This window comes from Gordonia sp. OPL2 (assembly GCF_003797825.1).
Classification (GTDB): domain Bacteria; phylum Actinomycetota; class Actinomycetes; order Mycobacteriales; family Mycobacteriaceae; genus Gordonia.
Genome location: NZ_RKME01000030.1, coordinates 1 through 56,821, shown reverse-complemented (window position 1 = coordinate 56,821; position 56,821 = coordinate 1). Strand labels below are relative to the sequence as shown.

Genomic DNA, 56,821 nt, shown 5'->3' with positions numbered 1-56,821 from the left:
CGCTGGGCATGATCACGCTGGCCTGGCTGGACGTGCTGAAACTCAACACGGCCCTGCTGATCTCGGGCTACATCTACATCGCGACGCTCGGGCTCATCGGCTGGCTCGCGGTCCGCCGGGCCGACATCACCTGGTGGCAGAAGCTCGCCGCACTCATCACGCTCGTCCTGATCGGACTCGTCGTGCTCTCGATCCAGGTACTCGCGCACCGCCACTGACGATCCGCGGAAGGTGTCCGCGCAGGTGTAAACGAAAGCGTAGGCGGAAAGGTCGCACGCGCGTGAAGGTGTCCGCGGAGGTGTGAACGCAGGTGTCGGCGGAAAGGGCGCGCGCGGAAAGGCGTACGCGACTCAGACCCCGACCACGCCGGCCGTCCGGTCACGCGCCCGCGCGAAGTGCAGGTTCTCATCGGCGACGTCACCGCGCAGCACCCGCCGGTCGGCGTAGTAGCTCATCGACATCACCCACGGCGCCTTCTCCCCCTGCTTCGGCAGGGTCGCCAGCGCGCGCTGCACATATCCCGCACCGAAGTCCAGCAGCGGCCGGATCGGCATCGCCGGGTCGGCGACCGGCCACACGCTGTCGTGGCCATGGGCGTCCATGTAGCCGAGCAGCTTGCAGAAGTACTCGCAGAGCAGACCGATCTTCAGCGTCCACGACGCGTTGGTGTAGCCGATCGCCAGTGCGAAGTTCGGGATGCCCGACAGCATCATGCCTCGGTAGACCACCGTGTCGGGCAGGGAGACCGGCCGGCCGTCGACGGTGAGCTCGATGCCGCCGATGATCTTGATGTTGAGACCGGTGGCGGTGACGATGATGTCGGCCTCGAGTTCTTCTCCGCTCTCCAGCAGGATGCCGTTCTCGGTGAACTCCGCGATGCGGTCGGTGACGATCGACGCCTTGCCCTTGCGGATGGTGCGGAACAGATCGGAATCGGGCACGACGCACAGACGCTGATCCCATGGGTTGTACGGCGGGTTGAAGTGCTTGTCGACGGGATAGCCCTCGGGGAGCTGGGATTCGTTGATCTTGCGGATCATCCGACGTGCCACCGACGGGAACCGTTGGCACAGTTCGAACAGCAGCCGCTGCTGCGCGACGTTCTTCTGCCGGGTCAGTGCGTATCCGCGTTCGTCGCCGAGGACCTTCTTGAGGGTGTTGGCGATCGCGTCCTCACGGGGCAACGGGATGATGTACGTCGGAGTGCGCTGCAGCATCGTCACGTGCTCGGCGTCGTCGGCCATCGCGGGTAGCAGCGTGACGGCGGTGGCGCCGCTGCCGATCACCACCACACGCTTGCCCGCGTAGTCGAGATCCTCGGGCCAGTGCTGCGGATGCACGATCTGCCCCCGGAAACGCTCACGCCCCGCGAACTCAGGGCTGAACCCCTGGTCGTAGTCGTAGTAGCCGGAACCGCAGAAGATCCATCCGGCGCTGACCCGGACCCGCTCCCCGGTGTCGGTGCGGTCGATCTCCACCTGCCAGCGCGCATCGTCCGACGACCACGCCGCCGACACCACCTTGTGGTCGAAGCGGATGTGGTCGGTGAGCTCGTTCTCGTCGATCGTCTCGTGCAGATAGTCGAGGATGCGCGGCGCGTCGGCGATCGCCTGCTTGTCCGTCCACGGTTTGAAGGCATAGCCGAAGGTGTGCAGATCAGAATCCGAGCGGATGCCCGGGTAGCGGAACAGGTCCCAGGTGCCCCCGGACGTCGAGCGCGCCTCCACGATCGCGAACGACTTCGTCGGGTGCTCAGTGCGCAGATAGCGGGCGGCACCGATTCCCGAGATGCCTGCGCCGACGATGAGGACGTCGACACGATCGGTGGTGGTCGGAGAGGTCACCAGAACTCCTCGGGGTCGTCGCGGATGCGGATACCTACCAGGATGCTCAGTCACGCCGCCCGACGCCAGGGACAAACTGCAACTCCACCTGGTGGCCGATGGTGCAGAATGTGCGCATGTCGGACTGGCCGAAGCCCTCGCCGCGGACCCGTGAGCTGCTGCGCCGCGGCGCGGAGATCGCGCTGAGCCCACCCGAGGAGTGGATTGAGGAGATGCACGACGCCGCGCTCGGGGGCGTCCGGATGACCGCAGTCGCCGACGACCCGGTGCTCGCCGATGGCGCCCGACGCACCAACATCGCCAACATGCTGCACTGGGCCGCGGCCAACGTCCGCGAACCGGGCCGGCGGGTCCCGGTGAACCTGACCGGCGAGGTCCTGGACACCGCCCGCGACCTGGTGCGTCGCGGTCTGGGCGAGTCGTCGCTCGACTCCTACCGCACGGCGCAGAGCGTAGCGTGGCGCCGCTGGATGGACATCTGCTTCGGCCTCACCGACGATCCCGCCGAACTCCGCGAGTTGCTCGAGTTGTCGTCCCTGTCGATCTCCACGTTCATCGACGACACGGTGTCGGCGATGTCGGAGCGGATGGAGGCCGAACGCGCCGACCTCACCCGCGGCACACACGCCGAACGTCGGCAGACGGTGGCGCTGCTCCTCGAAGGCGCGCCGATCCCCGCCGGCCGAGCGGCCGCCCAGCTCGGCTACCGGCTGGACGGCCCCCATGTGGCGGCGGTGATCTGGGCCGATGCCGGCGCGACGACCGCTCAGGAACTCGAGGCCGTCGCCGACGTCGTCACCAAGACCACGACGCGGCGGGAACGACTCACGGTCGTCGCGAGCGCGGCAGCCCTCTGGGTGTGGCTGTCGACGTCGGCGGTGCCGCCGATCCGCCGGATACCCGATCATCCGACCGTGCGTGTGGCATTCGGCCAACCCGGCGACGGTCTGGACGGCTTCCGGCGCAGTCACTTCCAGGCCCTGGCCACACAGCGGCTCGTCGCCCAACTCGCCTCACCCCAGCACGTGGCACGCCACGAGGACGTGCGGCTCGTCGCGCTGCTGACCGCCGACCCGACCGCGACCGACGAGTTCGTCGTCGACACGCTCGGCGATCTGGCCTCGGCGGACCCCGACACGGTCGAGACCGTCCGGACGTGGATTGCCGAGCAGTGCAACACTTCTCGAACCGCTGAACGGCTGTACGCGCACCGCAACACCGTGATCCGACGACTCGCCCGCGCCGAGGAACTCCTCCCCCGACCCATCGCGGAGAACCTCGTCGACGTCGCGGCGGCCCTCGAGGTTCTCCGGTGGCGGCCGGCCGGCCGTCGGTGACTCGTACACGATTCGTCCCCCGACTGCCTGTGCTGACGTCAGTCGGCCGCACCCAGACGCGCCTCCGGGGCGAAAACCGCCGGCACCCGGCCGGTACGGATGGTGTCGGCGAGCTTCTCACCGATCACGGGCGCATGCTTGAACAGATTGTGGCCGGCGAACACGACGATCGGACCCGTCCGCCAGATCGCCATGCCGTCGTCACCCCAGGGCAGACCGGTCACCCAGCAGTGCACGACATCCCGGGGCGTGGGGTCGAGCCCGGGCAGCGCGGTGGCCACGTATCGGGCTGCGGCGTCGGCGAGATCCGCGAGCCCGGCGCCGTCGTCGATCGCACCGTCGTCGTGGGCGTCGACGCTCTCGGCCATCCCGAGGCCGTACCCCGACCGATCGGGATAGACGGCGGCATACACACCCGTGGCACCGAACATCCCACTGCCGTCCTGCAGCGTCGGCATGCGTGACGCATTCTCAGGTGTGCCTCCGCCACCGACACCCCTGCCACCGATACCCCCGTCACCGATACCCCTGTCACGCACCGCAAACGACACGCGTACATGGGCACCGAGCTGTACCGGCACCGACATCCCGACGCCCCGGGCCAGCGCCGCACTACCGCGCCCCGCGCAGATGATCACCGCCCCATGGGTTCCCGCGGTCGTCGGTGTCCGAATCGTCACCCCGTCCCCCGTACGGTGCAGCGCGATCACCTGCTCGCCGACGGTGACCTCGGCGAACCGGTCGGCCAACCAGGTGATGGCGGCGCGGGTGTCGATCGATCCGCCGTCGACGTCGAGCATCGCGGACCCGTCGAACCCGGTGTCGTCCAGATCGCGGAGGATGGGCAGGACCTCACACAGCGCCGCCGAGTCCAGCGTCTCGACGGCCACGCCCTGCTGCTGCAGGATCTGCTGTCGCCTCGGCACCGCCGGTCCGAGCGCGACCGCCCCGTCCGCGGATATCAACGGCGTCCCCGCGTCCTCCGACCACATCCGCCACTGCTCCCGGGCCTGCACGGCGAGCCCGACCAGGCGCGGATCGTCGTGGGCGTGGCGGAAGATCCGGGACTGGCCTGCGGATTGCCCGTACCCGGGTCGACCCGACTCGTAGATCGTGACCGTGAACCCTTGTCGAGCAAGATGATGCGCCGTGGACAGGCCGATGATCCCGGCGCCGACCACGGCCACATCGGAGGTGATGTCTGAGGTGATGTCTGTGCCGGCGGACATGTCCCGACGCTACCGCCGCGGTTCACGCGGCACAGCGCAGTCGGCACCCGTGGTCCGGGTTTGCCGGCGGGGCCCCAGGGGTACATCTCCGCCTGAACGTCCGATCGAGTCGACGGAAAGGACCGCCATGCCGGAGGAACTGAACAACCACACCATCGCCTTCCTGGTCGCGCCCGAGGGCACCGAGCAGGTGGAACTCACCGAGCCGTGGAAGACCGTCGAGGCGGTCGGCGGTGCCCCGACACTCGTCTCGACCGATGACGGCACGATCCAGGCATTCGATCATCTGGACAAGGCGGACACCTTCCCGGTCGACGTCACCGTCGCCGACGCCTCCGTCGACGATTTCGATGCCCTGGTCCTGCCGGGCGGCGTCGCCAATCCCGACTTCCTGCGCACCGACGAGAAGGCGGTCGCGTTCATCAAGGCCTTCTTCGACGCCGGAAAGCCGGTGGCGGCCATCTGTCACGCGCCGTGGACGCTCGTCGAGGCCGACGTCGTGAAAGGCCGGGACATCACGTCGTATCCGAGCGTGCGCACCGATCTCCGCAACGCCGGAGCCAACTGGGTGGATGAGGAGGTCGTCGTGGACCGGTCGGGTCCCAACACCCTCATCACCAGCCGCAACCCCGACGATCTCCCGGCCTTCAACGCGACGCTGGTGACCGAGTTCGCGAAGTCACGGGCCTGACGCTCGCGCGTGCAACACGCCCCACAGAGATGCCGGGCGTCCGGTTCAGCCGTCCTGCGCGTCGAGGCGCTCGGCGACGTCGGCGGGGAAGCCGCCGGTTGCGATGGGACCCCATCGGGTCGGCGTGATCCGGATGAGCGACTTGCCCTGGGTGCGCATCGCGGCGCGGTACTCGTCCCAGTCGGGATGCTCGCCGGAGATGCTGCGGAAGTAGTCGACGAGCGCGTCCTCGGCGTCGGGCATGTCGAGCACCTCGGCGTCACCGTCGACCTGTACCCACGCACCGTTCCATTCGTCGGACAGCACGACGACGCTCGCGACGGGCGTGTTGCGCAGGTTCGTCGCCTTGGCGCGGCCCGGGTAGGTCGAGATGACGATGCGCCCCGCCTCGTCGAGTCCGCCGGTCACCGGGGACAGTTGCGGACTCCCGTTGGCGCGGGTGGTGCTCAGGATCATGTGGTGGCGGGGCCGGACGAAGTCCAACAGCTCGATACGGCCGACGACATCGGCTTTCGCAACAGTTCTGGCCATGTCGCCGACAGTACGCCGACGCCGGGAGCGGAGCGAGTGGGTCGACTGTCACCGACGCCGGGAGCGGAGCGAGCGGGTCAGATGTTCCCGACGCTGGGAGCGGAGCGAGCGGGTCGACTGTCACCGACGCCGGGAGCGGAGTGAGCGGGTCAGAGTTTGAATCGTCCGGCGAATCCCCGCAGCGGCAGGTCGGCGCTGGTGAGGATGCCCGGTGGCGCGGCGACGACGGATCGGATCGAGTTCAGTGCCGGCAACCCGGTCACGGTCATGCCGATCGACGCGAACGAGTCCGGATTGGACAGGTCCACCCCGGCTTTCGGGAAGATCATGTGCTTGCTGTACACCGACGGGTCGCCGGTGATGTGAGTGATGTAGCAGCCCTTGATGTCCCACGACGGATCCGTGTACGGCGTCATCTGCCACTCGAGGTGGGACTCGACCCGTGCGACGCCGTCGATCATGCCCTGGTACTTGATGTAGCTGCCACCCAGCGATCCCTGCGGAAGCGTGTACCAGCCGAGGTCGATGTCCTTTGTGCAGGCACCGAGTTCGTAGCTGAAGGCGACCTCGTCGAGTTCGAGGTCGAAGCAGTCAGCCATCAGATAGACGGAGTCGGCGAACACCTCTGTGTACTTGCGCAAGGACTCCGGGATCGACGCGTCGTCGACCGGCCGTCCGTATCCGACGGCCTTCCAGGTGTCGACCGAGTGATGGCAGGAGACGTCGACGGACTCGGTGACGGTGACGTTCTCGATGTCGGCGACGTCCATGGACTGCACGACGCCGATGATCTGGCACGCACCGGGATTCATGCCGGTGCCGTAGAACGTCGATCCACCGGTGCGGCACGCGTCGGCGATCACCTCGGACACCTTGCGGCCGCTGGCGTGTGGATGATTCGTGTCTCGGTGGAACCCGGTGATCCAGTCGGCGGTGGTGACGACGTCGATGCCCGCTTCGAGTACGGCCACGTAGAGGTCCTCGTCCGGGAACACGCCGTGGAAGGTCAGCACGTCGGGTTTCGCGGCGATGATCTCGTCCACCGACCCGGTCGCGATCACCCCGATGGGATCCAGGCCGACGATCTCACCGGCATCGCGTCCGATCTTCTCCGCTGTGTAGCAGTGCAATCCGACCAACTCGAGGTCCGGGTGGCTGCGGATCCGCCCGATCATCTCGGTCCCGAGGTTTCCGGTGGCGACCTGGAAGACCCGGATCGGTGTCGAGGTACTCATCGTGACTCGTCTCCTGGAATCATCGACTCGACGCGGGAATCACCGCGCCGCTCTGGGGTTGACGGGTGGGATCGACACCGGCGGGACCGCCGTCGGGGTAGAACTGTCGGGCCCAGTCCCGCAGCGCGGTGAACCCCTTGTACTCCTTGCGCGACAGTGCCGGCGGGTCCGAGTAGCGCTGATGCGCCCAGATGGTGACGTCGGCTTCAAACTGTTCGATGACGAAGTCCGCCATCGTCTTTCCGTACTGGGTGAGGTCGCCGTGTTCCTCGCCGGGCTTGCGGCCGATCCAGACGGTGAAGCGGACGTCGGAGGTGTTCTCGTCGACGGGCGTGACCGCGGGCATCGTCCGGTTGTCGACCATGCCCCAGCTCTTGGTGATCGAACATCCCAGGCCGGCGTTGATGGATTCGACTCCGCTGGTGGCGTTCTCGAGTGTGGCACCTTCGTCGAAGGCGATGGTGAAGTCGACGTAGGAGACCGGTCCGGAGAAGTCGTGGCGGGTGAACTCCGGCATGAACGGCGTTTTGTGGACGAACTTGAAGTGGGCGAAGTCGACACCGTTCTCCATGATGTACTGCGGGTGGATCTCGAGCCCCGGCCGGAACAGCGTCGCGGCCGGCACCGGCGGGTAGTAGTCGTCCGCGGTCTTGTCGTCCCCGAAGTCGGCGAAGATGTCCGGCACGTCGAAATGGGGCGGACGGTTCTCGACGTCGTACCAGAGCCACACCGCCTCATTGCGTTCGACGACCGGGTAGCTGCGGATGCGCCGACCTCGATTGGGATGGTTCTCATAGGGGATGCAGACGTTGCGTCCCGCGCTGTTCCACTCCCACCCGTGGAATGGACAGACCAGGTTCTCGCCCTCCACGTGGCCGCCGTACCCGAGGTGTGCGCCCAGATGCTCGCAGTACGCGTCGAACACCGAGACCTGCCCCGACACCGATCGCCACGCCACCATCTCGCGTCCGAAGTACGTCATCCGGTGCACGGCGCGTGCGCCGATCTCCGACGACCACGCCACCTGGAACCAGCCGGTCGGCTCCATCGACAACGGCGTCCTGGCCATCTGCGAACTCCTCTCGCACATCCGGGCTGCGCGCTCCCATTCGGGGGGCATCTGACGAAACCATAGTGGGTTCTGTGAAAGATTCACAGTGGGTTCTGTGAAAACGTCGAACGCGGTTAGGATCGGGAGCCATGACCCTCGACGCCGTCGGCGGACGTCGGACGAACCGACGCGGACTCGCGACCCGCGAGGCGATGCTCGACGCCGCGCTGGCGGCGCTGGCCTCGGGCGACCCCGGATCGGTGTCGGCGAACCGCATCGCCAAGGACATCGGCGCCACGTGGGGAACAGTGAAGTACCAGTTCGGCGACGTCGACGGACTCTGGGCGGCAGTGCTGCGCAGAACCGCCGACCGCCGCGGCGAACTCCCGTACCGCGAGAACAACACCGCTCCCCTACGCGAACGGGTCACCGAGATCGTGGAGATGCTGTTCCTCGGGCTCACCTCCGTCGACTCCCGCGCGATCGAGAACCTGCGCGCGACGCTGCCGCGTGATCACGCCGAGCTCGAACGCCTCTACCCACGCACCGCCGCCGAGTTCGCCTCGTGGAATCACTCGTGGGCCCGGGCATGCCAGAAGGCGTTCGCCGATCTCGAGGTCGACCCCGCGCGTGTCCGGGACGTCGCGGCGTTCATCCCCGGCGCGATGCGCGGGTTGGTGTCGGAGGCACAATTGGGCAGCTATCAGGACGACGCACTCGCGCGGCGCGGATTCGCCGGCGCGATCGTCGCGTATCTGGAACAGCCCGTTCATGATTGACGCCCACTGCGGATGTGGGCTTGGTCCCGGTTCGGCGAATCATGGTCACCGACCCGGCGTCGTCACCTACCGTCGGTGATCGGATCGACTCAACAGGATCCGCCACCGACCCATCAGAACAGGGAGCACCACACATGTCAGCAGTCATCGTCGTCGCCACGATCTCACCGAAGCCCGGCGAGGAGGCAGCCGTCCGGGACGCGGTCCTGGCCGCCATCCCCCAGGTCCACGGCGAGCCCGGCTGCGACACCTACGCACTGCACGAGGCGACCGGCGACTCGACCGACCTCGTGATGATCGAGAAATGGGAGTCGATGGAGGCCCTGGGCACCCACGGCGGCGCACCCGCGCTCACCGAGCTCGGCAAGGCGATCGGCCCGTTGCTTGCGGGTCCGCTCGACGTCAAGACGTTCACCGCCGTTCCCGCGGGTGACGCCGACAAGGGCGCCCTCTAGGGCAAGACCGGACGGCGGGACCCGCGAACTGTTGATTCCGCGGGTTCCGCCATGCTAGACAAGTAGAACGAGCGTTAGATCGGCCTCGCTCGCATCGATGTGGCCGTCGATGTCCCTGCGCCGATGATCAGCCTGTTCCGGTCAGCATCACCCTGGGAGGACCCTCATGCCCGAAGCCGTCATCGTCGACGTCGCCCGCCTCGCGTCAGGCAAGGGGAAGCCCGGCGGCGCCCTCTCGGAGACGCAGCCCGTCGAACTGCTGGCCCACGTTCTCAAGACGTTGGTCGAGCGCAACGATCTCGACCCCGCGCTCGTCGACGACGTGATCGGCGGATGTGTCGGTCAGGCCGGTGAGCAGGCCCTCAACATCTCGCGCACCGCGCTGCTGTCCGCCGGATTCCCCGAGTCCGTACCGGCCACCACGGTCGACCGGCAGTGCGGCTCGAGCCAGCAGGCCGCTCACTTCGCCGCACAGGGTGTGATCGCGGGCGCCTATGACGTCGTGATCGCCGCAGGCGTCGAATCCATGAGCCGGGTGCCGATGGGCTTCACCACCGTCGGGCGCAGCCCGTACGGTCCGAGCATCGCCGCACGGTACCCCGACGGTCTTGTCGGACAGGGTATCTCGGCCGAGTTGGTGGCCGCGAAATGGAAGTTCGACCGCGACACCCTCGATGCGTTCGCCGCGCAGTCCCATCAGCGGGCCGCACAGGCGGCGTCGGACGGGTTCTTCGACCGCGAGATCATCCCGATCGACGTCACCGATTCCGACGGCGCCCAGATCACCCACACCGTCGACGAGACCGTCCGCGCGTCCACCACCGCCGAGGGACTGGCCGGGCTCAAGTCGTCGTTCTACTCCGAGGAGAGCGCACAGCGATTCCCGGAGATCAACTGGCACATCACCCCCGGCAACTCGTCGCCGCTGACCGACGGCGCATCGGCCGCGCTGATCATGAGCGACACGATGGCCGCCAAGCTGGGACTCACCCCGCGCGCACGATTCCACTCGTTCGCACTCGCCGGCGACGACCCGATCTTCATGCTCACCGCGCCCATCCCGGCCACGCGCAAGATCCTGGAGCGTTCGGGACTGTCCGTCGACGACCTCGACGCCTACGAGGTCAACGAGGCGTTCGCGTCGGTACCGCTGGCCTGGGCCCATGAGTTCGGCGCCGACCCCGCGAAACTGAACCCGCGCGGCGGCGCGATCGCCCTCGGCCACGCACTCGGGTCGTCGGGCACCCGACTGCTCGCGACGCTGGTGAATCACCTCGAGGCGACCGGCGGCCGTTACGGACTGCAGACCATGTGCGAGGGCGCGGGCATGGCCAACGCCACCATCATCGAACGTGTCTGACACCGTCTCCGCCACAACGGGACCCGCAGTCGCCGACGACACGCTCGACGACTGGCGGGTGATCGTGCCGATCACCCTGCCGGTCACGCTCGCAGCCGCCAAGGAGGCGTTCCACAACCGCGGCTTCCACGGCACCTCGATCCGCGACATCGCGTCACGGGCCGGGGTGTCGCTGCCGACGCTCTACTATCACCACGACAACAAGCAGGGCATCCTCGTCGCACTCCTCGAAGCAGGCATGACGTCGGTACTGCGGCGCGTGCGTGCGGCGATCGCAGACGGCGAGACCCCCACCGAGCAGTTGTCGAACGCGATCGAGGCGATCGTCCTGCACATGACCGCAGATCTCGAATTGGCCAGTGTTGCAAGGGAGCTGCGGTACCTCGACGCCGACAACGAGCATCGCCGGCACTACGTCGGGATGCGCACCGAGGTCGAGGATCTTCTGGAAGGTGTGCTCCGCGACGGCATCGCCTCCGGCGACTTCCGGCTCGGCGATGATGTCAAGGAAGTCTTGCGCTACCTGCTGGGCGCTTGCCAGGAGGTGACCACCTGGTATCACCACGGCGGCCCCCGTACACCCGCGGAGATCGCCACGTCGTACGCGGCGACATCCCTTCGTGCGGTCGGAGCCGGAACACCGCACCGAGACTGATCCACCACCGAACACCGAGACACAGCTGAGGAGCGAACCCATGAAGCGCACAGTCTTCGAACCCGAACACGAGCAGCTCCGCGCCAGCGCGCGCGAGTTCCTCGCCCGCGAATGCGCCCCGAACGTCGAGAAGTGGGACGCCGCAGGCCAGGTGGACCGCGAGTCCTACTTGAAGGCCGGCGAGGCGGGACTGCTCGGCTTCAACATCCCGGAGGAGTACGGCGGCGGCGGGGTCTCCGATGACTTCCGGTTCAATGCCGTCGTCGTCGAGGAGTTCGCACGGTTCGGCGGTGCGGCGCCCGGCCTGAGTCTGCAGAACGACGTCCTGGTCCCCTACTTCCTCAACCTCGCCAACGAGGAACAACGCAAGCGCTGGATGCCCGGAATGGCCACGGGCGAGACGATTCTCGCCGTCGCGATGACCGAGCCCGGTGCCGGCAGCGACCTGGCCGGCATCAAGACCTCTGCCAAGCTGGACGGCGATCACTACATCCTGAACGGCAACAAGACCTTCATCTCGGCCGGTATCAACTCCGACCTCGTCGTGGTGGTCTGCCGCACCAACCCGGATCCCTCGGCGGGACACAAGGCGTTCTCGCTGCTCGTCGTCGAGCGGGACATGGAGGGCTTCGAGCGGGGCCGCAAACTGGACAAGATGGGCCTGAAGGCGGCCGACACCGCGGAGCTGCACTTCACCGATGTGCGTGTCCCGCGGGAGAACCTGCTCGGTGAGGAGAACAAGGGCTTCTATCACCTGATGCACAACCTGCCGTCGGAGCGTCTCTCGATCGCGATCGGCGCGATCGCGGGCGCCCGTGCCGTGCACGAGGAGACGTTGCAGTATGTGAAGGACCGCAAGGCGTTCGGCAAGCCGATCGGCACCTTCCAGCACAACCGGTTCGTCGTCGCCGAGCAGTCCACCGAACTCGACATCGCCGAGCAGTACCTCGACCGCTGCCTGCAGGCCGTCGTCGACGGTGAGCTCACCGCCGTCGACGCGTCGAAGGCGAAGTGGTGGTGCACCGAGCTCGCCAAGAAGGTCATCGACCAGTGCGTCCAACTGCACGGCGGCTACGGCTACATGAACGAGTACCGGGTGGCCCGCGCCTACACCGACTCACGCATCCAGACGATCTTCGGTGGCACCACCGAGATCATGAAGGACATCATCGGCCGGGATCTCGGGCTGTAAACCGCGATCGACCGCGAGACGGTGAAGGGTGTGCCGGATTCCGGCACACCCTTCATCTATCCACGCAGCTTGCGCCGCAACAGCTTTCCTGTTGCCGACCGGGGCAGGGAACCGACCAGTTCGACCTCACGCGGATATTTGTAGGCCGCCATCCGGTCGCGACAGTAGTCGACGAGGTCCGCCTCGGTGACGCTCGCCCCAACCCGCGGCACCACGTACGCCTTGGCCGTCTCACCCCGATAGTCGTCGGGTATGCCGACGACGGCGGCCTCCGCGACGTCGGGATGGCGGCCGAGCACCAGTTCCACCTCGTGCGGCCAGATCTTGTAGCCGGCCGCATTGATCACGTCCTTGCTCCGGTCGACGACGTAGAACCAGCCATCGGCGTCCATGAATCCGATGTCCCCGGTGCGCAATTCGCCACCGGTCAGCGCCGCCGCAGTGGCCTCCGGATCATCCCAGTACCCGCCGATCACCTGGGGCCCGCTGGTGATGAGCTCACCGATCTCTCCGACCGGGAGATCGCGGCCGTGATCGTCGACGACCCGGACCACGGTGTTGGACACCGGGACCCCGACCGACAGGACACCGGTCTCGTCGTCGACCGGCGCGCGCAGCTCGGCCGGCACGATGTGGGAGGGCGACGTGGTCTCGGTCTGGCCGTAGATGTTGTGGACGTACCCGCCGAGCGCCTCCTCGAGGCGGTCGGCGACGACCGGATCGATCGGCGCCCCACCGGAGTACCGCAATCTCAACGGCGCCATCTCGGCGGGGGTGATGTCGGATTCGTCGGCGAGACCGATGTAGGCCGTGATCGCGGCGACGGAGAACGCGGGCCGGTACTCGCGGATGGCGTCGGCGACGACGCCCGGGTGGATGCGATGGGTGAGCACGACCGGGGAGCGGAGCAACATCGCCAGCGTCACCGCCCCGACGAGACCCGTCACATGAAAGATCGGCGCCAGCGCCAGGATCGGCTCGCCGGCACGCAAGCCGGTCCAGTCGCGGTAGATCTGCGTGTTGAACGTCAGGTTCGCATGGCTGATGCGGGCACCCTTCGGGAATCCGGTGGTGCCGGACGTCGCCAGCAGCGCGGCGACGTCTGCTGGACCGACCGGACGACGCCGGGGCGCCGATCCGTCGTGTCCGGCCACCAGTGCGGCGAGATCGATGGTGTCGGCAGGTCGACGTCGACGGACCCCGTCGAACACCCGTGGGTCGTCGCGGGCCTGACCGTCGAGACCCGACGCGGTGACCACCACGGGGATCGAGACACCGGAATCGGTTGCGAGAACGGATCGCACGACGTCTGCGTACAGGTCGTCGAGCACCAGGAGGGCTGCGGGCTCGTACCGGCGGAGCAGCCAGGTGAGGTCGTCGGCCGTACTCATCGGGCTGATGGCGGTCGGGATCCCGCCGACCTTCCACGCGGCGACGAGTCCGACGACGAAAGCCGGATCGTTCTGGACCTGGAGCGCTCACCGGTCGCCCGCGCGGAATCCGCGCGCGATGAGCAGTGTCGCGAGGGCATCCGAGGCCCGGTCGAGTTCGGACCACGTCGTCGTGGTCCCGAAGTAGTGCACTGCCGGGTCGTCGGGCGCGGCGCGCACCGCGGCGTCGAACATGTCCATCGCGGTCCCGTGCTCCACACGCAGATGAGCCGGACGCTCACCGTACTGCGCGAGCCACGGCCGGTCGTCGTATGCGCTCACCCGACCTCCACCCCGCTCCTGACCGATCATCACCGCGCCGCACCCGGATCCTCGCGCCGTCCCGACGCTCGCACGGCCGTCGACGCTGCAGTCTACGGCCGCGGTCACCCACCGCTACCGTGTTCAGTATGGCCGAACCCTCCCCGACCGGTCCCGCGGTCCGTCAAGCCCGCGTGCGGGCCGGATTGACCCTGCGCGGTCTGGCCGCCGGGATCGGCGTGAGCGTCGGGACGATGAGTGCGATCGAGAACGGCAAGGTCGCGCTGACCATCGACCGCCTACAGGAGATCGCCGACCACCTCGGTGTCACCCCGTTGTCGCTGCTGAGCCCGCAATCGCAGCAGGTCCCCGTTCCGGTGGACCCGCCGCCCGCCGACGGCGACTGGCGTCACTTCACCGACCTCGACCTCGATCCCGCTCTGCGGGCGGCGGTCGAGGTGTTCACCGACCTGGGTTACCACGGCGCGACCATGCGACTGGTCGCCACCGCCGCCGACAGCAGCGTCGCCGGGATCTACCACTACCACCGCAGCAAGCAGCACCTTCTCGCCACACTGATGACCCGCACCATGGAGGACATCGAGTGGCGGGTCGTCGCCGCCGAGTCCGACGGCGATACCCCGGCAGAGCGGTTCGCACTCATGGTCGAGGCGCTCGCGCTGTGCCACGCCGTCCGCCGGGATCTCGCATTCATCACCGCCACCGAGATGCGCAGCCTCGAGGAACCCACACGTGGCGACATCATCGAGGCGCGACGACGTCTGCAACGACGCCTCGACGACGCCGCCCTCGGCGCCGCCGCCGACGGCACGTTCGCCGCACCGGATCCGCGCAGTGCGGCCCGCGTCGTGGCGACGATGTGCATGGCATTGCCGTACTGGTTCTCACCCTCCGGGCCGCTCACCCCGGCCGACGTGGCCCGCGAGTACGCCGACCACGCACGGGCCATGATGCGTGTTCAGTCCAGCTGAACCGCAAAGCGTTTGCCGGACAGCCGTTTTCGATTTCGCCAAAGTGCTTGACGTGCGCCCGGATACCTGTGATCCTCGTCTCACTGAACATTCCGAACGTTCGCTCGAAACGTTCAGTCCGCGAATCGACTCACTGGAGAGGCGCCCATGACCACCGCACCCGATCTCACCGAACTCCTGGCCGGATCCCCGTCGAACTGGGGCAAATGGGGCGCCGACGACGAGGTCGGCAGCCTCAACTATCTGACCGCCGAGCAGGTCCTCGCCGGCGTCGGACTGATCAAGAAGGGCGCCCTGTTCACCCTTCAGCGACTGATCGGCGATCCCAACGGCGACCCGGTCTGGCCCGGACGCAGCCCGGCCACCCGCGAGATGATCTTCGACGAGTCCAACTGGGACGAAGGTGGCGACGGACCCGCCTTCCCCGGCGGTCTGCACTACGCCGACGACAAGATCAATGCGTTCCTACAGGGCTCGACTCAGTACGACGCCCTGGGCCATGTCTGGTACGACGGCCAGATCTACAACGGCTACGACGCCCGCACCACCGTCGGCGGACTGGAGAAGGCCAGCGTCGAGCCCATCGCCCAGCGTGGTGTCGCCGGCCGTGCCGTGCTGCTCGACATGGCCCGCCACCTCGGCGTCGCACACCTGAAGGCCCGGCAGACCTTTGACCACACCGACCTCGAGAAGTGCGCCACCGCACAGGGTATCGAGATCAAGCCGCGGGACATCCTGCTGATCCGCACCAACCATCTCGACCTGTTCTTCGAGGACGAGGAGTCGTTCTACGGCGACTTCTGCGAGCCCGGCCTGGTGTACTCGCCCGAACTGGTGAACTGGTTCCAGGACAAGGAGATCCCGAACCTGGTGACCGACACGATCGCGAACGAGGTCACCACCGACCCGCACTCGGGCGTGGCCCTCGTGCTGCACAACGCCCTGATGCGCAACCTGGGCATCGCGTTCACCGAGATCTGCGACCTGGAGAAGCTCGCCGACGACTGCGCCGCCGACGGGGTGTACGAATTCTTCTATGTCGCAGCGCCGTTGAAGATCCATCGCGCCACCGGCGCACCGGTGAACCCGGTGGTGATCAAGTGACCTACGCCGATCGGCCGTGGCTCGCTCGCTATCCGGCGGGCAGCCCGGCCGACATCGAGGTCGAACACCCCACCGCCCTCGCCGTCTTCGATGCGGCGGTCGCAGCGGAGCCGGACTCCGCCTTCCTGCACTACTTTGATGCGACGTTGACGTTCGCCGAGGTGAACGCGGCCGCGGACGCAGTGGCCGCCGGCCTGGTCGCGGAGGGTTTCGGGACCGGCGATCGTCTGGCGGTCTATGTCCAGAACAATCCGGCGTTCGTGATCGGGATCGTCGCGGCGTGGAAGGCGGGCGGCATCGCGGTTGCGATCAACCCGATGAACAAGCAGCGTGAGCTCACCTACATGCTGGTCGACTCCGGCGCGACGGCGCTGCTGACCCTCGACGATCTGTACGTCGACGTCGCCGAGCCGGTGATCCGGACCGGGACGACGGCGGTGCGGACGGTCGTCACGACATCACCGCTGGATTTCCAGACCCGCGACGATCCGCGGCTGTTCGCCGGTGCGCAACGTCGACGCCCTGCCGGCACGCTCGACCTCGTCGAGACGATCGACCGGTTCGACGGCACGCCGCCGCCGGCTCCGTCGCCGACGGCCGACGACATCGCCGTGCTCACCTACACCTCGGGTACGACCGGAGAACCCAAGGGCGCGATGAACACCCACGGGAATCTGGCGTTCAACGCGCAGACGTACCGGGACTGGACCGGGCTGAAACCCGGTGAAGGGGTGCTGGGTGTCGCGCCGCTGTTCCACATCACCGGTCTCGTCGGCCATGTGATGACGTCGATGCTGGTGCGGGCGCCGCTCACCCTGACCCACCGGTTCGCGCCGGATGTGACCCTCGACGCGATTCGCGAACGCCGGCCGGTGTTCACCGTCGCGGCCATCACGGCGTTCAACGCGCTCTCGGCTGCATCGGGCGCCACCCCGGCCGACTTCGAGAGTCTCCGCGTGCTCTATTCGGGCGGTGCGCCGATCGCACCAGCCATGGCGGATCGCCTCGAGAAGGTGTTCGGCGCCTACATCCACAACATCTACGGGCTGACCGAGACGTCGTCGCCGTCGCACGGGGTGCCGCTGGGTGTCCGGGCGCCGGTCGACCGCACCTCGGGCGCGCTGTCGGTCGGGGTTCCGGTGTTCAACACGGTCGTGCGGGTCGTCGGCGAGGACGGCGACGACGTCGAGGTCGGTGAGGTCGGCGAGTTCGTGACCTCCGGACCGCAGGTCGTCAGCGGGTACTGGAACAAGCCGGACAAGACGGCCGAGTCGATCCCCGGCGGCGAACTGCGGACCGGTGATGTCGGCTTCATGGACTCCGACGGCTGGTTCTACGTCGTGGACCGCAAGAAGGACATGATCAACGCGTCCGGGTACAAGGTCTGGCCGCGCGAGGTCGAGGACGTGCTGTACACCCACGACGCCGTACGGGAGGCCGCCGTCGTCGGCGTGCCGGATGAGTACCGGGGCGAGTCGGTCAAGGCCTACGTGTCGCTGCAGGACGGGGCATCCGTCGAGCCGGAGGAACTCATCGCGTTCTGCAAGGAGCAGATGGCCGCCTACAAGTACCCCCGCGAGGTGGAGATCGTCGGCGAGCTCCCGAAGACCGTCACCGGCAAGATCCTCCGACGCGAACTCCGCGACAACCGCTGACGGATACGCATCGACCGGGCCGGTTGTGGTCTGCGGCCGCCTTCCGGCGCAAACCACAACCGGCGACGGGCACGGTGTTCTACCGTCAGCCCAGACGGCGACACGACGTCGCCCGGCGAGGAGTGATCCCATGACCGAGACGCCCCGGGTGCACGGCAACACGGACCCGCGATTCGACAGTGTCCGGGACGCACTGGCAGAGCAGCTCGCATCCGGAGAGGAACTCGGCGCCGCCATCGCGGTGGACATCGACGGCGAGGTCGTCGTCGACATCTGGGGCGGCCACCGCGACGCAGCCCGCACGCTGCCGTGGGAACGCGACACCATCGTCAACGTGTGGTCGACGACGAAGGAGATCACCGCCCTCGCGGTGCTCGTGCTCGTCGAACGTGGCCTGGTCGACCTGCATGCTCCGGTGGCGACGTACTGGCCCGAGTTCGCCCAGAACGGCAAGGCGGACATCGAGGTCCGCCACATCATGGCGCACACCTCCGGCGTCTCCGGGTGGGATCAGCCGTTCACCGTCCCCGACATGTACGACTGGGACTCGTCGGTGGAACACCTGGCCCGCCAGGCGCCGTGGTGGGAGCCGGGGACCGCGTCCGGCTATCACGCGCAGAACCAGGGTCACCTGCTCGGCGAGATCGTCCGGCGGGTCACCGGCACACATCTCAAACGCTTCGTCGCCGATGAGATCGCCAGACCGCTCGGCGCCGACCTCCAGATCGGTGCCGGGCCCGAGGACGACGACCGGATCGCCGAGATCATCCCGCCACCACCGTTGGATCTCGACCTCAGCACGATCTCCCCCGACTCGCCCATGGTGAAGACGTTCACCGGCCCCGCTGCGAGTGCGTCCGCCGCGAACACCGTCGAATGGCGGCGTGCCGACCTCGGCGCCCTCAACGGGCACACCAACGCCCGCGCCCTTGCCCGCACGTTGTCGGTGATCTCTCGCGGCGGCACCGTCGACGGCGTGACGCTGTTGTCGGACAAGACCATCGATCAGATCTTCGACGAGCAGGCGCGAGGCATCGACCTCGTGCTCGGCGTACCCCTGCGCTGGGGAATCGGCTTCGGATTGCCCGAGCCGGCGACCCTGCCCTACCTGCCGGACGAGCGGATCTGCTTCTGGGGTGGCTGGGGCGGTTCGATGACCATCATGTTCCCGCTCCAGAAGATGACCGTCTCCTACGTGATGAACAAGATGGCGCCGGGCATCATCGGATCGGAGCGGTCGGCCGCATACGCCAACGCGATCTTCGCGTCCCTCGGTACCTGAGAGGGGTCACCGGGGCACCCGAACGCGGGCCGATCGCCCGGCGCACCGATCCCGTAGGATCGCCCGTCGAGATCATTCGAGGGGGAGACACGCATGCTCGACGGAGTCCGCACGCTGTACCGGTTGACCCGGGGTGAGCGCGTGGCCGAGGATCAGCCGACGCCGCACACGCTCATCGCCGACGGCCCGCATCGGCACCTCGTTCGGCACGGCACCTACGACGACCTCGTGGCCGCTCGGGCCGCAGGTCGCGCTCCTGTTCTCCTCGTGCCGCCGCTTGCCGTCCCCGCTCGGTGCTATGACCTGTCACCCGACATGTCCGTCGTCGCGTTCCTGCTGTCGACCGGTCGCATCCCCTATGTGATCGACTTCGGCGAGATGGGTTATGCCGACCGGCATCTCGGGTTCGAGGAGTTCTTCGACGACATCGTTCCCGAGGCGATCGAGAACGTCGTGGACGACTACGGCGTTGCCGGCACGCGGGTCGATCTGGTCGCCTGGAGTCTCGGCGGGACGGTCTCGTTCCTCACCGCCGGCGCACACCCCGAACTGCCGGTACGGTCGATCACCGCGGTGGCCACCCCGCTCAACTACTCGCTCATACCGCCCTATCCGCTGGTCAAACAGGTCGTCCGACCGATCGGGGCCAGTCCGGTTCGCTACGGCCTCAAGGCGCTCGGCGGCATCCCGGCACCACTCGTCCGCGTCGCCTACCGTGCGACCGCCTGGCAACGCGAGATCAAAAAGCCCGGCTACATCATGCGCAACGCCGACAACACCGAGGCGCTGGCCCGGATGCAGGTCATCGACTGGTTCCAGGATGCCATGCCCGGATATCCCGGCAAGCTCGCCGAGCAGATGTGGGTCAACCTGGTCTATCGGGACGAGATCGCCCGCGGCGTCCTCGATTTCGGCGACCGGACAGTCGATCTGACGTCCATCGCGGTGCCGATCCAGCTGTTCGGCAGCCACCGCGACGCGATCGTCAGCTGGGCCGGGGCCCGGCATGGCGTCGAGTTGTTCGCCGACTCCCCGCAGGTGCATTTCACCACGGTCGAGAGCAGTCATCTCGGTCTCATCGCCGGCGCCGACGCAGCGGCCAACACCTGGCCGCGGATCGACGAGTTCCTCACGGCGCTGGACGATCCGGAGGAGTAGCCGTGTCCTGCAGCACGCGTCCCACGCCCTGCGCGGCCACCTGGGCGGCGACGACGAGTGACGGCCGATTGCGGCCCAGCGTGGGTACGACCACCCCGAGCGCGGCGACGACGCGGTCGCCGTGGCGGACCGGAACCGCGACGGAACACGCACCCAGAGTCATCTCCTCGACTGTCGTCGCATAGCCCTGCTGCCGGATCTGACGGAGCTGCCGATCGAGAACTCCGGCGGCGACGATCGTATGCCGCGTCATCGGCACCAGGTCGGCCATCGCGGCGCGCCGGACATCGTCGGGGGCGTCGGCGAGCAGCACCTTGCCGACGCCGGTGCAGTGCAACGGGAGTCGGCTGCCCACCCGGCTCACCACCGGCACCGATGCACGTCCCGACAGGCGGTCCAGGTACAGCACCTGCGTGCCGTCGCGGACCGCCAGATGCACGGTCGCCAGCGTGGCCGCATACAGATCCTGCAGGAACGGGGCGGCGATCTCCCGGATACCGGATTGGATCGGGGCGAGCAGACCGAGGTCCCACAGCCGGCGCCCCACAACGAAGGTGTTGTCGGGTCGGCGGCTCAGCGCCCCCCACATCTCGAGTTCGCGGACCAGTCGGTGCGCGGTGGGGACGGGCAGACCGGCGCGATCGGCGATCTGGGTGAGCGTGAGTGCGCGGTGAGATCGATCGAAGGTGCCCAGCACGGCCAGGATCCGCGATGCGACCGACTGTCCGGGACTGCCGGTGTTGCCCGCCATCGCTGCCCTTCCCTCGATTTCACTCAGTGAAATCGAGGGTACGCGCTCACTGTTCCGCGTCGAGTTCCGCGAACACCCCGGACGCGATGCGGAACGCGGTGTTGGCGTCGGGCACACCGCAGTAGATGGCCGATTGCAGCAGCACTTCCTTGATCTCGTCGCGGGTGAGGCCGTTGCGAACTGCGGCACGCACGTGCATGGCGAGTTCCTCATGGTGCCCGCGTGCGATGAGTGCGGTGAGGGTGATCATCGAGCGGCTGCGGCGATCGAGTCCCGGGCGGGTCCAGATGCTGCCCCACGCGTACTCCGTGATGAGGGTCTGGAAATCCTCGGTCAGTTCGGTGATCGCGTGTGTCGCCCGATCGACGTGGGCGTCCCCGAGGACCTCGCGTCGTACGGACATCCCGTCGTCGTACTTCGACATCAGTTCCCTTCCCTTTCGTCTCCCCCGCCACGTGCCGCTCGGGCGAGCTGTGCGTCGATGAAACTGTCCGTGGCCCCGAGGTATCCCGACGCCGGCTCATGTCCGGCGATCGTGGCCATCGAGTCCTGTTCGGAGGTGACGGCGGTCCCTGCCGCCTCGAGATTGTCACGCATACGAGCAGCATCGACGCGCAGTTCGGCGAGGAGTCGGCTCGTCTGCCGTGCCGCGATCACGGTGCGCCGCACCAGGGTGCGCAGCGCGTCCCACTCGACGTGCCATGCGCCCGGCGTACGTTCGTCGACGGCGTCGGCGGCCGACAGATGCAGGGTGGCGCCGAGTGCCGGGGCGCTCAGGGCGGACCGTCTGATGAGCACCGACAGCACCGGATTGGCTTTGTGCGGCATCGTCGACGACGAACCGCCGGAACCCTCGGCGAGTTCACCGATCTCCGGACGAGACAGGATCAGGACATCGTTGGCGATGTGGCCCCATGCGTCCGTACACCCCAGAGTGGCATCACCACAGCGCGCGACGGCAGTGCGGACCGAATGCCATGGCGCTGCCGGAGTCAGCCCGAGCAGTCCGGCGACGACGGTCGCCGCTTCGAGTGCGGCGCCGGGATCTCCGCCGGTCCCGGAGAGCTCGGCCGCGGCGGCCGACGTGCCTGCAGCACCACCGATCTGAGCGGGGAACACCAGGCGCGCGAGGAGTTCGCGCGCATCGACGACGCCGTGCAGCCACTGCGCTGCCTTGAGGCCGAATGTCATCGGCACCGCGTGCTGGGTGAGTGTCCGCGCGACCATCGACGACCCACGGTGATCGCCGGCGAGTGTGCTCAGTGTCTGCACCTGGGCATCGAGTTCATTCGCAATGACGCCGACACCTGCTCTCGCGCACAGCATGAGTGCGCAATCAACCACATCCTGACTGGTCAGCCCGCGATGCAACCACGAGGCGGCGGTTCCCGATCCGAGTCCGTCGCGGAGCCGGCGCACCATCGGGATCACCGGGTTCCCGCCCGACTCCGCCTCGATCGCGATCGCCTCGAGGTCTGCGGCACCGATCAGCGGGCGAAGGGACTCGACGGTGACCTGCGCGTCCGGCGGCGCGATCCCGGCGCTGACCAGTGCGGTCGACCATGCCGCCTCGACGCGAAGCATCGCATCCAGAACAGCTGTGTCGGTGAAGATCTCACCGGCGTGGTGATCGCCCGGCCAGAGCAGGTCGGTCATGTCGCCACCGCGGGACACGCGACCGAACGCGACGTCATCGGCCACCGTGGTCGAGGAACACCGTCTCCCCGTCACCCTGCAGGTGGATGTCGAACCGATATCCGTCATTCTCCGCGGTTGCGATGAGTGTTGCGCGCCGATCGTCGTCCACCGACCCGAGCAGCGGATCCGCGGTGAGCGCGCGCACGCTGTCGGGCAGGTAGGCACGCGTGAAGAGCCGGTCGAGCAACCCGCGCGCGAACACGCACACCGCGAAGAACGGTGCAGACCCCTCGGTCACGGCGCCCGGCGCCACGGTGGCGAAGGTGTAGTGCCCGACGCGATCGGTCTGCACCCGGCCGAAGCCGGTGAACGTGAAGCCATCTCGACGTAAGGAGCCAGGCTCCTGGCTCACGGCGCCGGAACCGTCTGGCTGCCAGATCTCGATCAGTGCATCTGGTACGGGATCGCCGGCACCGTCGAACACCGTGCCGTGCAGCCGGATACGGTCGGGATGTCCGGCCGAGACCAGCTCGGCCCCGCCGTCGAACGGCAACGCGTAATGGAAGAACGGGCCGACGGTCTGGCCCGGTGTCGGTGCGAGGTTCACTGCTCCTCCTCCATCGGGGTCTGTCCGGTTCCGGTGAGCACGATGTCCCAACGGTATCCGGTGCTCCACTCATGTTGGGTCAGATCGTGGTCGTAGCTGGCGACGAGTCGATCGCGGGCGTTTTGATCGACGATCGCCTGATAGATCGGGTCGAATGCGAACAGCGGGTCGCCCGGGAAGTACATCTGCGTAACCAGCCGCTGGGTGAACGCTGTGCCGAACACCGAAAAGTGGATGTGCGCGGGCCGCCACGCGTTGTGGTGGTTCTTCCACGGGTAGGGGCCGGGCTTGATGGTGGTGAACTTGTACCAGCCGTCGTCGTCGGTGAGACAGCGACCCACACCGGTGAAATTGGGATCGATCGGGGCGGGATGTTGATCGCGTTTGTGGATGTAGCGACCGGCCGCGTTCGCCTGCCACACCTCCACGAGCTGGTTGCGCACCGGCCGTCCGTCGCCGTCGAGGACCCGTCCGGTGACGACCAGTCGTTCGCCGACCGGATCACCACCGTGCTGGATGGTGAGATCGGCCTCGAGAGGGTCGACGTCGCGGTGGCCGAACGCCGGTGTCCAGAGTTCGATGCCCTCGGGGTCGGAGTGGTGAAAGTTCTTGGTGGGGTGACGCAACAGGCTCGACCTGTACGGGGCGTAGTCGAGTCGCGGCGCCGTCTCCGGCGCACCGCCCTCCGACAGCGACGTCGCATAGTCGGAACCGATTCGTGCGATCTCGTCGCTGATCTGCTGTTGCGTGCCCTGGCCCGCGTCCGAGGAGATGTGGCCGTGGTCGTCGAACACCTCCGACTCCTCGTCCGCGCCCGTGATCAGTGGTGTGGCCATCCTGTGTACCCTTCTGCGAGATAGGTGGAGCCGGCCTCCGAGGAGACCAGGGACTGCAGCTCCCCGAGTTGCCGCTGTTCATCGAATTCCGATGCACCCGTGGCGTTGTGGAGCATCGTGGTCATCCAGTAGGAGAAGTGCTGCGCCTTCCACACCCGGCTCAGCGCGCGGTCGGTGTAGGTGTCGAGCGCGTCGACGTCTCCCTTGCCGATCGCCCGCTCGACGACCTCGGCGAGCACCCGCACATCCGACAGCGCGAGGTTGAGACCCTTTGCGCCCGTGGGCGGGACGGTATGGGAAGCATCGCCGGCGAGCAGTAGCCGACCGTGGCGCATCGGCGACTGGACGAAGCTGCGGAACGGCAGGACTGTCCGCTCGATGACCGGCCCCTCCTGCAATCGGAAGCCGTCGACTCCGGACAGGCGGGTGTGCAACTGCTCCCAGATCCGGTCGTCGGACCAGTCGTCCGGATTCTCGCCGGGGTCGCACTGGAAGTACATGCGCTGCACGGTGTCGGTGCGTTGGCTGATCAGGGCGAAACCCTGCGGAGAGCGGTTGTAGATGAGTTCGGGGGCGCTCGGCGGCGCCTGCACCATCACCCCGAACCAGGCGAACGGATACTCGCGGAAGTATTGATGCGGATCGGCGACGAGCCGGCGGCAGATGCTGCGCGAACCGTCGGCGCCGACGACGAGGTCCGCGGTGATCTCGTGGCGCGCGCCGTCGACGTCGGTGAAGCGGACCGCCGGCGCGTCGAGGATGTCGATCACCTCGGTGTCGGTGATGCCGTAGTGCAGGTCGCCGCCGTCGCGGGTCCGTGCGCGATGCAGGTCGACGAAGACCTCGGTCTGCGGGTACAGCCAGCACGAGGCACCGGTCAGCTTCTGGAAGTCGATGCGGTGGCTGACCCCGCCGAAGCGCAACGCGATGCCCTCGTGCTCATGCCCCTCGGTGAGGACGCGATCGGAGACCCCGGAGTCGACCAGTAGGCGGACGCTGTCGCGCTCGAGGATGCCGGCGCGATGTGTGGTCTCGATCTGTTCGACGGTGCGGTTGTCGACGACGACGCTCTCGATGCCGGCGACATGCAGCAGATGCGAGAGCATGAGGCCTGCCGGCCCGCCGCCGACGATGGCCACCTGGGTTCGAGTGGTGGACCCAGCGTTCATGGACTGTCTCCGCATTCTGTGAGGTGGTGCGATGGGTCGACCATAGGAGTCGCCGATCACAACTGTCGACGTGAGAGTTTCACTCAGTGAAAGTCCGGCGGTTAGCGACCCGACGCCGCGACAGCCCGCCTACGATGTGCGAGATCCATGGACATCACCACTCAACAGCTCCGGTGCTTCGTGGCCGTCGCCGAGAACCTGCATTTCGGGCGCGCGGCCGCCGCGTTGCACCTGAGTCCTTCGACGCTGAGTGAGAACGTCGCCGCCCTCGAGAAGCGCGTCGGTAGACCCCTGCTCCGACGGTCGCCCCGTGTCGCCCTCACCGCCGCCGGCGAGGAATTGCTGCCGCTGGCCGGCCAGGCGTTGAGCGCGATGGGCGACGTCCACGAGTGGAGCACTGACGCCCGAAAGCAGGACACCATCCGCGTCGGCCTGATGGTGTCGAGTCGCCGATTTCGCACCGTGATGGCAGGCGCGACGGACGTCATGTCGCAGGTGTCGTGGGAGATCAAGCATCTGGGTTTCGACGGCAGTTATCGGGCCCTGGCCGACGACGTCGTGGACTGCGCGTTCGTCACCGAGGCCGGTCCGGTCCCCGCCGACGTCCGCGCGATGCCTCTCTGGAAGGAGCGTTGCGTCGTCGTGGTGCGCGACGACCACCCGCTGGCCAGACGCGCCGGAGTGCGTCGTGCCGACCTCAGCGGTGAGACCGTGATCGGCGGACGTACGTCGGACTCGTCGTCACGATGGTTGACCACTCTTCTCGGCGACCTCGGCGACGTCCGGGTGCAATCGATCGCCGCCGACTTCGACGAGATCCTCGAATTGTGTGGGGTCGGTGCCGGTATCAACATCGCGGGTGAATCCGCGGCGGGGGCGTATGCGCGACCCGGGCTGTCGTTCATTCCGCTACTCGATCTACCCGACCTGGTGACCCACCTCTGTCTGCCCCCGAACACCTCGTCGGCCCACGTGCTGGAGTTCGCCCGGATCGTGACGGACCTGGCCCGGAGCGTCGACGACTGAGCCGTTCGGGTCACCCGAAGGGTCGTTCACCGATTCCTGATGGACTCCGTCGTGATCCGGCTCCACGATGGGCGGGTGTCGTCGACCATCCCCGTGACTCGAGCCCTGCCACGCACCTTGACCTACGCCGAACGAGAGTCCGGTCCGCTGGTCCTCGACCTCTATCGGCCTGCCGGAGACGTCGTCGTGCCGGTCGTCATCTGGCTGCACGGCGGCGGTTGGTTCACCGGAGACAGAACGCTGGCTCCCGACCTGTGGACGTACTTCGCAGACCGCGGCATCGCGATGGCCGCGATCGAGTACCGGCTCAGCGGTACCGCGGTCTTCCCCGCGCAACTCCACGACGTCCGTGCCGCGATCCGTTTTCTCCGCGCACATTCCGACGACCTCGGACTCGACGGATCACATATCGGACTGTGGGGAGCGTCCGCCGGAGGACACCTCGCAGCACTCGCCGGCCTCACCGGCCATCTCGCCGAACTCGCCGACGAGGGTCTGGACGGTGCGTCGCCCGCCCCCGTCGTGCAGGCGGTCGCCGAGTCGTACGGGCCGGTCGACCTGCTCGGCGACATGGTCGCTCCGGGAGCACCGCTCCCCGGTGCCGACCCTCGGAACTCTCCCGAAGCGCGACTGCTCGGCGGTCTGGCCACGGAACGTCCCGTCGTGGCGACGTCCGCCAGCCCGCATCGCCTGGTCACCGATTCCGCGCCGCCGTTCCAGATCTCCCATGGGACCGCAGACGTCTTGGTCCCACCCGACCACAGCGCCTTACTGTTCGACACCCTTGTCGCACACAGCGTTACCGCGAACCTCTATCTGGTCGACGACTACCGGCACGGCTTCCTCAACCCACCGGGTCGGCTCGATGTCGCCATGGCACAGGTGATGGACGACGGCCGCCTGACCACCGAGGGGTCGGCGCCTGCAACGCTGCGCTCGTCGTCGGAGCCGGGGTCACCTCTCCGCACCGTCTTCACCTTCGACGTCGTCGGACGGTTCTTCGAACACCACTTGATGAGATCAACCACCGAAACACCGTTCCCACAGAAGGATTTCGCATGACTGTCGACCTCGAATCGATCCATCGCCGTGCACCCGTCGTCGGCGAGCTTCCCGGTGAACCCGTCCCCTACCTGATGCCGTCGGGCGAGGGCAGACGGTACGAGATCGGTCGTCAGCTCTGGACCGTCGTCGCCCGATCAGCCGACAGCGGAGGCGAGTTCGATGCCGCATTCGTGCTCGGGCCGCGCGGGTCCGGCGCGCCGTTCCACATGGTCGAACGGCAGCGATCGTTCTACGTCTTCGACGGCGCGATCCAGTTCTGGATTCCCGGCGAGAGTCGCGTCCTCGGTCCCGGAGACTCGATCCACGTTCCTGCGGGAACACCGGTGGCATACCGCTTCCTGCACCACATGTCGCGGTTCCTCGTGTACTCCGCGCCTGGCGGCTCGCTCGACGAGTTGTACGACAGCGGATCTGATGTCGCCGCACGCATCTACTCCGCGGAGCATGTCGCCGACGAGGACCGCGGATCGCTGCCGCCCGGGTGGCTGCCCGTCGACGCCCCCTACGTCGACGCATCGGACGTGTGGGACGAGACGCTGCCGGCGATCACACAGGCGTACTTTCAGCGCGCCCACACCGGCGACCACCGCGCGTGGCCGGATGCGATCAACACGTTCTCCGCGCGCGGTGTCACCACCGACCGTCGGTACTTCTCGGTCACCACCCTCGGCAACCGGCAACCCTACATCCCCGCCCACTTCCACCGGCTGCACACCGAGAACTTCTTCTGCCTGTCCGGACGGATCTGGTTGTGGGTCAACGGCACCGAGGTACTCCTCACTCCCGGCGATTTCGTGCACGCGCCCGCCGGAACCATTCACAGCTATGCGTTGGGCGCCCACAACACCCGGATGCTGGGTGTCCTGACCGGCGACGTGTTCGAGCCGTTCTTCGACCGCACCGGCGAACCGACCACCGACAGCGTCTACACCGAGGGCCTGGTGAACCCGGCGACCCTGTTCGAGAAGCTCGGCCAGATCTCCGACCTGGACGTGGAGATGGTCGGTCCGCCGCCCACGTCGGCGTACGGCCATCTGTGACGCGTCGGCTACGGGCCGGGGAGCTTATCCGGCGCACTCCCCGGCCGTAGAGCGATCAGAAACCGCTGCCCGGAATCCAACTCGTGCCGGCCAACGGCACCCGGGCCATCGCCGACGCCTCGATGGTGATCGCGACCAGGTCCTCGGGCTCGAGGTGCTGCAGATGCGCCTTGCCGCAGGCACGCGCGATGGTCTGCGCCTCCATCGTCATCACGCGCAGGAAGTTGGCCAGCCGGCGGCCACCCTCGACCGGATCGAATCGGGCCGAGAGTTCCGGGTCCTGCGTGGTGATGCCGGCGGGGTCCCGACCCTCTTGAAAATCGTCGTAGAAGCCCGCCGCCGAACCCAGCTCCTCGTACTCGGCCGAGTACCGGGGATCGTTGTCGCCCAGGGCGATCAATGCAGCGGTGCCGATCGCAACAGCATCGGCACCGAGGGCCATCGCCTTGGCGACGTCGGCACCGTTACGGATACCACCCGACACGATGAGCTGGACCTCTCGATGAACCCCCAACTCCTGCAACGCCTGCACAGCTTGCGGAATCGCGGCGAGCGTCGGAATCCCCACATGTTCGATGAACACGTCCTGGGTCGCAGCGGTGCCGCCCTGCATGCCGTCGACGACGACGACGTCGGCGCCCGAGTGCACGGCCAGCTTCACGTCGTAGTAGGTGCGGGTCGCGCCGACCTTGACGTAGATCGGCTTCTCCCAGTCGGTGATCTCACGCAGTTCGCTGATCTTGATCGCGAGGTCGTCCGGCCCGGTCCAGTCCGGATGCCGGCAGGCACTGCGCTGATCGATCCCCTCCGGCAGAGTGCGCATCGACGCGATGCGCTCGGAGATCTTCTGGCCCAGCAGCATTCCACCTCCGCCGGGCTTGGCTCCCTGCCCCAACACGATCTCGATCGCGTCGGCGCGACGCAGGTCGTCGGGATTCATCCCGTAACGCGACGGAAGATACTGGTAGACCAGGTTCTTCGACTGACCGCGCTCCTCCGGGGTCATCCCACCGTCACCGGTGGTCGTCGACGTCCCCACCTCCGAAGCACCGCGGCCCAACGCCTCCTTGGCGCCCGCCGACAACGCGCCGAAGCTCATCCCGGCGATGGTGACCGGGGTGTCGAGATGCAAGGGGAACTTGGCATTCCGCGCACCGAGCACGACGTCGGTGTCGCAGCGTTCGCGGTAGCCCTCCAACGGATAGCGCGACATCGAGGCGCCCAGGAAGAGCAGATCGTCGAAGTGCGGCAGCTTACGCTTGGCGCCCCACCCGCGGATGTCGTAGATGCCGGTGTCGGCGGCCCGCTGGATCGCTGCGATGGTGGTGCGGTCGAACGTGGCGGACTCGCGGAGCCCGCGCTGTTCGACGCTGCGGTTGTCGGTCATGGTGTTCTCCTGTATCGACTGGTCCCTGAGGAGTCCGGAGCGCTAGCGGAGGGACGTCACGAAGGGTCGCCCTTCGTGACGCTCGGCTGGCGCCTCGCTCCTGAAGGGTCCAGTGGGTGCGAAAGGTCCTCAGTAGGCCGACGTGTTGTCGACGTGGAAGTGGTAGAGCTCGCGGGCGGATCCGTAACGCGTGTAGTCCTTCGGGTCGTCGTCCTTGAACCCGGCGGCCTTGAGCAGGCCGGCCAGTTCGTCGAGATGCTCGGCACGCATCGGCTTCGCGATGCAGTCGGCACCGAGGGAACCCACGTCGCCGCGGACATAGATGCGCGTCTCGTAGATCGAATCACCCAGCCCGTCACCGGCATTGCCGCGGATGACGAGACGACCGGCCTGAGCCATGAATGCGCTGTTGTGGCCGACATCGCCGCCGACGACGATGTCGACCCCCTTCATGGAGATCCCACACCGTGCCGCCGCGTCCCCTTCGACGACCAGCAGGCCGCCATGGGCGGTCGCTCCGGCCGACTGCGACGCGTTGCCCTTGACGACGACGGTCCCGCTCATCATGTTCTCGGCGACACCTGTTCCGGCGTTGCCGTTGATGGTGATCTCGGCCTGCTGGTTCATCCCGGCGGCGTAGTAGCCGACGTGTCCGTTGACGGTGATCTTGACCGGTGCGTTGACCCCGGCGGCGACGCTGTGGGCGCCCGCCGGGTTGTCGATCACGATCTCGCCGGACACATCGTCACTGTGCAAGGCGCCGTTGACCTCTCGCAGAGAGGTGGTGGCGAGGTCGAATGTGTGGTTGGGGTTCAGCGTGTCCATGCGTAGACCACCTCCGGCTCGGGTTCCCAGATACGTGCTTCGGCGACGCCGGGCAGGTGAGCCAGGGCGCGGTACTCGCTGGCCATGGCGACCCAGTCGTCGGTTTCGGCGATGACCGCCGGCTTGCAGGCGATGGCGTCGCGCACCACGGCGAACGAATCGTGATTCGACACGAGAAGCGTGTAGAAGCCGTCGAAGGTGGCACACACCTCCTTCAGAGCAGTCTCGACGTCCTTACCCTGCGCGAGCTGGTGCGCGACAAAGCGTGCGCCCACCTCGGTGTCGTTCTCGCTGTCGAAGGACACGCCCTCGGCGCGCAGTTCGCGACGGATCGTCGCGTGGTTGGAGAACGATCCGTTGTGCACCAGGCACTGCTCGGGCCCGACGGCGAACGGGTGAGCACCCGACGCGGTCACGGCCGACTCTGTGGCCATGCGCGTGTGCCCGACGCCCTGCCAGCCACTCGCGGTCGACAATCCCCACGCCTGCACGAGGTCACGCGGCGCGCCAACGCCCTTGAGAACCGTCAGGTCGGCACCGAATCCGGCTACCAGCGCGTCCGGGTAGACCGTGGTGGCCGTCGCGAGGAGGGCTTCGGAGTCGACGTCCGCGCTCAGCACGAGCGTGTCGTCGACGAGGCGCGCCGCGACCTCACCACCGAGGGCCTTGCTCACGGCCTCGGCGGCAACGTCGAGTTCGTCTGCACCGACGCCGGTTTCGAGCAGCGACACACAGCCCTGCCCGGCCGGTGACCAGGTCGGATCGCCATAGATGGCGATGCCGGCTGAGTCGGCGCCACGGTCCTGCATCTCGCCCAGCATTTGGCCGAGGAGCTCACCGAGGCGGGGATGGAGTTCGGGGTTGCGCAGATGCAACCCGACGATTCCGCACATGTCGTCGCTGTCCTTGTCTTTCCGAGGGGGTCTGTCTGAGAAGGGTTGCCTAGAAGGCGGTCAGGTAGTTCTCGATCTCCCAGGGGGAGACCGTGGAATGCCACGCGAAGAACTCCTCGCGCTTGAGTCGGGAGAAGTAGTCGGAGACGAGTCCGGCGTCACCGGGCCCGGTCTCGGGTACCGCGGCGTTGAGGACCCCGGAGATGACCGGGTCCGCCTCGAGCGCCTCGACCGCGTGGAGCAAGGTGAGTGGCAACGACTCGATGTGCTCGGGACATCCACCGAGTGCGCCCGGGTCCAGACTCCGCTTGACTCCGTCGAGGCCTGCGCCGAGCGCTGCCGCGATCGCCAGATACGGGTTGGCCGAGCCGTCGCCCCCGCGGAGCTCGACGCGCTGCTCGTCGGGCACCCGGACGAAGTGGGTCCGGTCGTTGCCGCCGTAGGTGGGTCGACGCGGAGCCCACGACGCACCGGAACGGGTCGCGGTGGCGCCGGTTCGCTTGTAGGAGTTCACCGTCGGGGCCATCACCGCCTGCAACGCACAGGAATGCTCGAGGATACCTCCGACGAATCCGTAAGCGGTGGGCGACAACCCGAGACCACGCTCGTCCTCCCCCGCAGCACCCGGGAACACCGGGGCGCCGCCGGAGGTCAGCGACAGGTGGAAGTGCAGACCGGAACCGGTGCGCTCGGCGAACGGCTTGGGCATGAAGGTGGCGACCATGCCGCGCTCGGCCGCCATCGTCGAGAGCAGGTAGCGAAGGGTGATGACCCGGTCGGCGGTGGTGAGAGCCTCGGCATACTTGAAGTTCTGTTCGAACTGCCCGTTGCCGTCCTCATGGTCGTTCGCGTAGTTGCTCCACCCGAGTTGGTTCATCGCGGTGGAGACCGCCGTCAGATGGTCGTACATGCGGGTCAGACCACGGACGTCGTAGCAGGGCTGGTTCGAGTCGTCGGCGTCGTCGGCGGTGATGAGCGAACCGTCGGCAGCGCGCTTGAGCAGGAAGTACTCGACCTCCGCACCGACCCACGGCTCGAAGCCGGCATCGGCGGCCTGCGCGACGAGCGACTTGAGGATGTTGCGGGGAGCGAACGGCCACGGCTTGCCCTCGACGTGCGGATCGCAATGGACGACCGCCAGGCCCTCCTTGATGAACGGGATCGGCGTGAAAGAGGCCACGTCCGGAATGGCGATGAGGTCGGGGTCCTTCGGCTCCTGCCCGATGGCACCCACCGCGTAACCGGCGAAACCGACTCCGTCAGAGGCCAGTTCGTCGACCGCCTCGACGGGCACGAGCTTGGCGCAGGGCTTGCCGCGGAGGTCGACGAACAGGGCCAGGATGAACGTCGTCCCGGTGGCCGCGCACAGGTCGGCGAGTTCGTTGCGGTCGGTCATGGTGGTTCTCCGTCAGTGAGGGTGTCGAGATCAGTATGTCTGCTGTTAGGAAACTTTGTCTACACCGAGTAGACATTCTGATTATTTCCACCCTGTTACGGCGTCGTGAGTCCTGTGTGTCGATCGAGCCCGATCACGTGGCAACCGTCAGGAGATCGCCACAGATGTCCGCACCGGAGATCCCCGGCACTCACTCATCCACCCGCTGCGCCGCCCGCAGACACTCGACGAAGCCCTCGACGGCCGGGTTCGACGATTCCTCCGGACGCGCGATGAGCAGAGCCGTCGTCGGCGCACCCTCGATGGGCCGGATGACGACGTCCGCTGGCCGGAATCGGGACACCGATGCCGGGAGGATCGAGATGCCCACCCCGGCGGACACGAGCCCGGCCACGGTCTCGTGGTGAATCGCCTCCTGGACCACGACGGGTTCGGCGCCGACCGAGGCGAACATCGCCCATATCTGTGCCACGTAGGCGGGCATCAGATCGTTCGGAAAGAGGATCAGTCGCTCGTCGACGAGATCGTCGACCCGGACACCGGCGTGCGATGCCAGGGGATGCTCGACCGGCAGGACGGCGACCATCGGCTCCGAGAACAACGGTTCCACCACGAGCCCGGGTTCGGCGCCGCCCGATCGGATGAGCCCGATGTCGAGCGCACCCGCCGCGAGCGCATCGAGTTGTTCGCGGGTTGTCAGCGGAGACAGGTCGACCCGCACATGTGGATGGATCTCACGGAAGATCCGCAGCCCGGGCGGCAGAACGGTGCCGCTGGCCGAGCTGACGAACCCGACCCGGATGCGCCCGCGACGACCCTCCGCGTGATCGCGCGCCTCGAGCACCGCATCGTCGAGTCGCTCGAGCAGTTCCCCCACGCGATCCGCGAACACTTCCCCGGCGCCGGTCAGAGCGACGCGCCGGGTGGTGCGGTCGAACAAGCGAGCGCCCACCTCTCGCTCGAGATCCTTGATGTGCGCGGTGAGCGGCGGCTGCGAGATATGCAGACGTGCGGCCGCGCGGCCGAAGTGCAGTTCGTCGGCGAGGACGTGGAAATAGCGCAGGTGGCGGAGCTCCATGGCCACTATTCTCATGAGCAGAATAATGACCGTCAAATACATATTGGATTTTTCTCAATCGGCGTCGTCTACTGAAGACCCACCACCGACATCACCGCGGACGGATCACTCCCATGACGATCGACCACACTCCTCGCACCCATCACGTGATGGCTCCACCGATCGAGCCGATCGTCCGTGCGTCGACACTCCCGCCGGCTCCCTGGCGCAATGGTGCGGGCGTCACCCGGCGCATCGCCTCGGGAAAGACCGCCCTCGACGACATCGCCCCGCCCGACTGGACAGTGAGCCTGGCGGACATCGAGACCGATTGCGCGTTCTCGCTTTTCCCGGGGATGCATCGGACCGCAGTCGTCGTCGGCGACGACGCGGTCGACCTCACCGTCAACGGGACGACGCACACACTCGCACTGCTCGACCGCATCGGCTTCGACGGCGAGGACGATGTTCGCGCCACCCCCACGCGCCGCCCGACCCGATTGCTGAATCTCATGTGCCGTCGCGACACCTGCGCCGGCACGCTCACCCTCCGCAATGTGCGTGGCGTTCACACGATCGGCGCCGACGACGGAGTCGTCCTCACGGTGCTCGCCGGTTCACTCACACTCGGAGATCAGGAGATACGACGCTGGGACAGCGTGCTTCTCGACGGTTCGCCCCGCGAGGTCACCGGCGCCGCGACCGTCGCCGTCGCCCACATCCGCCCGTCCACACAGGAGAGCATCTCGTGACCGAATCCATCACCCGCACAACCTCCGTCAGCGGTCTGCTCGCCGAGATCGCCGACATCGGAACCGACAGCGCCCGAGGTGGTTACAGCCGACCCGTCTACTCCCACGCCGAACTCGAGCTGCGTGAGTGGTTCATCGCGGCGGCCGGCGCGCGTTCCCTCCCGACCGAGACCGACCGCAACGGAATCCTCTGGGCGTGGTGGAACCCGGAGGGATTGCCACTCGCCGACGTGGTGGTCACCGGGAGCCATCTCGACTCGGTCCCCGGCGGCGGAGCGTTCGACGGCCCGCTCGGGGTCGCCTCCGCCCTCGCCGCCATCGACTCGCTCCAGGCGAGCGGACTCCGGCCCGAACGGCCTCTTGCTCTCGCCGTCTTCCCCGAAGAGGAGGGCTCTCGCTACGGACTCGCCTGCCTCGGATCGCAATTGATGACCGGCGCCGTCACACCAGAGCGTGCGGCTGCGCTCACCGACGCCGACGGGACCACCTTCGCCGATCTCGCTGTTCACAACGGCCTCGATCCTCGCGGAATCGGCCGCGACGACGAACGACTCGCGCAGATCGGATCTTTCGTCGAACTCCATGTCGAGCAGGGTCGCGGACTGATCGACCAGGGCCGTGCCATCGCGATCGGTTCGTCGATCCTCGGTCACGGACGGTGGCGGCTGTCGTTCAGCGGGCAGGGAAACCACGCGGGCACCACCCTGATGGACGACCGTCGGGATCCGATGCTCGCCGCGGCCGCCACGGTTCTCGATGTCCGGCGCCTCGGCAGGAAAGTCGACGGCGCGCGTGCCACCGTCGGGAAACTCGATCCCGTCCCGGGCGGTAGCAATGTCATCGCCTCCCGGGTCGACGTGTGGCTCGATGTCCGTCACTCCGACGACGCGGTGGTCGCCGCGCTGGTCGCCGACATCGCGGCCGTTGCACGGGAACACGCCGCTGCCGAGAACTGCGGGATGACCCTCACCGAGGCGTCGATGAGTCCCCGCGTCGACTTCCATCCCGGCCTTCGCGGCCGACTGTCCACGATCCTGCCCGACGCACCGATCCTCCCCACCGGCGCCGGCCACGACGCCGGGGTGCTCAAGGAGGAGATCCCCACCGCGATGTTGTTCGTCCGGAACCCCACCGGGATCTCGCACTCGCCCGACGAGTACGTCGAAGATCCCGACGCCGATGCCGGCGGCGACGCACTCGCCACGGTACTCGCCGACCTGCTGACTCAACCGGTCGACATCGACTGAATCTGCCCCACAGCTCTTTCCACATCTCTCCACCGAAAGTGAACCCCGACATGACCTCCACCACCACCCGCTTCCTGATCATCGGCGGCGGCCTCGAAGGACTCGCGATCGCTTGGTCGCTGGCCGATCAGGGCGAGACCGATGTTCTCGTCGTCGAACGCGACACCCTGTGTTCCGGTATGACCGGAAAGTCCAGCGGCGTCGTGCGCTGCCACTACGGCAATCCGTCGCTCGCGGCGATGTCCTGGTACGGCGTCGACATCTTCACCCGCGCAACCGAACTCTTCGGCGACGACATGGCGTTTCAGCAGTGTGGCTACGTCGTCGGTGTCGGCGAGAACAATGTGGCCCCGTTGAACGCCAACGTCGAGATGATGCAGGGCCTCGGCATCGACGTCTCGCTCATCGGCCACGACACGATGGCCGAACTGTGGCCGGGACTGCATCTCGACGACTTCGCTGCCTTCGCCTACGAGCCGCTCGGCGGCCGCGGTGAGGCCTACATGGCGGGCATGGCATTCGCCGCGGCCGCACGCAAGCTCGGCGTGAAGGTCCGCCAGTCGACCACGGTCACGAAGCTCCTGCAGGGCGACGACGATCGGGTCGTCGGTGCCGAGCTCGCCGACGGCAGCACCATCCACGCGGACACCGTGATCGTCGCGGCAGGACCATGGACACCGGCGCTGACCGAACCGGTCGGTGTAGCGGTCGACGTCCGGGCCCAGCGGGCGCAGCTCGTGCTCATCGACCAAGGCGAACCGACCCCGGTGGTTCCCGTCCTGTCCGATCTGGCCGGACTCTCGTACGTCTGCCGCGAGCCCAATGGCGAACTCCTCGTGGGCAACTCCGACCACGCAGCCCCGCAGTACATCGATCCCGACAACTACATCAACCGCGCCGACGAGAGCACCATCGACAAGATCATCATGAAGATGGGTCATCGCCTGCCGGACATGCCCGACCCGCGCATCACGAGCAGCTACGTCGGCGCCTACGACGTCACCCCCGACTACAACCCGATCATCGGGCCGTCACCAGTCGACGGCCTGTTCCTGGCGACCGGTTTCTCCGGTCACGGATTCAAGATCTCCCCCGCCGTCGGCAAACTCGTCGCCGACCTTCTGCTCAGCGGTTCGACGACACTGAAGAACGTCGATCCGCATGACTTCCGGTACTCGCGATTCGCCGAGGGCGACCTCCTGCTGAGCCTGAACCCGTATGAGGGGGCAGGCGAGATGCGATGAGGCTCAGCCGCTGAACAACACCGTGGCGGTAGTAGCACATCATGTGCTACTACCGCCTCCATGACGACCATCGGTGTCCGCGAGCTCTGCCGGCACGCCTCTCGCTACCTCGCGCAGGTCGAAGCGGGCGACGAGATCTCGATCACCAATCGCGGCAAGACGGTGGCACGACTCGTGCCGGTCTCTCCCGAGACCTCAGGACCCGAGGCCTTGATCAGGACCGGTGTCCTCACGCCCACGCGGAGCCCCGGCTATCCACATGATCGCGGTCGAGGACCTGCCCGTCGGAGACCTGACGTCGGAGCTCGACCGCGTGCGCGATGAACGATGATCTACGCGTACACCTCTGCCATCGTCAAACTCGTCGTGTCCGAGGCCGAGACATCTGCACTCATCGCCTGGCTACGGCAGCATGCCGATGAGAACCTCGTGACCAGCGCGTTGACACGAGTCGAACTGATGCGCACCGCAGTTCGCGACGGAAGCAGCGGACTGGTGGATCGCGCGGGCAAAGTGCTCGACGGCATCGACATCATCCCCATCACCGAGGCCGTCATCACGCGCGCCGAGACAATCGGTCCATCGACCCTGCGTTCACTGGACGCCATCCACCTCGCATCGGCCGCCCACATCGACGAGCAACTCACCGGTGCTCACTTACGACCGCCGACTGTTGGAGGAATGCGCCCACGTCGGTTACCCCACATGGTCACCCGCACAGTGATCAACGGATCCACGCAGGCATCGAAGGCTACGAGGTCACGACACCGTCATCGACCGCATGCCGTCCGATGTGGATCTCGTCCTCATCGACCTCGTGGGAACGCCGGTTCCGCCAGACGCCCACGACGTACAGCGCGAGGCCGCCGAGCAACCAGCAGACCAGCACCACGATCGCGTGCAGCGCCCCGTTCCCGTTGAAGAAGGCCACGTCTCGCAGCATGGTGCCGGTGGCACCGGGCGGCAGGAGCTGGCCGATGTAGCCCCACGGCGTGGGCAGCATCTCCGGTGCGCTCGCCAACCCCGACAACGGGTTACCGAGGAAGATCAACAGGATCGCGGCGATGCCCAGACCGGCCCCGCCGAGGAGCTCGCGCAGTCCGAGGACGGCGAAACACGTTGCGGCGATGCCCAACATCGCGGCCAGACTGGTCACCCAGTAGTTCCCGTCGAAAGTGCCGATCACATAGGTCAGGGTTGCCACCAGGACGAGCCCACCCACCACCGAGACACCGAGTGCGGTGAGCACACGCGCGCCCGGGGTATGGATGAGCAACATGATGACCATGGCGCTGATCCAGCCGCCCAGTGCGAGCGGCAGTGCGCCTGCGGCGAGACCCGCCCCCTTGGGATCGTCCGGCGGGAATGATCGGATGTCGACAGTGTTCGAGGATCCACCTGCAGCCTGGGAGACGCGGGTGCCGATTGCCGAGATAGCCGTGGCCACAGTCGGACTCGCCGCCGAGGCGACCATCGCATCGACGTTACGGCCTTCGACGATCAGCGCCCCGTAGATGTCGCGGTGTTCAATGGCGTCGCGTGCAGCGTCCGAACTGTCGTAGCGGGTGACGTCGAACCCATCGAGTTGTTGGCTCAGTCGGTCGGCCTGCGCCGCGGGTGCGACCACCCCGATCGGTACATCGTGCGGACCGGAGTTCGCGGCCGGCAGCGCGAACGCAGTGACCATCGCGGCCAGGAGCGCGGCGACCCCGACGACGAGTCCGATGATGGTGCGCGGATTGGGACGGGTTCCGGTTCCGCCCGCCGGGGCCAGCATTGCCATGTCAGATCCTTAAGAGACGGTACGTTTCCTAAGAGGGTAAGTTATGGTGCTTAGAAACGCAACGTTTCTTACAGGGAGAGTCATGGCAACACGACGCCGGGGCGCCGATCTCGAGGCCGCGATCCATGCCGCCGTGCAGAGCGAGTTGATGACACACGGCTATGCCGGACTGACCTTCGAAGGTGTGGCCGCGGCCGCGGAGACCAGCAAGGCCGTCTTGTATCGGCGGTGGCCGACCAAGGCCTCGATGGTGTTCGCGTCGATGGTCGGCGCGGACTCGTCCCCGCTGCACACCCCCGACACCGGATCGCTGGTCGGCGATCTCACCCAGTTGTTGCGCGACGGCAATGCGCTCTTCTCGCACCGCGGCCGGGGCATGATCCTCGGCATCCTCTCCGATGCCGACGAGACGACCGCCCAGGCCATGCGGGAGGTCATCTTTCGTCGGTCGGCAGAGGTCGTCGGCCCGATCGTCGAACACGCCCGTGAGAGAGGCGAACTCGGGCCGACCCCGATCCCCACGCGAGCGCTGGCATTACCGATGGATCTGCTGCGCAATGAGACGCTCTTGCGCCGGTCGCTCGACGACGCGGGAATCGCCGAGATCGTCGAGGTCTGCGCGGTGCCGTTGTTCCGGGCGTTGAGCTCGGCAGACGACAGCGGGGGTCCACCGTGACCGGTGAACCCCCGCTCTCTGTCGTGAACGGCGCCGACGTGGATCAGGTGGATACCGGCATCGGCTCCGCGGCCCCTGTACTCGCCGGACCGACCTTCGGCGGAACGGTCGCGACCAGGCCCGGTGCGTGTCCCACTCCGGCTGCGGGGATCTCGTACGCGGTCTCGGCGTGCACGGTGGAGTCGAGTCCGGTCATCTCGGTCTCCTCGTCGACGCGCAGGGTCATCACCTTGTCGAGCCCCTTCGCGATCAGCCAGGTCATGACGAAGGAGTAGGTGCAGGTGATGACGATGCCCGCCAACTCCTTCCACAGGATGCCGATGTCGCCACCGAACAGGATGCCCTGCACTCCGGCGGGAGCGGACTCCGAGGCGAACAACACGATGCACAGGGTGCCGACGATGCCGCCGACACCGTGCACGGCGAACGCGTCCAGGGTGTCGTCGACCTTGAACTTGCTCTTGAAGCTGAGCAGTAGGGCGACGACGGCCGCGGCGAGCAGTCCGACGCCCAGCGCGCCGAGCGGAGTCATGGTGTTGGCGGCCGGAGTGATCCCGACGAGACCTGCGACGGCGCCGGTGATCAGGCCGAGGGAGGTGGCATGACCCTCACGCCACTTCTCGATGAGGCAGAAGCCGATCATGCCCGCACTGCCGGCGAGCAGGGTGTTGAGGATGACGACCTGGGTGAGGAAGCTGGCACCGAGAGCGCAGCTGCCGTTGAACCCGAACCACCCGAACCAGAGGATGCCACCGCCGAGCAACGCCATCGGCACGTTGTTCGGGCGCTCCATCCGTTTGCGGCGGGCGCCGAGCACCATCGCGAGGGCCAAAGCCGCCACACCGGAGTTCATGTGAACCGCGGTGCCACCGGCGTAGTCGTGGATGCCGATGTCGTTCAACAGGAATCCACCGCTGATGCCGTCACCGTCGGCGGCGAACACCCAGTGCGCGACCGGAAAGTACACCAGAGTCAGCCAGATCGGCGCGAAGACCAGCCAAGCGGAGAACTTCATCCGGCCGGCCGCACCGCTGGCGACGATGGCGATGGTGATCGCGGCGAACAGGATGAACCAGGCCGCGAAGTACAACACCTGAGTGCTGCCCGAGCCGTCGTCGGCCATGTTCGACCCGAGACCGATGTAGTCCATCGGATTACCGATGATGCCCCAGTCGTTCACCGACGGTCCCGACACGAGACCGTAGCCGTAGAGCACATAGAGCACGCTCGTGATGCCCAGGGTGACCATCACCATGGTCATCATGTTCAGGACGTTGCGTGACCCGACCATACCCCCGTAGTAGAGGGCTAGGCCGGGAAACATCAGCAGCACAAAGACAAATGCCGCGAGCATCCACGCCAGATCGGCGTTGGCGGCGAGTATGGGTTCCATTCAAGAATCCTCGGGTCATGTTGTGGGACAGACAAATCGAAGGGACAAACTGAGGCGGACGTCACTGTCCGCGAAGATGTGCGACGACGTGGTCGCGATAGCCCAGGAAGCCCTTGTAGGCGGCGATCGGCTCGCTGAGCGACTCGATGACGGTGGCGAGTTGGCCGGCCCATTCCGGGATGCGCCTGATCTCCGCGAGCGAGGCCATGAAGGTGCGGATGTTGAAGGTGACGGCTCCGGTCATCGGGAGCCGGATGAAGTGCTCGAGTTCGATGCGCAGGTGCACTCGGTCGAAGTCCCTGTCCTGCAACATCTGCGGGATGTCACCGGACCATTCGGGCAGCTCCTCCAGACTCACGTCGAGTTTCGGTGAATCCGACGCGGACAACGTCCAGTTGACCCGTCGGTACACCTGGTCGGCGGGGAGTCGGCGGAGGAATTGCTCGGCCCGCGCCACGATCCCCTGCCGGGTGAGACCCGGTACGGGAGCGTGGATCTCGTACATGTCCATACCGACGTCGAAGGACACCGACCAGGCCGCGGCGAAGGTGACGGCTCCCGCATCGAAATAGAGGTGCCCGTCACGCTCGATCACCAGCAACAGATCGTCGGGAACCTCCCGGGCGAGGAAGTCGAGCGGACCGTTCGGCAGCGACGAGTCCACACCCAGCACGAAATACTGATCGGTTCCGAGAAGATCATTGCGCCAGTGGAAGCGGGCATCCCCGTACTCGGTCAGGTGCATCGCGTCGGGATGGCTCAACGCGAGGTCACGGAGGTAATAGAGCAACAGATCCCAACACGCGAGTTCCATCCCGGGCCGGACCTTGACCCGGTGCGGGTCCGCATCGAGGATGCGACGACGCTCGGCCATGATCGTCGGATACTCGATCCCACCGAGATCGACGATGTTTCTTCCCCATTCGCCGCCGCGGGTCGCGCGGGGTATCCGCGCCGGCTCGACATTGACGCTGTAGCGGAACTCCTCGAGCTCATCCGGGAACGGCCAGGGCAGATTCGCCAGGTGATCCACGGTGGTCGTCATAGGTCCACCTCGATGTCCTCACCGCGGGAGACGCAGCACAGCATGCTGTCGCCGGCATCCCGCTCGTCGTCGGTCAACACGAAGTCCCGGTGTTCGATGACACCGGATCGGACTCCGATGCGGCACTCACCGCACACTCCCTGCCGGCACAGATTCGCAACGGGGAGCCCGTGGTCGAGCATCCGCTGCAGCAGTGACACTCCGGCGGGCACGTCGATCACCGCGCCAGTCGAGGCGACGCGCACCGAGAACGGCTCTCCCGGTTCCTGTTCGGGAGCGGCGAACCGTTCGAGGTGCACGCGCGCCGCCGGCCATCCGGCCAGCTCCGCGGCGGCGGTATAGGTGTCGAGCATGGCGGCGGGCCCGCACGCATAGGCGTGGGTGCCCAGTGGCTGCGCGCCGAAGCGGTCGGCGAGCAGCCACCTCGTGTCGTCTGCGCCGGACACCTCGAACAGGGTCAGACCGGAATCATCTCCGAGTGAACGCAACTCGTCGAGATGAGCGGCGTGACCGGGACGATAGGAGTAGACGATGTCGGCTGTTGCGCCCCGCCGGGCCAACGACCGTGCGTGCGACAAGATGGGGGTGATCCCGATCCCGCCGGCCACCAACAGGGCGTGCCGCTGATCCCACACCGGCGCGAACATCGATCGCGGCCCTTCGACATCGAGGAGCCCACCCTCGACGACGTTGTCGTGCAGCCAGTCCGAGCCGCCGCCCGCGCCGCGCCGGAGCACGGAGATGCCATAGCTGGACGGAAGCATCCCGTCGTCGACGAGCGAGTACGCGTTGCGATGCGCGCCCGCACCCACGATCAGGTGACTGCCCGGCTGATAGGACGCCAGGGGTGACCCGTCGGCGGAGACCAGCCTGACATGGCTGATCTCGGGCGTCAGGGCGGTGACCTGGACGACCCGCATCGTCCGCGGACCGGTGCGGTAGCCCGGGTGCTGATGACCCGGGTGCTGTCGGGTCGGCTGTTGGCGATCCGGTGGTGTCGCCGACCGTGTGCCGGCCGCAGGTGGCGTGTCGGACAGCAGCGTCACTCGCCGACCTCCGCGTCGGAGGCGGAGGCGAGAAAGCCGCCGCGCGAGGCGGAGTGGTGTGCGTGGATCTCTACTCGGCGCGCGCATCCCGGACAGTCGACGACGGCCCCGGGCGCCCCGTCGACACGGAAGGTATCCCGGCAATGGGCACAGTACAGCGGCAGATCACGGGTGTGCACGACGAAGGCGGACAGCTCTGCGGCGAGGGCTCCGTGGTCCCGGGCCGTCGACAACGCGGTCATGACGTCGTACTGACCGCCGACGACGTGGACGCGCGCGCCGGTGGTGGTGACCGCCAACGCCTCGGCGAGAGCGCCCCTGTCGGCAGGCGAGGTCAGCGTGTCCAGGACGACGAGCCGTGTCGGACCGATCGCCTCCGCAGCGGAGACCCAGCCGCGCGACACCACACCGACCATCGGCTCCCCGCCGATCGCGACGATCAGGAACGAGGCACCCGACTCGTCGACGGCCTCCGGCGCCGCGGGCCAGAGCGGCAGCCCGTCCCCGGGTCGTTCGTCCGGCACGGCGGCATCCGGCGTCGACTCGGCCGAGACCGCCGGTCCGGCATCACGGAGCCACTGCGCGGCGCGCGCTCGGTACTTGATGACACCCTTGTAATCGGCCATGTCGTCGGGGAGTTCGTCGAAGACCTCGGCTGCCCGTACTCGCCACGGATCGATGGTGGCCAGCGTTTCGAGCGGCAGCATGTACGTGCGGATCAGGAACATCACCGCCCCTGAGTCCGGGAGCCGGATGAGATGCTGCACCTCCACCCGCAGGTGCACCAGACGACCGAAGGTCTCGTCGTCGACCTGCTGGATGGTCTCGCGATCCGGTCCCCACTCGGGGTACCGCTCGGTCGAGACATCGAGCCGGCGGCCGATCGTCAGAGTCCAATTGGTGCGCCGGTACGGCTGGTGCGGTTGCAGGCGCTTGATGAACTCGTGTGCGCGGGTGATCACGCCTTCGCGTCGCACGCGGGGAACGGGTCCGTGGATCTCGAGGAAACTCATCCCGACGTCGAACCCGAAACTCCAGTCCGCGGCGAACGTGACCACGCCAGCATCGGCGAACAGCTGCCCGTCGCGTTGGTCGAGCAGTACGACGTCCTCCTGGATCTGTCCGCAGATGTAGTCGAGCGGGTCGGTGGGCAGCGTCGTGTCGTCGCCGTAGACGAAGGTCTGGTCGATCGCCAGCAGCGAGTTCTCCCAACGCCAGTCCGCCCCGGACCGATGCAGCGCGAAGTGGTCCGGATAGGTGGTCGCGAGTTCGGTCATGATGGTGACCATGGCGTCCCAGGTGGCCGGCCGCATGTGCGGGAGGACGGCATGCCGAGTGGTGTCGGCCGCGAGAATCGTTGCACGCTCGGCGATCTCGTGTCGATACTCGCTGTCGACGTCGATCACTCCATCGCCCCACTGCCCGGCGGCAGTCGCAGCAGGCTGGTGGGCCGGCTCGACGTTGGTGCTGTATCTGTATCGGTCGTCGACGAACGGAAACGGGAAGCCGGCGACGAGCTCGGCCTCGACAGTGGCTGGGTCCGACCCGGTCGAGGCCGGGGACGTGATGGTCACAGGGGTACCTCCAGGGTGCATCCGGCGGCCGCACGCGAGACGCACGGCATGAACGCGTCGCCGGCGGACTTCTCGTCGTCGGACAAGTACAGGTCTCGGTGGTCGGCGGTGCCTGCGGACAGTGGGATCCGGCACTCTCCGCAGACGCCCTGGCGGCAGCGGTTGGCCACCGCGATCCCGTTGCCCTCCAGGGCTTCCAGAACCGATGTCCCGGAGGGGATATCGACGGTCAGGCCGGATTCGGTGAGCCGCACGGTGAACGGTTCCCCGGCGTCGAGCGCGTCGGCACCGAATCGTTCGAGGTGAATCCGCGACTCCGGCCATCCCTGGCCGCGTGCGGTCGCGACGACGTGATCGATCATGCCGGACGGACCGCACAGGTACAGGTGCGTGCCGATCGGCTGATCGGCCAATGTGGCGGTGAGGCGTTCGGTGAACGCGGACTGATCGACGAACAACTCGGCCTCCCGGCCCGCGAGCGCGATGATCTCATCGACGTGCGCCCCGCAGCCGGGCCGAAAGGTGTAGAGGACCTGGACATCTCGATTCCAACGGGTCGCCGCCCGCAGATGCGACAGGATGGGCGTCACACCGATACCGCCGGCGACGAGCAGATGTTTCGTCGCCCGGGCCGCCGGCGGGAAGGCGCTGCGTGGCAGCTCGACCTCGACCGCGTCCCCCACCGACAGCATGTCGTGCATCCAGCGTGATCCGCCGTTGCCGTCGGCCAGACGCAATACGGAGATCTGGTAACTGGTGGGAGCGACCCCGTCGTTGGTCAGACTGTAGGCGTTGGTGCAGTCGCCGGCACCCACGATCAGGTGGCTGCCCGGCACGAATCCGGGGAGGACCGCGCCATCGGGTGCCGCTAACGTGAAACTGCGTATTCCTGTTGCAGCGTCGACGATATCGGTGACGATCAGCGTGCGGCGCGAGCTCCGGGCCCGCACATCGTCGACGGGGGCCCCGGGGATGGTGGCTGTCACGACAGGGAACCTCCGGCGGTCGCGGGCGCTTCGGCGTCGACCATGAAGCCGAGGTATCGGCCGCTTCGACGCGAGACGTGGTGATAGACGAGAAGATGACGGTCACAGCCGCCGCAGTCGACGACGTCGTCGACCGCGGCGACCGTGGATGTGATCGCCCCGCAGTGCGAACAGAAGATCTCGATGACCCCTGCACCGGCGGTCGTCACGTGGATCTCGTCATCCTCGAGACCGGCCGACGTCGCCACCCCGCGCAGCGCCAGAGCGGCGCCGGCGGGAGCGACGATGACCAGGCGGAACCCGACGCGCGCCCGCGCCAGCTCATCGCGCAGCGCCTGCGCGGCGGACTCGGTGTCGTCGAAGGTCATGGCCTGCAGGGCAGTGCCGTCGGGCAGCGCCTGCACCCATCGCCTCATGCCGTCGCCCGTCGCGTCCCCGACGCCGAGCAGGAGGTAGGACCGGCCCGAGTTCGACGGCAGTTCGGTGTCGTCGGCTGACGCCCCGGGACGGGCCCACGTCGGGATGCTCGAGAATGCGATCTGCGACATGGCCCCTCAGAGGAGGTCGGCGTCGCGGTGCCCGGCGTAGAACGCCAGGGCATGGCTCGGTGTGCTGAAGTAGATCTTCGATCCCTTGGGGAAGAAGATCGCGTCCTTGGCCTTCGCGATCTGGGTCTGTCCGGTCTCCTTGTTCTCCAGAAGGAACTCACCCTCGAGAACGACCTTCATCTCGTCGTACTCGTACTCGTAGTACAGGGGTGCGTCCGTGTGGTGGAGTTCGAAGTATCCGGAGCACATGACACTGCCCTGCGGGTTCTCGTAGACGTCGCCGATGAATCCCTCGGTCCCGGGATATTCTGACTCGGCCATGCGAGGCAGGTTCTCCCACGCGCCGGCGGTCACCAGGAACGGTGTGGCGGTGTCGGTGCTCTCGACGGTCATGTCGGTCCTCCAGATCGTTGTTCTGACCCACCGGAATCGGTGGCTAACATCAGTAGACTTTGTTCGTTGTCATGAAACCCAGTCGGTGTTACGGCCCGATGACATGGTCGTTTACTGATGTAAAACATGATTCACCTGAGGTGGACGTGACGACGGCTGCCGACTGTCACTCCTGTGTCCGGATTCACGTGGCACTCCGCTGAGCCTTCGGGTGGGCTGGTGAGGACCGCCGTTCGATCATCGATACGACTGGAGTCGACACGTGGCGACCATCAACGCCTCACCCACCACCGAAACGAGCAAGGAACTTCTGGGCCCCTTCTACAACGGACGCGAGATGATCCTCGCCGCCGTACTGGCATCCCTCGCCGGTGCGACCGGTGCGGCCGCATGGTTGTACTCGTCGGGCTGGTACGTCACCTTCATGACCGGCAACACCGAGCGTCTCGTCCTCGAGCACATCAAAGGTGCTCACGCCCTGGGCATCTCAGCATTGGTGACCGTGCTGACCTTCGTCCTCGGTGTCATCGTCGCGACGCTTGCCCGGCTCTACGTCTGGACGAAGGCACGTCACGGCGCCACAGTCCTCACCGCCACGTCGACGGTCGCCGCGTCCGTGTCCGACGCCGCCCTCAGCTCGCCCAAGGACGAGTTCGGCATCGCGCCCGTCCTCTGCCTCGCTTTCGGGCTCGGGGCCCTCAACACGTCGATCAGCCGCAAGGGCGAAGTCGTGATGCCGTTGTCGTATGTGACCGGGACGCTGGTCAAGATCGGTCAGGGCGTTGGACTGCACATCGCCGGCAAGAAGCGCTGGGGATGGGTCGCCCACGCGAGTACCTACGCGGGATTCCTGGTCGGAGCAGCCGTCGGCGGGCTCCTCTTCAACGCGTTCGACGAACGCAACTCGTTGTTGACGCTGGCCGCGATCGCCGTGATCATCGCCGCGGTCACGTGGCGTCTGGACCATCCGAGGTTTCTCGAGAAGGACGGCCACTGACCGCGATCGCCGCAGGATGGCCGTGTCGTCGTCGCCGACGACGCGACAATGGATACTCGTCTACATGGACACCGTCGTGGATGTCGCCGTGGTCGGCACACTCAATGTCGATGTGATCGTTCGGGTCGACCGCCTGCCGGCCCCCGGCGAGACGGTGCTCGGGCAGTCGATGTCAGAACGTCTCGGCGGCAAGGGTTCCAATCAGGCGCGGGCTGCCGCGCCGCTGGCGACGACGGCACTCGTGGGTGCTGTCGGCGACGACGAACCCGGCGTCCGGATGCGAGCGGCCGCGCATGACGAAGGTGTCGACGTGACACACGTGCTGCAGGCCCACGGAAAGCGCAGCGGTCAGGCCATCATCGAGGTCGACGACGACGGTGAGAACCGGATCGTCGTCCTCTCAGGGGCCAATGCGGCGTTGACCACTACGCACGTCGAGGGCTCGCTCGATGCGCTCGACCCGACGATTGTTCTGACACAACTCGAATCGCCGATGGCGGTCACCGAGGCGGTCGCGGCATGGTGCGTGCGGAACGAACGACGACTGCTGCTCAACCCCAGTCCGGCGGCCGCACTCGACGACGCCGTGGTCCGTGCTGCGGATCCGCTGGTCGTCAACGAGAGCGAGGCCGCGTTCTATGCGGGCCTGGACATCGACGATTCGGATGCCGCCGCCCGCCGACTGCTCGCGATCGCCCGGTCGGCGGTGATCACCCTGGGCGCCGACGGAGTGGTCGTCGCCCAGGGCGACTCGATCGAGCGGATCGCGGTGGATCGTGTTCGCGCGGTGGACACCACCGGCGCCGGCGATGTGTTCGCCGGGACGCTGGCCGCGCACCTGGCCGACGGAGTGGACCTGGTCATCGCCGCGAGGCGGTCGGCCGCTGCGGCGACAGCCCTTGTCGCGCAACCGCGTGGCGGGTGATTGCCCTTCGTGACGCTCGCACGCTCGCTCCTCAGGGAACAGGGGGGCGATGCAGAGCTCAGCGCTTGCTCCAGCGCGCGACGCGCTCCTTGTGGTCGGCGGTCTGATGGGCCAGTGGCTGCATCGCCGCCGCGAGATTGAGCACGGAGTCCAGTGAGCTGGTGCGTGATTCGGTGAGTAGCCGCTTTGCCATACGCAGGGCGTGGGGTGGGTTCTTCGCGATACGCGCAGCGAGCGCCCGGGCGTCGTCGAGCAACGTGTCGTCCGACGACACCCGACTCACCATGCCCCACTCGAGGGCGGTGGCGGCGTCGACCCGATCGCCGGTGAATGTCATCTCCGCGGCGCGCTCATATCCAATGGCCCGCTGCAGGAACCACGATCCGCCGTCACCCGGGATCAGTCCGAGCTGGACGAAACTCTCTGCGAAAAAAGCCGATTCGGCGGCGATGCGGATGTCGCACATCATGGCCAGATCGCAGCCGGCACCGATGGCGGCTCCGTTGACCGCTGCGATCACCGGCACCTCACACCGCTGCATCGCGCGCGGTATGCGCTGGATTCCGTCGGCATAACCGTGGCGCTGCTCGACGGGATCGAGTCCGAACAGCCCCTCCCCGTCGGCCATCTCCCGGACGTTGCCGCCGGCCGAGAAGAACCTGCCGGACCCCGTGAGGATGACGACGCGGACATCGTCGTTCGCGTTCGCGTCGTCGACGGCCCGCTCGAATGCCGCGATCACGTCGTGGCCGGTGATGGCGTTGCCCACCTTCGGGAGGTCGAGCGTCCAGACGGCCACTCCGTCGGCGATCGTGATGTCGAGCGGTTCGCTCACGTATACGGCCTTTCTCGAGATGCAGGGGACTCCCCTGCACCCTACGACCCCGGAGCACCATCGAAGCGGCGCATGGGCGACACGGCAGGCGCCGCCCCCTCGTCCGGCCGTACCGTTGACCCATGACGACCACCCGCGACGCCGACGATCGCACCGCGCCAATCGCCGACGACCTGTCTCGCCATCTCGTCCGGTATGGCGGCACCTTCTCGCCCGAACTGATCGCGCGTGCGTCGGGCAGTTACGTCTACACCGCCTCGGGCCGTCCGCTTCTCGATTTCACGTCGGGTCAGATGTCGGCGATCCTCGGCCATTCCCATCCCGACATCGTGGAGACCGTGCGGCGGCAGATCGGGACGCTCGATCATCTGTTCAGCGGCATGCTGTCGGAGCCGGTCGTCGACCTCGCGCGCCGACTCGCCGACTCCCTGCCCGAGCCACTGGACAAGGTGCTGCTGCTGACCACGGGTGCCGAATCGAACGAGGCGGCCATCCGGATGGCCAAGCTCGTCACCGGGCGGCATGAAATCGTGTCGTTCGCACGATCGTGGCACGGAATGACACACGCCGCGGCGGCAGCGACGTACAGCTCGGGTCGAAAAGGATACGGCCCCGTGGCCGCCGGGAATCTCGCCCTGCCGACCCCGAACGCGTACCGTCCGGATTTCGTGACCCCCGACGGCGAGTTCGACTGGCAGCGGCAGCTCGACTATGGGTTCGAGATGATCGATGCGCAATCCGTCGGCGCGCTGGCCGCATGCATCGTCGAACCGATCCTCTCCTCCGGCGGCGTGATCGATCTGCCGCCCGGCTACCTCCGCGCGCTGAAGGCCAAGTGCGAGGAGCGGGACATGCTCGTCATCCTCGATGAGGCCCAGACGGGCCTGTGCCGCACCGGAACCTGGTATGCCTTCGAACGCGACGGCGTGGTGCCGGACATCCTGACCGTCTCGAAGACCCTGGGGGCGGGTCTGCCGCTCGCCGCCACCATCACCACCACCGAGATCGAGCGAGTGGCGCACGAACGCGGATTCCTGTTCTTCACCACCCATGTCTCCGATCCGCTCGTCGCCGCCGTCGGCAACACCGTTCTCGACGTCCTCGGGCGCGACCGTCTCGATGCGCGTGCACGCGAGGCAGGCGACCTCCTGAACGCGGGATTGCTCGATATCGCCGCGCGGCACGACGTCGTCGGCGACGTCCGCGGCCGCGGACTCATGCAGGGCATCGAGCTGGTCACCGATCGCGAGGCCAAGACCGGCGCAGACGAACTCGGCGCCGCGGTCACGCGGCGATGCTATGACCTCGGCCTGCACATGAACGTCGTCCAGCTGCCGGGGATGGGCGGTATCTTCCGCATCGCGCCGCCATTGACCGCCACCGACGACGAGATCCGGTCCGGCCTCGAGATGCTGGATCAGGCCATCGGGGAGTGTGTTACCGCCGCAAAGCGCTGATCTAGGCCTGCGGGGTGGGATCCGCGTCCTTGCGGACCGTCTCCCTCGACGCCCAGTTCTGCGTCCACTTGTACAGCCAGGCGAGCACCGCGACGAACAGGACGACCCCGAGGATCTCCGACCCGGTCTCCCAACCGTCCCCGATGAACGGCAGATTCAGCACGGCATCGTTGCCGCTGGAGGCCACGATCGCGGCGAACACCACGTTCCACAGACTCTCTCCGACGATGAGGCCGGTGGCCAGGAGAACACCCATCCGCTTCTTGCGCTCCACATTTCGGCCCGTTCGCTCGGCCCACTTGTTGTACCAGAGACCGATGAAGGCGCCGATCGGGATGATCAGCGTGACCGACATCGGCAGGTACATCCCCATGCCGACGGCGAGCGGGGGGACACGCAGTTTGCCCGTCGTACGGCCGAGTACCTCGTCGACGATGATGACTGCAGCCCCGATCAGGACACCGACTCCGATGAGTGCCCAGTCGAGATCGCCTCCGAAAACGCCCTCGGCGAGAGACGAGATCAGTCCGGCCTGCGGTGCGGGCAGCGCATCCTCTCCGGCTCCCGGGGCGCCGACGAATCCGAATGCCGTCTGCATCAGCTGCAGAACCGGAGGGATGACCGCCGAACCGAAGACGACGCCGATCACCAAGGCCACCTGCTGTTTCCACGGTGTCGCGCCGACGAGTTGGCCGGTCTTGAGATCCTGCAGATTGTCGTTCGAGATCGTCGCGACACCGAATACGATCGCCGCGGTGAACAGCGTGTAGGCGACGAGGGCGGTCGACTGCGAGTCGTCGGCCGAGCCGAAGGTGACCTTGATGAGGACTGCGGCGATGAGGACGACCACGATCCCGACGCCGGAGATCGGGCTGTTCGACGAACCGATCAGACCGGCCATGTACCCGCACACCGACGCGACGATCAGGCCGATCACGAACACGAAGATGATGCTGACCGTGATGATCCCGGCCGCACTGCCGTGCAACACCGTCCCACTCGCGAAGTCCCACAACATGAATCCGATGGGGATCAGAGAAGCAAGGATGACTCCGGAGACGATGGTCACCGGCAGGTCCTGCTCGGTCAGATCCACCTTGTTGCCCGCCCGGCGTGCGCGGGTGGAGACGATCGCGTCCTTGATGCCCCGGACGATCGGTCCGATGATCTTGATCAGCGTCCACACCGCGGCGATGGCGATCGCACCAGCACCGATGAAGCGGACGTCGTTGGTGAAGGTGTCACTGACGATGTCGTCGATGGAGCCGCTCGCGGGCAGATCGTTCCACGTGCGGATCGGCAGCAGGACACCGTAGGAGATGAACAGACCGATCAGCATCGAGATGCCGACGGTGATACCGACGAGGTGACCCACGCCGATGAGGGAGAACAGCAGACCTGCACCGAACATGGTGCCGCCCTGGCCTATCCGCACGAAACCGGAGATCGTCCCGGCGATGAGCTTGGTCTGGGTCAGGATCGAGAAGATCGCGGAGACGACACTGCCCACCACGATGACGCGCAGCCCGCGCTGGTTCTCTTCCGCCCCCTCGGCCGTGTCACCGACCTTGAGGACCTCCGCCGCTGCAGCGCCTTCGGGATAGGGCAGATCGGATCCCGTCACCAGCGCACGCCGCAACGGGATCGAATACATGACGCCGAGGATGCCGCCGATCAGGCAGACGGCCACCGTCGTCCAGTAGGGGAAGCCGGTCCACCAACCGATCATGATCAGGCCCGGCAACACGAAGATGATCGCCGACAACGTTCCCGCGGCCGAGGCGATCGTCTGCACGATGTTGTTCTCCACCACCGAGTGATCGGCGAAGTAGCGCAACAAGCTCATCGAGATGACGGCGGCTGGGATCGCGGTCGCGAACGTCAGCCCGACCTTCAGCCCGAGATAGACGTTGGCTGCGGTGAACACCAAGGTGATCAGACCGCCGAGGACGATTCCGCGGATGGTGAGTTCCCGCAGCCCTGCGGAGCTGGAACCCTTCATGATCGACCCTGGTGTGGACATGACTACGACCCCTTACCCGACCGGTACGGCGTTGTGGACTCTCACAACTGTAGGAGCGGGGTGGGGGATCCGCAGGGATTCGTCCAAGCCTCGGCCGCGTCACCGGCCTGTCGGGTCGAAATGTCCGTTCTGCACGGCCGTCATCCGGTCATGTCAGTCGTCGGATGCCGCTGGTACAGCGCAACCGTCGGCACCGCACGCGTCCGCGGATTCGGTACCGAGTGGCACGATCTGCTCACCCCAGGCGAGTTGCAATGCCCGGGCGAAGGTCTCGGTCGGTTGCGCCCCGGACACGGCATACTTCCCGGCGAAGACGAAGAACGGCACACCGTTGGCTCCCATCGCGGCAGCTTGCTGTTCGTCGCGACGAACCGCGTCGGCATACGCGTCCGGATCGTCGAGCACACGCCGCACCTCGGACTCGTCGAGACCCGCGCCGACGGCGACCTCGACAAGACGGTCGGTGTCGCCGAACAAAGCGGTGTCGTCGGCGAAGTTCGCGGCGTAAAGGGCGTCGAGCAGAGCGTCCTGACGGCCCACCGCGAGTGCATGATGAAGAAGGCGGTGCATGTCGAAGCTGCTGCCGAAGTCCCGCCCCTCGGTCTGGTAGGGCAAACCGACCTCGGCCGCCTGGGCGGCGATGCCCTGTTCGTTCGCGCGGGCCTGATCGACCGAGATCCCGTACTTCTGCGCGATGTGTTCGGTCACCGGTCCGCTCGCATCGTGGGGCAGAGTCGGGTCGAGCTCGAAGGACCGGTGGACCACCCGCACGTCGTCGCGCTGCGGGAACTGCTCGAGGGCCGCCTCGAAACGTCGCTTGCCCAGATAGCAGAACGGGCAGTTGACGTCGGTCCAGATGTCGACCGTGACACTCATCGCGGGCAGTCCTTCCCGCCGGGGCACAACCGGCAGTCCACGAGCCGACGGACGTCCCGTCGACACACGGGAGGTGCAACGCGGGAGTCTCCGCCGCTGTTCCGCGACCGGTCGACAGTCCCCGACGACGGCCCGGAGGTGAGCGCGCCCGCCGTCGGGCACATGCCTCGGTACGCTGTCCCCGGACGATGGGCCGCCGCCGACTGCGCGGGACGGCGCGACGCGGGCGCAAGTCGTCGAGACGGGAGTGTCGCGACAGGAGTGTCGAGACCGGTGGCCGGCGTGTTGAGGCGAAGGGAAGCTGCGACGATGGGCTCGGATCCGATCACCGACCTCGAGACCGAACTCGTCGACATCTGGCGCCGAGGCCGTATCCAGATCCGCGACCGCGTCCGGATCATCGATCCCCGGCTCGACCCCACCTGCTATCCCCTGCTCGTTCTGCTGGCACGTCACGATGCGATGCCCATGTCCGATCTGCTGGCCGAACTGGGGCTAGAGAAGTCGACGCTGACCCGGCAGATCGACTCGGTCGTCCGCCTGGAACTCGTCGAACGGCATCCGGATCCCGATGATGCGCGCGCTCGGCTCGTGGCTCTCACCGAGAGCGGTCGGCGGCGCCTCGAGGAGGTCAATGCCGCCGCGTTGGCGCAATGGCGCGAACGGTTGTCGCGGTGGGATCCCTCCGATGTGCGCCACCTCGCCGAGCTACTCCGACGCCTGTCGGAGAGCACCCGCTGACTGTGCGGCGCCGGCCGGGAATATGTCGAGATAGTTGCGAGTTGCATCTATTCGACCGTATGGTTGCATTCATCAACTATTAGGTTCGTACCCGCCATCGGCGATGTGCGACGCCCGGCACGCGCTGTGCCCACGTGCCCACCCCACGCCCCTCGCGGCGATGTCCGCGCGGGTCCTGCCATGACCTGAGGAGGTTTCCGCATGAGTACGACCGCTGCCCCACCCGTCTCGGCGCAGGCCCCGGACACACCGATGACGCATCGTCAGCGCCTGGAGGCGCTCGTCGGATTGCTGCTCGGGATGTTCGTCGCGTTCCTGTCGTCGACCATTGTGTCCAACGCGCTGCCGGTGATCATCACCGATCTGCACGGCACCCAGGACCAGTACACGTGGGTGGTCACCGCAACCCTTCTCGCCTCGACCGCGACGACGCCGATCTGGGGCAAGCTGTCGGACCTGATGAGCAAGAAGTTGCTCGTCCAGATGTCGCTGACCTTGTTCACCCTCGGTTCCATCCTGGCCGGGCTGTCGCAGTCGGTCGGCATGCTGATCGGATTCCGCGTGATCCAGGGCCTCGGGCTCGGTGGGTTGCAGGCCCTCGTCGTCATCGTCATCGCATCGATGTTCAGTCCTCGCGAACGTGGCCGCTACCAGGGCCCGATCGCCGCGGTCATGTCGATCGCCACCGTCGCCGGTCCGTTGATCGGTGGTGTCATCGTCGATACCAGTTGGCTCGGCTGGCGCTGGACCTTCTATGTCTGCGTGCCGCTCGCCGTCATCGCCCTCCTAGTCATCCAGCGCACGCTGAACCTTCCGGTGATCCGCAAGAACGTCACGATCGACTACGTCGGCGCACTGCTCATCGCCGGCGGTGTCAGCACCTTGCTGATCTGGGTCACCCTCGCGGGCAAGAGTTTCGACTGGACCTCGGGGATGTCGTTCGGTCTCGTGGTGCTCGGACTGGTGCTGCTGGCTGCCGCGGTGTTCGCGGAGACCAAGGTCAAGGACCCGATCATCCCGCTGTACCTGTTCCGTGACCGCACGACCACACTCGCGACCCTCGCGAGCATCGCCGTCGGCGTCGCACTGTTCGGTGGTGCGGTGTTCCTCGGTCAGTACTTCCAGATCGCCCGCGGGTACTCGCCGACGGCAGCCGGTCTCCTGACGCTGCCGATGGTGATCGGTTCGATGCTGTCGGCCGGCGTGTCCGGCGCGCTCATCACACGCTTCGGCCGGTGGAAGATCTACCTGGTCGTCGGTGCGGCGATGATGACGCTCGGTTTCGGACTGCTCTCGACGATCGACGCGCACACCGACATGGTGCTGCTCGGCGGCTTCTTGTTCATTCTCGGCGTCGGCATGGGCATGACCATGCAGAACCTCGTCCTCGCGGTGCAGAACAACGTGGGTCCCGACGACCTCGGCGCCGCGACGTCGACGGTCGCCTTCTTCCGGTCGCTCGGCGGCGCCGCCGGCGTCTCGGTGCTCGGCGCAGTGCTCAGCAATCACGTCACCGATCTGATCGCAAAGGGCCTGTCCGCGATGGGGATCGGAGCCGGCCAGACCGGAGGGTCGAGTGCGGGACTGGCGAACCTGAACGAGCTGCCCGGTCCGATCGCCGACATCGTCCGCGGCGCCTATGGCGACGGCACGGCCCGGATCTTCCTGGTCGCCGGCGTGATGGCCGCACTGAGCCTCGTCGCCATCCTCTTCATCAAGGAGGTCGCCCTGAACACGCTCAGCGGCGACGAGCAGCGCCGGGCGCAGGGACAGGTGGCCGGCGAGATCGTCGACACCGATCAGATGGTCGACGACGGTCGCGGCTCCGCCGACGGCAACCCCGTGCACGAGCCCTCGCCGACGACACGCCCGGTCGCCTCACGGGACCTCTCCACGATCGAGTAGCTCGGAGCGGCGGGTGAGTGTCCGGGGTCCTCGGACTCGGGTACCCCGCTACGCACGACGCAGGCCCGTCGTCGTCCTAGCGTTCGGATATGAACGTCGACGACCCGTCCCGGCACGCGCAGAAATACGCGCGCCGGGCTCGGTCGGGCCGGGTGGCGGTGGCCGGTGTGATCGCGGTGACCGTCGTCGGCTGCTCTCCGTGGAGTATCACCGGCGTCGACGACGGTGAGCGAACGACTCGCATCGTGCCTGTGGTGCAATCGGATTCGCCCGTCGTCGGGTGCACCGCCGGCCGCTATCTCGCGCCGGCCGCGTTCACCGCGCGGGTGATGCGCGCGCTCGTCGTCGAGGCGCCCCACCGCCCGGTCGAGACGGTGTTCACGCGCCCGTCGTCGGCCGATCCGTCCTGCTCCTGGCTCTTATACACATCTGACGCTGCCGACG

At 67.0% G+C, this 56,821-nt stretch carries 53 protein-coding genes and 2 pseudogenes (1 of these 55 cut by a window edge); 27 read left to right on the top strand and 28 right to left on the bottom strand.

Annotated elements, in window-relative coordinates:
* Positions 1-218 carry the final stretch of a hypothetical protein gene (locus EEB19_RS22090; RefSeq protein WP_187589463.1) on the top strand. It extends 325 nt beyond the left edge of the window, so the window shows 218 of its 543 coding nt (coding positions 326-543); its start codon lies beyond the left edge, outside the window; it ends in the stop codon at positions 216-218.
* A 132-nt stretch (positions 219-350) separates the two neighbouring features.
* Here the strand turns inward: EEB19_RS22090 and EEB19_RS22085 are convergent, their stop codons facing one another.
* Positions 351-1,844, bottom strand: a complete 1,494-nt coding sequence (locus EEB19_RS22085; protein ID WP_187589462.1) for an NAD(P)/FAD-dependent oxidoreductase — start codon at positions 1,842-1,844, stop codon at positions 351-353.
* A gap of 116 nt (positions 1,845-1,960) precedes the next feature.
* Here EEB19_RS22085 and EEB19_RS22080 point away from each other — a divergent pair, with 116 nt between their 5' ends.
* Complete coding sequence (locus EEB19_RS22080; protein WP_222929967.1) at positions 1,961-3,181, top strand: CdaR family transcriptional regulator; 1,221 nt, start codon at positions 1,961-1,963, stop codon at positions 3,179-3,181.
* 38 nt (positions 3,182-3,219) lie between these two features.
* Here the strand turns inward: EEB19_RS22080 and EEB19_RS22075 are convergent, their stop codons facing one another.
* Positions 3,220-4,410, bottom strand: coding sequence for an FAD-binding oxidoreductase (locus EEB19_RS22075; protein WP_187589460.1), 1,191 nt, complete (start codon positions 4,408-4,410; stop codon positions 3,220-3,222).
* Between the two features lie 127 nt (positions 4,411-4,537).
* On the opposite strand from EEB19_RS22075, the gene EEB19_RS22070 reads away from it, so the two are divergent.
* Positions 4,538-5,101, top strand: a complete 564-nt coding sequence (locus EEB19_RS22070) for a type 1 glutamine amidotransferase domain-containing protein (protein ID WP_187589459.1) — start codon at positions 4,538-4,540, stop codon at positions 5,099-5,101.
* Between the two features lie 45 nt (positions 5,102-5,146).
* Here EEB19_RS22070 and EEB19_RS22065 read toward each other — a convergent pair whose 3' ends face one another.
* The 3 genes from EEB19_RS22065 to EEB19_RS22055 all read right to left on the bottom strand — a co-directional run bounded on the left by EEB19_RS22065 (position 5,147) and on the right by EEB19_RS22055 (position 7,936).
* Positions 5,147-5,632 carry a PPOX class F420-dependent oxidoreductase gene (locus EEB19_RS22065; protein ID WP_187589458.1) on the bottom strand — a complete coding sequence of 162 codons (486 nt, stop codon included), beginning with the start codon at positions 5,630-5,632 and terminating at the stop codon, positions 5,147-5,149.
* Positions 5,633-5,781: 149 nt separating this feature from the next.
* On the bottom strand, positions 5,782-6,867 hold the full coding sequence (locus EEB19_RS22060; protein WP_187589457.1) for a dihydrodipicolinate reductase: 1,086 nt from the start codon (positions 6,865-6,867) through the stop codon (positions 5,782-5,784).
* Between the two features lie 19 nt (positions 6,868-6,886).
* The gene (locus EEB19_RS22055; RefSeq protein ID WP_187589456.1) at positions 6,887-7,936 is read right to left on the bottom strand and encodes a Rieske 2Fe-2S domain-containing protein; all 1,050 of its coding nucleotides are present in this window, start codon (positions 7,934-7,936) and stop codon (positions 6,887-6,889) included.
* Between the two features lie 131 nt (positions 7,937-8,067).
* On the opposite strand from EEB19_RS22055, the gene EEB19_RS22050 reads away from it, so the two are divergent.
* The 5 genes from EEB19_RS22050 (at position 8,068) to EEB19_RS22030 (ending at position 12,359) form a co-directional block, all read left to right on the top strand.
* Positions 8,068-8,697 carry a TetR/AcrR family transcriptional regulator gene (locus EEB19_RS22050; protein ID WP_187589455.1) on the top strand — a complete coding sequence of 210 codons (630 nt, stop codon included), beginning with the start codon at positions 8,068-8,070 and terminating at the stop codon, positions 8,695-8,697.
* 134 nt (positions 8,698-8,831) lie between these two features.
* Positions 8,832-9,152 carry a putative quinol monooxygenase gene (locus EEB19_RS22045; protein WP_187589454.1) on the top strand — a complete coding sequence of 107 codons (321 nt, stop codon included), beginning with the start codon at positions 8,832-8,834 and terminating at the stop codon, positions 9,150-9,152.
* A 166-nt stretch (positions 9,153-9,318) separates the two neighbouring features.
* A complete protein-coding gene (locus EEB19_RS22040) occupies positions 9,319-10,512 on the top strand; it encodes a thiolase family protein (RefSeq protein WP_187589453.1) in 1,194 nt (397 codons plus the stop codon).
* The gene (locus EEB19_RS22035) at positions 10,505-11,167 is read left to right on the top strand and encodes a TetR/AcrR family transcriptional regulator (RefSeq protein WP_187589452.1); all 663 of its coding nucleotides are present in this window, start codon (positions 10,505-10,507) and stop codon (positions 11,165-11,167) included. Before EEB19_RS22040 ends, EEB19_RS22035 begins: the two co-directional genes overlap by 8 nt.
* Before the next feature lie 40 nt (positions 11,168-11,207).
* Complete coding sequence (locus tag EEB19_RS22030; RefSeq protein ID WP_187589451.1) at positions 11,208-12,359, top strand: acyl-CoA dehydrogenase family protein; 1,152 nt, start codon at positions 11,208-11,210, stop codon at positions 12,357-12,359.
* A gap of 56 nt (positions 12,360-12,415) precedes the next feature.
* On the opposite strand, the pseudogene EEB19_RS22025 reads toward EEB19_RS22030, so the two are convergent.
* Positions 12,416-14,071: pseudogene (locus EEB19_RS22025) on the bottom strand (class I adenylate-forming enzyme family protein).
* A 128-nt stretch (positions 14,072-14,199) separates the two neighbouring features.
* On the opposite strand from EEB19_RS22025, the gene EEB19_RS22020 reads away from it, so the two are divergent.
* From EEB19_RS22020 to EEB19_RS22000, 5 genes are all read left to right on the top strand, one after another.
* The gene (locus EEB19_RS22020; RefSeq protein WP_187589450.1) at positions 14,200-15,042 is read left to right on the top strand and encodes a TetR family transcriptional regulator; all 843 of its coding nucleotides are present in this window, start codon (positions 14,200-14,202) and stop codon (positions 15,040-15,042) included.
* Between the two features lie 147 nt (positions 15,043-15,189).
* Positions 15,190-16,146: a cyclase family protein gene (locus EEB19_RS22015; protein WP_187589449.1), complete on the top strand. Its 957-nt coding sequence runs from the start codon at positions 15,190-15,192 to the stop codon at positions 16,144-16,146.
* Positions 16,143-17,801, top strand: a complete 1,659-nt coding sequence (locus EEB19_RS22010) for a class I adenylate-forming enzyme family protein (RefSeq protein ID WP_187589448.1) — start codon at positions 16,143-16,145, stop codon at positions 17,799-17,801. The genes EEB19_RS22015 and EEB19_RS22010 overlap by 4 nt, the downstream gene beginning before the upstream one ends.
* Positions 17,802-17,931: 130 nt before the next feature.
* On the top strand, positions 17,932-19,083 hold the full coding sequence (locus EEB19_RS22005) for a serine hydrolase (RefSeq protein WP_187589447.1): 1,152 nt from the start codon (positions 17,932-17,934) through the stop codon (positions 19,081-19,083).
* 93 nt (positions 19,084-19,176) lie between these two features.
* Entirely contained in the window at positions 19,177-20,241 is a 1,065-nt protein-coding gene (locus tag EEB19_RS22000) for an alpha/beta hydrolase (RefSeq protein ID WP_187589446.1), read from the top strand.
* Here the strand turns inward: EEB19_RS22000 and EEB19_RS21995 are convergent.
* Genes EEB19_RS21995 through EEB19_RS21970 form a run of 6 tightly spaced genes read right to left on the bottom strand, consistent with a single transcriptional unit; the run spans position 20,213 to position 25,242 of the window.
* Positions 20,213-20,992 (bottom strand): IclR family transcriptional regulator, encoded by a 780-nt coding sequence (locus EEB19_RS21995; RefSeq protein WP_187589445.1) that lies wholly within the window; start codon positions 20,990-20,992, stop codon positions 20,213-20,215. The two genes, EEB19_RS22000 and EEB19_RS21995, sit on opposite strands and share 29 nt — an antisense overlap.
* A gap of 46 nt (positions 20,993-21,038) precedes the next feature.
* Complete coding sequence (pcaC, locus tag EEB19_RS21990) at positions 21,039-21,416, bottom strand: 4-carboxymuconolactone decarboxylase (RefSeq protein ID WP_187589444.1); 378 nt, start codon at positions 21,414-21,416, stop codon at positions 21,039-21,041.
* A complete protein-coding gene (locus EEB19_RS21985) occupies positions 21,416-22,648 on the bottom strand; it encodes a lyase family protein (protein ID WP_187589443.1) in 1,233 nt (410 codons plus the stop codon). The genes pcaC and EEB19_RS21985 overlap by 1 nt, the downstream gene beginning before the upstream one ends.
* Before the next feature lie 34 nt (positions 22,649-22,682).
* Positions 22,683-23,237, bottom strand: coding sequence for a protocatechuate 3,4-dioxygenase subunit alpha (pcaG, locus tag EEB19_RS21980; RefSeq protein ID WP_187589442.1), 555 nt, complete (start codon positions 23,235-23,237; stop codon positions 22,683-22,685).
* Positions 23,234-24,073, bottom strand: a complete 840-nt coding sequence (gene pcaH / locus EEB19_RS21975; protein WP_187589441.1) for a protocatechuate 3,4-dioxygenase subunit beta — start codon at positions 24,071-24,073, stop codon at positions 23,234-23,236. Before pcaH ends, pcaG begins: the two co-directional genes overlap by 4 nt.
* A complete protein-coding gene (locus EEB19_RS21970; protein ID WP_187589440.1) occupies positions 24,058-25,242 on the bottom strand; it encodes a 4-hydroxybenzoate 3-monooxygenase in 1,185 nt (394 codons plus the stop codon). The genes pcaH and EEB19_RS21970 overlap by 16 nt, the downstream gene beginning before the upstream one ends.
* Before the next feature lie 147 nt (positions 25,243-25,389).
* On the opposite strand from EEB19_RS21970, the gene EEB19_RS21965 reads away from it, so the two are divergent.
* From EEB19_RS21965 to EEB19_RS21955, 3 genes are read left to right on the top strand one after another with little or no spacing between them, the layout of a single operon-like run.
* Complete coding sequence (locus tag EEB19_RS21965; protein WP_187589439.1) at positions 25,390-26,268, top strand: LysR family transcriptional regulator; 879 nt, start codon at positions 25,390-25,392, stop codon at positions 26,266-26,268.
* A 39-nt stretch (positions 26,269-26,307) separates the two neighbouring features.
* A complete protein-coding gene (locus tag EEB19_RS21960; protein WP_187589438.1) occupies positions 26,308-27,330 on the top strand; it encodes an alpha/beta hydrolase in 1,023 nt (340 codons plus the stop codon).
* Positions 27,327-28,373 (top strand): quercetin 2,3-dioxygenase, encoded by a 1,047-nt coding sequence (locus tag EEB19_RS21955; protein WP_187589437.1) that lies wholly within the window; start codon positions 27,327-27,329, stop codon positions 28,371-28,373. Before EEB19_RS21960 ends, EEB19_RS21955 begins: the two co-directional genes overlap by 4 nt.
* A gap of 55 nt (positions 28,374-28,428) precedes the next feature.
* Here the strand turns inward: EEB19_RS21955 and EEB19_RS21950 are convergent, their stop codons facing one another.
* From EEB19_RS21950 to EEB19_RS21930, 5 genes are all read right to left on the bottom strand, one after another.
* Positions 28,429-29,760, bottom strand: coding sequence for an FMN-binding glutamate synthase family protein (locus EEB19_RS21950; protein ID WP_187589436.1), 1,332 nt, complete (start codon positions 29,758-29,760; stop codon positions 28,429-28,431).
* 129 nt (positions 29,761-29,889) lie between these two features.
* Positions 29,890-30,585 carry a protein glxC gene (locus EEB19_RS21945; RefSeq protein ID WP_187589435.1) on the bottom strand — a complete coding sequence of 232 codons (696 nt, stop codon included), beginning with the start codon at positions 30,583-30,585 and terminating at the stop codon, positions 29,890-29,892.
* Positions 30,573-31,478, bottom strand: a complete 906-nt coding sequence (locus EEB19_RS21940) for a glutamine amidotransferase (RefSeq protein WP_187589434.1) — start codon at positions 31,476-31,478, stop codon at positions 30,573-30,575. The genes EEB19_RS21945 and EEB19_RS21940 overlap by 13 nt, the downstream gene beginning before the upstream one ends.
* A 49-nt stretch (positions 31,479-31,527) precedes the next feature.
* On the bottom strand, positions 31,528-32,874 hold the full coding sequence (gene glnT, locus EEB19_RS21935; protein WP_187589433.1) for a type III glutamate--ammonia ligase: 1,347 nt from the start codon (positions 32,872-32,874) through the stop codon (positions 31,528-31,530).
* Positions 32,875-33,064: 190 nt separating this feature from the next.
* Positions 33,065-33,952: a LysR family transcriptional regulator gene (locus EEB19_RS21930; protein WP_187589432.1), complete on the bottom strand. Its 888-nt coding sequence runs from the start codon at positions 33,950-33,952 to the stop codon at positions 33,065-33,067.
* Positions 33,953-34,065: 113 nt separating this feature from the next.
* On the opposite strand from EEB19_RS21930, the gene EEB19_RS21925 reads away from it, so the two are divergent.
* From EEB19_RS21925 to EEB19_RS27150, 5 genes and pseudogenes are all read left to right on the top strand, one after another.
* Complete coding sequence (locus EEB19_RS21925; RefSeq protein ID WP_187589431.1) at positions 34,066-34,683, top strand: HutD family protein; 618 nt, start codon at positions 34,066-34,068, stop codon at positions 34,681-34,683.
* Positions 34,680-35,930: an allantoate amidohydrolase gene (locus EEB19_RS21920; protein WP_222929966.1), complete on the top strand. Its 1,251-nt coding sequence runs from the start codon at positions 34,680-34,682 to the stop codon at positions 35,928-35,930. Before EEB19_RS21925 ends, EEB19_RS21920 begins: the two co-directional genes overlap by 4 nt.
* A 50-nt stretch (positions 35,931-35,980) precedes the next feature.
* Positions 35,981-37,174 (top strand): FAD-binding oxidoreductase, encoded by a 1,194-nt coding sequence (locus EEB19_RS21915; RefSeq protein WP_187589430.1) that lies wholly within the window; start codon positions 35,981-35,983, stop codon positions 37,172-37,174.
* A gap of 60 nt (positions 37,175-37,234) precedes the next feature.
* The gene (locus EEB19_RS21910) at positions 37,235-37,498 is read left to right on the top strand and encodes a type II toxin-antitoxin system Phd/YefM family antitoxin (protein WP_262365848.1); all 264 of its coding nucleotides are present in this window, start codon (positions 37,235-37,237) and stop codon (positions 37,496-37,498) included.
* Positions 37,499-37,501: 3 nt separating this feature from the next.
* Positions 37,502-37,898: pseudogene (locus EEB19_RS27150) on the top strand (type II toxin-antitoxin system VapC family toxin).
* A 27-nt stretch (positions 37,899-37,925) separates the two neighbouring features.
* Here the strand turns inward: EEB19_RS27150 and EEB19_RS21900 are convergent.
* Positions 37,926-38,957 carry a hypothetical protein gene (locus tag EEB19_RS21900; RefSeq protein ID WP_187589429.1) on the bottom strand — a complete coding sequence of 344 codons (1,032 nt, stop codon included), beginning with the start codon at positions 38,955-38,957 and terminating at the stop codon, positions 37,926-37,928.
* 82 nt (positions 38,958-39,039) lie between these two features.
* Here EEB19_RS21900 and EEB19_RS21895 point away from each other — a divergent pair, with 82 nt between their 5' ends.
* Positions 39,040-39,633 carry a TetR/AcrR family transcriptional regulator gene (locus EEB19_RS21895; RefSeq protein ID WP_187589428.1) on the top strand — a complete coding sequence of 198 codons (594 nt, stop codon included), beginning with the start codon at positions 39,040-39,042 and terminating at the stop codon, positions 39,631-39,633.
* A gap of 43 nt (positions 39,634-39,676) precedes the next feature.
* Here EEB19_RS21895 and EEB19_RS21890 read toward each other — a convergent pair whose 3' ends face one another.
* The 7 genes from EEB19_RS21890 to EEB19_RS21860 form a co-directional block, all read right to left on the bottom strand.
* Positions 39,677-41,026 (bottom strand): ammonium transporter, encoded by a 1,350-nt coding sequence (locus EEB19_RS21890; RefSeq protein ID WP_187589427.1) that lies wholly within the window; start codon positions 41,024-41,026, stop codon positions 39,677-39,679.
* Positions 41,027-41,087: 61 nt separating this feature from the next.
* The gene (locus tag EEB19_RS21885) at positions 41,088-42,071 is read right to left on the bottom strand and encodes a DUF3445 domain-containing protein (protein ID WP_187589426.1); all 984 of its coding nucleotides are present in this window, start codon (positions 42,069-42,071) and stop codon (positions 41,088-41,090) included.
* Positions 42,068-42,991: a PDR/VanB family oxidoreductase gene (locus EEB19_RS21880; protein WP_187589470.1), complete on the bottom strand. Its 924-nt coding sequence runs from the start codon at positions 42,989-42,991 to the stop codon at positions 42,068-42,070. The genes EEB19_RS21885 and EEB19_RS21880 overlap by 4 nt, the downstream gene beginning before the upstream one ends.
* Positions 42,992-43,113: 122 nt before the next feature.
* Positions 43,114-44,691 (bottom strand): DUF3445 domain-containing protein, encoded by a 1,578-nt coding sequence (locus EEB19_RS21875; protein WP_262365847.1) that lies wholly within the window; start codon positions 44,689-44,691, stop codon positions 43,114-43,116.
* Positions 44,688-45,641, bottom strand: a complete 954-nt coding sequence (locus EEB19_RS21870) for a PDR/VanB family oxidoreductase (protein ID WP_262365849.1) — start codon at positions 45,639-45,641, stop codon at positions 44,688-44,690. The genes EEB19_RS21875 and EEB19_RS21870 overlap by 4 nt, the downstream gene beginning before the upstream one ends.
* A gap of 32 nt (positions 45,642-45,673) precedes the next feature.
* On the bottom strand, positions 45,674-46,225 hold the full coding sequence (locus EEB19_RS21865) for a dimethylamine monooxygenase subunit DmmA family protein (RefSeq protein WP_187589424.1): 552 nt from the start codon (positions 46,223-46,225) through the stop codon (positions 45,674-45,676).
* 6 nt (positions 46,226-46,231) lie between these two features.
* Positions 46,232-46,618: an ethanolamine utilization protein gene (locus EEB19_RS21860; RefSeq protein WP_187589423.1), complete on the bottom strand. Its 387-nt coding sequence runs from the start codon at positions 46,616-46,618 to the stop codon at positions 46,232-46,234.
* A 262-nt stretch (positions 46,619-46,880) separates the two neighbouring features.
* Between EEB19_RS21860 and EEB19_RS21855 the strand changes: the two genes are divergently transcribed.
* Together EEB19_RS21855 and EEB19_RS21850 are read left to right on the top strand one after the other, a co-directional pair.
* On the top strand, positions 46,881-47,615 hold the full coding sequence (locus EEB19_RS21855) for a YoaK family protein (RefSeq protein ID WP_262365846.1): 735 nt from the start codon (positions 46,881-46,883) through the stop codon (positions 47,613-47,615).
* A gap of 64 nt (positions 47,616-47,679) precedes the next feature.
* Positions 47,680-48,540: a ribokinase gene (locus EEB19_RS21850; RefSeq protein ID WP_187589422.1), complete on the top strand. Its 861-nt coding sequence runs from the start codon at positions 47,680-47,682 to the stop codon at positions 48,538-48,540.
* A gap of 58 nt (positions 48,541-48,598) precedes the next feature.
* Here the strand turns inward: EEB19_RS21850 and EEB19_RS21845 are convergent, their stop codons facing one another.
* Entirely contained in the window at positions 48,599-49,375 is a 777-nt protein-coding gene (locus tag EEB19_RS21845) for a crotonase/enoyl-CoA hydratase family protein (protein WP_187589421.1), read from the bottom strand.
* A gap of 122 nt (positions 49,376-49,497) precedes the next feature.
* Between EEB19_RS21845 and EEB19_RS21840 the strand changes: the two genes are divergently transcribed.
* Entirely contained in the window at positions 49,498-50,832 is a 1,335-nt protein-coding gene (locus EEB19_RS21840) for an aspartate aminotransferase family protein (protein ID WP_187589420.1), read from the top strand.
* Between the two features lies 1 nt (position 50,833).
* Here the strand turns inward: EEB19_RS21840 and EEB19_RS21835 are convergent, their stop codons facing one another.
* Together EEB19_RS21835 and EEB19_RS21830 are read right to left on the bottom strand one after the other, a co-directional pair.
* Positions 50,834-52,855 carry an OPT family oligopeptide transporter gene (locus EEB19_RS21835; RefSeq protein WP_187589419.1) on the bottom strand — a complete coding sequence of 674 codons (2,022 nt, stop codon included), beginning with the start codon at positions 52,853-52,855 and terminating at the stop codon, positions 50,834-50,836.
* Positions 52,856-53,008: 153 nt separating this feature from the next.
* Positions 53,009-53,731 (bottom strand): DsbA family oxidoreductase, encoded by a 723-nt coding sequence (locus EEB19_RS21830; protein WP_187589418.1) that lies wholly within the window; start codon positions 53,729-53,731, stop codon positions 53,009-53,011.
* Positions 53,732-54,040: 309 nt separating this feature from the next.
* Here EEB19_RS21830 and EEB19_RS21825 point away from each other — a divergent pair, with 309 nt between their 5' ends.
* A complete protein-coding gene (locus tag EEB19_RS21825; RefSeq protein ID WP_187589417.1) occupies positions 54,041-54,472 on the top strand; it encodes a MarR family winged helix-turn-helix transcriptional regulator in 432 nt (143 codons plus the stop codon).
* Between the two features lie 201 nt (positions 54,473-54,673).
* Complete coding sequence (locus EEB19_RS21820; protein WP_262365845.1) at positions 54,674-56,377, top strand: MDR family MFS transporter; 1,704 nt, start codon at positions 54,674-54,676, stop codon at positions 56,375-56,377.
* The last annotated feature ends 444 nt before the right edge of the window (positions 56,378-56,821 follow it).

Excerpts from the sequence above, each read along its gene's own strand:
- EEB19_RS21930 (WP_187589432.1), bottom strand. The coding sequence starts at position 33,952 with ATGGAGCTCCGCCACCTGCGCTATTTCCACGTCCTCGCCGACGAACTG.
- EEB19_RS21940 (WP_187589434.1), bottom strand. The coding sequence starts at position 31,478 with ATGTGCGGAATCGTCGGGTTGCATCTGCGCAACCCCGAACTCCATCCC.
- EEB19_RS21830 (WP_187589418.1), bottom strand. The coding sequence starts at position 53,731 with ATGAGTGTCACGGTCGACATCTGGACCGACGTCAACTGCCCGTTCTGC.
- pcaH (WP_187589441.1), bottom strand. The coding sequence starts at position 24,073 with ATGGCCACACCACTGATCACGGGCGCGGACGAGGAGTCGGAGGTGTTC.
- EEB19_RS22065 (WP_187589458.1), bottom strand. The coding sequence starts at position 5,632 with ATGGCCAGAACTGTTGCGAAAGCCGATGTCGTCGGCCGTATCGAGCTG.
- EEB19_RS21880 (WP_187589470.1), bottom strand. The coding sequence starts at position 42,991 with ATGCGGGTCGTCCAGGTCACCGCCCTGACGCCCGAGATCAGCCATGTC.
- EEB19_RS21840 (WP_187589420.1), top strand. The coding sequence starts at position 49,498 with ATGACGACCACCCGCGACGCCGACGATCGCACCGCGCCAATCGCCGAC.
- EEB19_RS21950 (WP_187589436.1), bottom strand. The coding sequence starts at position 29,760 with ATGACCGACAACCGCAGCGTCGAACAGCGCGGGCTCCGCGAGTCCGCC.
- EEB19_RS21915 (WP_187589430.1), top strand. The coding sequence starts at position 35,981 with ATGACCTCCACCACCACCCGCTTCCTGATCATCGGCGGCGGCCTCGAA.
- EEB19_RS21900 (WP_187589429.1), bottom strand. The coding sequence starts at position 38,957 with ATGGCAATGCTGGCCCCGGCGGGCGGAACCGGAACCCGTCCCAATCCG.
- EEB19_RS21860 (WP_187589423.1), bottom strand. The coding sequence starts at position 46,618 with ATGACCGTCGAGAGCACCGACACCGCCACACCGTTCCTGGTGACCGCC.
- EEB19_RS22030 (WP_187589451.1), top strand. The coding sequence starts at position 11,208 with ATGAAGCGCACAGTCTTCGAACCCGAACACGAGCAGCTCCGCGCCAGC.
- EEB19_RS22000 (WP_187589446.1), top strand. The coding sequence starts at position 19,177 with ATGCTCGACGGAGTCCGCACGCTGTACCGGTTGACCCGGGGTGAGCGC.
- EEB19_RS22050 (WP_187589455.1), top strand. The coding sequence starts at position 8,068 with ATGACCCTCGACGCCGTCGGCGGACGTCGGACGAACCGACGCGGACTC.
- EEB19_RS22020 (WP_187589450.1), top strand. The coding sequence starts at position 14,200 with ATGGCCGAACCCTCCCCGACCGGTCCCGCGGTCCGTCAAGCCCGCGTG.
- EEB19_RS21885 (WP_187589426.1), bottom strand. The coding sequence starts at position 42,071 with ATGACGACCACCGTGGATCACCTGGCGAATCTGCCCTGGCCGTTCCCG.
- glnT (WP_187589433.1), bottom strand. The coding sequence starts at position 32,874 with ATGACCGACCGCAACGAACTCGCCGACCTGTGCGCGGCCACCGGGACG.
- EEB19_RS22045 (WP_187589454.1), top strand. The coding sequence starts at position 8,832 with ATGTCAGCAGTCATCGTCGTCGCCACGATCTCACCGAAGCCCGGCGAG.
- EEB19_RS21945 (WP_187589435.1), bottom strand. The coding sequence starts at position 30,585 with ATGGACACGCTGAACCCCAACCACACATTCGACCTCGCCACCACCTCT.
- EEB19_RS21850 (WP_187589422.1), top strand. The coding sequence starts at position 47,680 with ATGGACACCGTCGTGGATGTCGCCGTGGTCGGCACACTCAATGTCGAT.
- EEB19_RS21820 (WP_262365845.1), top strand. The coding sequence starts at position 54,674 with ATGAGTACGACCGCTGCCCCACCCGTCTCGGCGCAGGCCCCGGACACA.
- EEB19_RS21865 (WP_187589424.1), bottom strand. The coding sequence starts at position 46,225 with ATGTCGCAGATCGCATTCTCGAGCATCCCGACGTGGGCCCGTCCCGGG.
- EEB19_RS21910 (WP_262365848.1), top strand. The coding sequence starts at position 37,235 with ATGACGACCATCGGTGTCCGCGAGCTCTGCCGGCACGCCTCTCGCTAC.
- EEB19_RS22055 (WP_187589456.1), bottom strand. The coding sequence starts at position 7,936 with ATGGCCAGGACGCCGTTGTCGATGGAGCCGACCGGCTGGTTCCAGGTG.
- EEB19_RS22015 (WP_187589449.1), top strand. The coding sequence starts at position 15,190 with ATGACCACCGCACCCGATCTCACCGAACTCCTGGCCGGATCCCCGTCG.
- pcaC (WP_187589444.1), bottom strand. The coding sequence starts at position 21,416 with ATGTCGAAGTACGACGACGGGATGTCCGTACGACGCGAGGTCCTCGGG.
- EEB19_RS22080 (WP_222929967.1), top strand. The coding sequence starts at position 1,961 with ATGTCGGACTGGCCGAAGCCCTCGCCGCGGACCCGTGAGCTGCTGCGC.
- EEB19_RS21970 (WP_187589440.1), bottom strand. The coding sequence starts at position 25,242 with ATGAACGCTGGGTCCACCACTCGAACCCAGGTGGCCATCGTCGGCGGC.
- EEB19_RS21985 (WP_187589443.1), bottom strand. The coding sequence starts at position 22,648 with ATGACCGACCTGCTCTGGCCGGGCGATCACCACGCCGGTGAGATCTTC.
- EEB19_RS21925 (WP_187589431.1), top strand. The coding sequence starts at position 34,066 with ATGACGATCGACCACACTCCTCGCACCCATCACGTGATGGCTCCACCG.
- EEB19_RS21835 (WP_187589419.1), bottom strand. The coding sequence starts at position 52,855 with ATGTCCACACCAGGGTCGATCATGAAGGGTTCCAGCTCCGCAGGGCTG.
- EEB19_RS22075 (WP_187589460.1), bottom strand. The coding sequence starts at position 4,410 with ATGTCCGCCGGCACAGACATCACCTCAGACATCACCTCCGATGTGGCC.
- EEB19_RS21890 (WP_187589427.1), bottom strand. The coding sequence starts at position 41,026 with ATGGAACCCATACTCGCCGCCAACGCCGATCTGGCGTGGATGCTCGCG.
- EEB19_RS22040 (WP_187589453.1), top strand. The coding sequence starts at position 9,319 with ATGCCCGAAGCCGTCATCGTCGACGTCGCCCGCCTCGCGTCAGGCAAG.
- EEB19_RS21825 (WP_187589417.1), top strand. The coding sequence starts at position 54,041 with ATGGGCTCGGATCCGATCACCGACCTCGAGACCGAACTCGTCGACATC.
- EEB19_RS21895 (WP_187589428.1), top strand. The coding sequence starts at position 39,040 with ATGGCAACACGACGCCGGGGCGCCGATCTCGAGGCCGCGATCCATGCC.
- EEB19_RS22060 (WP_187589457.1), bottom strand. The coding sequence starts at position 6,867 with ATGAGTACCTCGACACCGATCCGGGTCTTCCAGGTCGCCACCGGAAAC.
- EEB19_RS21965 (WP_187589439.1), top strand. The coding sequence starts at position 25,390 with ATGGACATCACCACTCAACAGCTCCGGTGCTTCGTGGCCGTCGCCGAG.
- EEB19_RS21960 (WP_187589438.1), top strand. The coding sequence starts at position 26,308 with ATGGACTCCGTCGTGATCCGGCTCCACGATGGGCGGGTGTCGTCGACC.
- EEB19_RS21995 (WP_187589445.1), bottom strand. The coding sequence starts at position 20,992 with ATGGCGGGCAACACCGGCAGTCCCGGACAGTCGGTCGCATCGCGGATC.
- EEB19_RS22070 (WP_187589459.1), top strand. The coding sequence starts at position 4,538 with ATGCCGGAGGAACTGAACAACCACACCATCGCCTTCCTGGTCGCGCCC.
- EEB19_RS22005 (WP_187589447.1), top strand. The coding sequence starts at position 17,932 with ATGACCGAGACGCCCCGGGTGCACGGCAACACGGACCCGCGATTCGAC.
- EEB19_RS21955 (WP_187589437.1), top strand. The coding sequence starts at position 27,327 with ATGACTGTCGACCTCGAATCGATCCATCGCCGTGCACCCGTCGTCGGC.